This window comes from Calderihabitans maritimus (genome assembly GCF_002207765.1).
GTDB lineage: Bacteria > Bacillota > KKC1 > Calderihabitantales > Calderihabitantaceae > Calderihabitans > Calderihabitans maritimus.
This window is the reverse complement of the sequence record NZ_BDGJ01000084.1, coordinates 1-57,671: the sequence shown is the minus strand read 5'-3', so window position 1 is coordinate 57,671 and position 57,671 is coordinate 1. Positions and strand designations below refer to the sequence as shown.

54 protein-coding genes and 2 riboswitches (1 of these 56 running past the window's edge) are annotated in these 57,671 nt (G+C 47.7%); of the genes, 41 read left to right on the top strand and 13 right to left on the bottom strand.

All coding sequences use genetic code 11. The annotated features are described in order from the left end of the window. The 3 genes from glmS to KKC1_RS07610 form a co-directional block, all read left to right on the top strand. Positions 1 to 252: the 3' portion of a glutamine--fructose-6-phosphate transaminase (isomerizing) gene (glmS, locus tag KKC1_RS07620; RefSeq protein ID WP_088553867.1), read on the top strand. 1,578 nt of this gene lie to the left of the window's left edge; 252 of the gene's 1,830 nt are visible here — the last part of the coding sequence; the start codon falls outside the window, past its left edge; the stop codon is at positions 250 to 252. Positions 253 to 839: 587 nt separating this feature from the next. Further along, on the top strand, positions 840 to 1,151 hold the full coding sequence (locus KKC1_RS07615) for a hypothetical protein (protein WP_088553866.1): 312 nt from the start codon (positions 840 to 842) through the stop codon (positions 1,149 to 1,151). Between the two features lie 64 nt (positions 1,152 to 1,215). After that, complete coding sequence (locus KKC1_RS07610) at positions 1,216 to 1,500, top strand: DUF2250 domain-containing protein (RefSeq protein WP_238134233.1); 285 nt, start codon at positions 1,216 to 1,218, stop codon at positions 1,498 to 1,500. Positions 1,501 to 1,665: 165 nt separating this feature from the next. On the opposite strand, the gene KKC1_RS07600 is transcribed toward KKC1_RS07610, so the two are convergent. Next, a complete protein-coding gene (locus KKC1_RS07600) occupies positions 1,666 to 2,553 on the bottom strand; it encodes a DMT family transporter (RefSeq protein WP_088553864.1) in 888 nt (295 codons plus the stop codon). A gap of 193 nt (positions 2,554 to 2,746) precedes the next feature. Here KKC1_RS07600 and KKC1_RS07595 point away from each other — a divergent pair, with 193 nt between their 5' ends. Both KKC1_RS07595 and KKC1_RS07590 read left to right on the top strand, forming a co-directional pair. After that, a complete protein-coding gene (locus KKC1_RS07595; protein WP_202819998.1) occupies positions 2,747 to 3,154 on the top strand; it encodes a hypothetical protein in 408 nt (135 codons plus the stop codon). Beyond that, the gene (locus KKC1_RS07590) at positions 3,151 to 3,483 is read left to right on the top strand and encodes a carboxymuconolactone decarboxylase family protein (RefSeq protein WP_202819997.1); all 333 of its coding nucleotides are present in this window, start codon (positions 3,151 to 3,153) and stop codon (positions 3,481 to 3,483) included. The genes KKC1_RS07595 and KKC1_RS07590 overlap by 4 nt, the downstream gene beginning before the upstream one ends. A 419-nt stretch (positions 3,484 to 3,902) precedes the next feature. Here the strand turns inward: KKC1_RS07590 and KKC1_RS07585 are convergent, their stop codons facing one another. Further along, positions 3,903 to 6,050: a heavy metal translocating P-type ATPase gene (locus KKC1_RS07585; RefSeq protein WP_088553886.1), complete on the bottom strand. Its 2,148-nt coding sequence runs from the start codon at positions 6,048 to 6,050 to the stop codon at positions 3,903 to 3,905. A gap of 185 nt (positions 6,051 to 6,235) precedes the next feature. Between KKC1_RS07585 and KKC1_RS07580 the strand changes: the two genes are divergently transcribed. The 9 genes from KKC1_RS07580 (at position 6,236) to KKC1_RS07540 (ending at position 15,208) form a co-directional block, all read left to right on the top strand. Next, a complete protein-coding gene (locus KKC1_RS07580; protein ID WP_088553863.1) occupies positions 6,236 to 6,595 on the top strand; it encodes an ArsR/SmtB family transcription factor in 360 nt (119 codons plus the stop codon). 243 nt (positions 6,596 to 6,838) lie between these two features. Continuing rightward, a complete protein-coding gene (locus KKC1_RS07575; RefSeq protein WP_088553862.1) occupies positions 6,839 to 8,005 on the top strand; it encodes a Na+/H+ antiporter NhaA in 1,167 nt (388 codons plus the stop codon). Between the two features lie 303 nt (positions 8,006 to 8,308). Further along, positions 8,309 to 10,096 (top strand): indolepyruvate ferredoxin oxidoreductase subunit alpha, encoded by a 1,788-nt coding sequence (iorA, locus tag KKC1_RS07570; RefSeq protein WP_088553861.1) that lies wholly within the window; start codon positions 8,309 to 8,311, stop codon positions 10,094 to 10,096. Positions 10,097 to 10,176: 80 nt separating this feature from the next. Beyond that, complete coding sequence (locus KKC1_RS07565; RefSeq protein ID WP_202819996.1) at positions 10,177 to 10,746, top strand: indolepyruvate oxidoreductase subunit beta; 570 nt, start codon at positions 10,177 to 10,179, stop codon at positions 10,744 to 10,746. After that, positions 10,721 to 11,995: a phenylacetate--CoA ligase family protein gene (locus KKC1_RS07560; RefSeq protein ID WP_202819995.1), complete on the top strand. Its 1,275-nt coding sequence runs from the start codon at positions 10,721 to 10,723 to the stop codon at positions 11,993 to 11,995. The genes KKC1_RS07565 and KKC1_RS07560 overlap by 26 nt, the downstream gene beginning before the upstream one ends. A 24-nt stretch (positions 11,996 to 12,019) precedes the next feature. Beyond that, entirely contained in the window at positions 12,020 to 13,093 is a 1,074-nt protein-coding gene (locus tag KKC1_RS07555) for a TRAP transporter substrate-binding protein (protein ID WP_088553859.1), read from the top strand. A gap of 142 nt (positions 13,094 to 13,235) precedes the next feature. Next, entirely contained in the window at positions 13,236 to 13,721 is a 486-nt protein-coding gene (locus KKC1_RS07550; RefSeq protein ID WP_088553858.1) for a TRAP transporter small permease, read from the top strand. Next, positions 13,718 to 15,019 (top strand): TRAP transporter large permease, encoded by a 1,302-nt coding sequence (locus KKC1_RS07545; RefSeq protein WP_088553857.1) that lies wholly within the window; start codon positions 13,718 to 13,720, stop codon positions 15,017 to 15,019. The genes KKC1_RS07550 and KKC1_RS07545 overlap by 4 nt, the downstream gene beginning before the upstream one ends. A gap of 24 nt (positions 15,020 to 15,043) precedes the next feature. After that, complete coding sequence (locus KKC1_RS07540; protein WP_192868136.1) at positions 15,044 to 15,208, top strand: ferritin family protein; 165 nt, start codon at positions 15,044 to 15,046, stop codon at positions 15,206 to 15,208. 82 nt (positions 15,209 to 15,290) lie between these two features. On the opposite strand, the gene KKC1_RS07535 is transcribed toward KKC1_RS07540, so the two are convergent. The 4 genes from KKC1_RS07535 to KKC1_RS07520 form a co-directional block, all read right to left on the bottom strand. Then, a complete protein-coding gene (locus KKC1_RS07535; RefSeq protein WP_192868135.1) occupies positions 15,291 to 15,905 on the bottom strand; it encodes a TlpA family protein disulfide reductase in 615 nt (204 codons plus the stop codon). Between the two features lie 33 nt (positions 15,906 to 15,938). Beyond that, positions 15,939 to 16,637, bottom strand: coding sequence for a cytochrome c biogenesis CcdA family protein (locus KKC1_RS07530; RefSeq protein ID WP_192868134.1), 699 nt, complete (start codon positions 16,635 to 16,637; stop codon positions 15,939 to 15,941). A 212-nt stretch (positions 16,638 to 16,849) separates the two neighbouring features. Beyond that, positions 16,850 to 17,728 (bottom strand): M56 family metallopeptidase, encoded by an 879-nt coding sequence (locus KKC1_RS07525; RefSeq protein ID WP_088553854.1) that lies wholly within the window; start codon positions 17,726 to 17,728, stop codon positions 16,850 to 16,852. Next, entirely contained in the window at positions 17,718 to 18,167 is a 450-nt protein-coding gene (locus KKC1_RS07520) for a BlaI/MecI/CopY family transcriptional regulator (protein WP_202819994.1), read from the bottom strand. Before KKC1_RS07520 ends, KKC1_RS07525 begins: the two co-directional genes overlap by 11 nt. Positions 18,168 to 18,333: 166 nt before the next feature. Here KKC1_RS07520 and KKC1_RS07515 point away from each other — a divergent pair, with 166 nt between their 5' ends. Continuing rightward, complete coding sequence (locus KKC1_RS07515) at positions 18,334 to 19,680, top strand: TrkH family potassium uptake protein (RefSeq protein ID WP_088553852.1); 1,347 nt, start codon at positions 18,334 to 18,336, stop codon at positions 19,678 to 19,680. Positions 19,681 to 19,727: 47 nt separating this feature from the next. Here the strand turns inward: KKC1_RS07515 and KKC1_RS07510 are convergent, their stop codons facing one another. From KKC1_RS07510 to KKC1_RS07490, 5 genes are all read right to left on the bottom strand, one after another. Beyond that, on the bottom strand, positions 19,728 to 20,495 hold the full coding sequence (locus tag KKC1_RS07510) for a LytR/AlgR family response regulator transcription factor (RefSeq protein ID WP_088553851.1): 768 nt from the start codon (positions 20,493 to 20,495) through the stop codon (positions 19,728 to 19,730). Further along, entirely contained in the window at positions 20,470 to 21,828 is a 1,359-nt protein-coding gene (locus tag KKC1_RS07505; RefSeq protein ID WP_428844933.1) for a histidine kinase, read from the bottom strand. The genes KKC1_RS07510 and KKC1_RS07505 overlap by 26 nt, the downstream gene beginning before the upstream one ends. 312 nt (positions 21,829 to 22,140) lie before the next feature. After that, a complete protein-coding gene (locus KKC1_RS07500) occupies positions 22,141 to 22,560 on the bottom strand; it encodes a hypothetical protein (RefSeq protein ID WP_192868133.1) in 420 nt (139 codons plus the stop codon). A 224-nt stretch (positions 22,561 to 22,784) separates the two neighbouring features. Beyond that, complete coding sequence (locus KKC1_RS07495; protein ID WP_088553850.1) at positions 22,785 to 24,479, bottom strand: sodium:solute symporter family protein; 1,695 nt, start codon at positions 24,477 to 24,479, stop codon at positions 22,785 to 22,787. Then, complete coding sequence (locus KKC1_RS07490; protein ID WP_088553849.1) at positions 24,476 to 24,775, bottom strand: DUF4212 domain-containing protein; 300 nt, start codon at positions 24,773 to 24,775, stop codon at positions 24,476 to 24,478. The genes KKC1_RS07495 and KKC1_RS07490 overlap by 4 nt, the downstream gene beginning before the upstream one ends. 526 nt (positions 24,776 to 25,301) lie before the next feature. On the opposite strand from KKC1_RS07490, the gene KKC1_RS07485 reads away from it, so the two are divergent. The 13 genes from KKC1_RS07485 to KKC1_RS07425 all read left to right on the top strand — a co-directional run bounded on the left by KKC1_RS07485 (position 25,302) and on the right by KKC1_RS07425 (position 36,564). Next, positions 25,302 to 25,688: a holo-ACP synthase gene (locus KKC1_RS07485; protein ID WP_088553848.1), complete on the top strand. Its 387-nt coding sequence runs from the start codon at positions 25,302 to 25,304 to the stop codon at positions 25,686 to 25,688. Then, entirely contained in the window at positions 25,685 to 27,238 is a 1,554-nt protein-coding gene (locus KKC1_RS07480) for an NAD(P)H-hydrate dehydratase (protein ID WP_088553847.1), read from the top strand. The genes KKC1_RS07485 and KKC1_RS07480 overlap by 4 nt, the downstream gene beginning before the upstream one ends. A gap of 7 nt (positions 27,239 to 27,245) precedes the next feature. Then, positions 27,246 to 28,385 carry an alanine racemase gene (gene alr / locus KKC1_RS07475; protein WP_088553846.1) on the top strand — a complete coding sequence of 380 codons (1,140 nt, stop codon included), beginning with the start codon at positions 27,246 to 27,248 and terminating at the stop codon, positions 28,383 to 28,385. Positions 28,386 to 28,503: 118 nt separating this feature from the next. Beyond that, entirely contained in the window at positions 28,504 to 28,779 is a 276-nt protein-coding gene (locus tag KKC1_RS07470; protein WP_088553845.1) for a CopG family ribbon-helix-helix protein, read from the top strand. Between the two features lies 1 nt (position 28,780). Next, positions 28,781 to 29,131: a type II toxin-antitoxin system PemK/MazF family toxin gene (locus KKC1_RS07465; protein WP_088553844.1), complete on the top strand. Its 351-nt coding sequence runs from the start codon at positions 28,781 to 28,783 to the stop codon at positions 29,129 to 29,131. Positions 29,132 to 29,217: 86 nt separating this feature from the next. Then, positions 29,218 to 29,922 carry a gamma-glutamyl-gamma-aminobutyrate hydrolase family protein gene (locus KKC1_RS07460; RefSeq protein WP_088553882.1) on the top strand — a complete coding sequence of 235 codons (705 nt, stop codon included), beginning with the start codon at positions 29,218 to 29,220 and terminating at the stop codon, positions 29,920 to 29,922. Positions 29,923 to 30,041: 119 nt separating this feature from the next. Continuing rightward, complete coding sequence (locus KKC1_RS07455; protein WP_088553843.1) at positions 30,042 to 31,181, top strand: amidohydrolase; 1,140 nt, start codon at positions 30,042 to 30,044, stop codon at positions 31,179 to 31,181. 126 nt (positions 31,182 to 31,307) lie between these two features. Further along, positions 31,308 to 31,700 carry a response regulator gene (locus KKC1_RS07450; protein ID WP_088553842.1) on the top strand — a complete coding sequence of 131 codons (393 nt, stop codon included), beginning with the start codon at positions 31,308 to 31,310 and terminating at the stop codon, positions 31,698 to 31,700. Between the two features lie 60 nt (positions 31,701 to 31,760). Next, a riboswitch (TPP riboswitch) is annotated at positions 31,761 to 31,866 on the top strand. Between the two features lie 96 nt (positions 31,867 to 31,962). Beyond that, on the top strand, positions 31,963 to 33,252 hold the full coding sequence (gene thiC, locus KKC1_RS07445; protein WP_088553881.1) for a phosphomethylpyrimidine synthase ThiC: 1,290 nt from the start codon (positions 31,963 to 31,965) through the stop codon (positions 33,250 to 33,252). Between the two features lie 118 nt (positions 33,253 to 33,370). Then, positions 33,371 to 33,847, top strand: coding sequence for a tRNA (adenosine(37)-N6)-threonylcarbamoyltransferase complex ATPase subunit type 1 TsaE (tsaE, locus tag KKC1_RS07440; RefSeq protein WP_088553841.1), 477 nt, complete (start codon positions 33,371 to 33,373; stop codon positions 33,845 to 33,847). Then, positions 33,835 to 34,551 (top strand): tRNA (adenosine(37)-N6)-threonylcarbamoyltransferase complex dimerization subunit type 1 TsaB, encoded by a 717-nt coding sequence (gene tsaB / locus KKC1_RS07435; protein WP_088553840.1) that lies wholly within the window; start codon positions 33,835 to 33,837, stop codon positions 34,549 to 34,551. Before tsaE ends, tsaB begins: the two co-directional genes overlap by 13 nt. Then, positions 34,548 to 35,003, top strand: coding sequence for a ribosomal protein S18-alanine N-acetyltransferase (gene rimI / locus KKC1_RS07430; RefSeq protein WP_238134231.1), 456 nt, complete (start codon positions 34,548 to 34,550; stop codon positions 35,001 to 35,003). Before tsaB ends, rimI begins: the two co-directional genes overlap by 4 nt. Before the next feature lie 130 nt (positions 35,004 to 35,133). Continuing rightward, a complete protein-coding gene (locus KKC1_RS07425) occupies positions 35,134 to 36,564 on the top strand; it encodes a PAS domain-containing sensor histidine kinase (protein WP_088553839.1) in 1,431 nt (476 codons plus the stop codon). A gap of 54 nt (positions 36,565 to 36,618) precedes the next feature. On the opposite strand, the gene KKC1_RS07420 is transcribed toward KKC1_RS07425, so the two are convergent. Beyond that, positions 36,619 to 37,515, bottom strand: coding sequence for an AEC family transporter (locus KKC1_RS07420; RefSeq protein ID WP_088553838.1), 897 nt, complete (start codon positions 37,513 to 37,515; stop codon positions 36,619 to 36,621). Positions 37,516 to 38,405: 890 nt separating this feature from the next. Here KKC1_RS07420 and KKC1_RS07415 point away from each other — a divergent pair. The 10 genes from KKC1_RS07415 to KKC1_RS07370 all read left to right on the top strand — a co-directional run bounded on the left by KKC1_RS07415 (position 38,406) and on the right by KKC1_RS07370 (position 51,348). Beyond that, positions 38,406 to 39,998: an ABC transporter substrate-binding protein gene (locus tag KKC1_RS07415; protein ID WP_088553837.1), complete on the top strand. Its 1,593-nt coding sequence runs from the start codon at positions 38,406 to 38,408 to the stop codon at positions 39,996 to 39,998. 24 nt (positions 39,999 to 40,022) lie between these two features. Continuing rightward, positions 40,023 to 40,982, top strand: a complete 960-nt coding sequence (locus KKC1_RS07410) for an ABC transporter permease (protein ID WP_088553836.1) — start codon at positions 40,023 to 40,025, stop codon at positions 40,980 to 40,982. A 1-nt stretch (position 40,983) separates the two neighbouring features. After that, on the top strand, positions 40,984 to 41,811 hold the full coding sequence (locus KKC1_RS07405; protein WP_088553835.1) for an ABC transporter permease: 828 nt from the start codon (positions 40,984 to 40,986) through the stop codon (positions 41,809 to 41,811). Positions 41,812 to 41,817: 6 nt separating this feature from the next. Further along, positions 41,818 to 43,656 (top strand): ABC transporter ATP-binding protein, encoded by a 1,839-nt coding sequence (locus tag KKC1_RS07400; protein WP_088553834.1) that lies wholly within the window; start codon positions 41,818 to 41,820, stop codon positions 43,654 to 43,656. A 35-nt stretch (positions 43,657 to 43,691) separates the two neighbouring features. After that, the gene (tsaA, locus tag KKC1_RS07395; protein ID WP_088553879.1) at positions 43,692 to 44,144 is read left to right on the top strand and encodes a tRNA (N6-threonylcarbamoyladenosine(37)-N6)-methyltransferase TrmO; all 453 of its coding nucleotides are present in this window, start codon (positions 43,692 to 43,694) and stop codon (positions 44,142 to 44,144) included. Between the two features lie 71 nt (positions 44,145 to 44,215). After that, positions 44,216 to 44,824: an FmdE family protein gene (locus tag KKC1_RS07390; RefSeq protein ID WP_088553833.1), complete on the top strand. Its 609-nt coding sequence runs from the start codon at positions 44,216 to 44,218 to the stop codon at positions 44,822 to 44,824. 446 nt (positions 44,825 to 45,270) lie between these two features. Next, a riboswitch (cobalamin riboswitch) is annotated at positions 45,271 to 45,464 on the top strand. A gap of 162 nt (positions 45,465 to 45,626) precedes the next feature. Further along, positions 45,627 to 46,364, top strand: a complete 738-nt coding sequence (locus tag KKC1_RS07385) for a DUF2162 domain-containing protein (RefSeq protein WP_088553832.1) — start codon at positions 45,627 to 45,629, stop codon at positions 46,362 to 46,364. After that, positions 46,330 to 47,010 carry a MotA/TolQ/ExbB proton channel family protein gene (locus tag KKC1_RS07380; RefSeq protein ID WP_202819992.1) on the top strand — a complete coding sequence of 227 codons (681 nt, stop codon included), beginning with the start codon at positions 46,330 to 46,332 and terminating at the stop codon, positions 47,008 to 47,010. The genes KKC1_RS07385 and KKC1_RS07380 overlap by 35 nt, the downstream gene beginning before the upstream one ends. Beyond that, the gene (locus tag KKC1_RS07375; protein WP_088553830.1) at positions 46,958 to 47,308 is read left to right on the top strand and encodes a DUF2149 domain-containing protein; all 351 of its coding nucleotides are present in this window, start codon (positions 46,958 to 46,960) and stop codon (positions 47,306 to 47,308) included. The genes KKC1_RS07380 and KKC1_RS07375 overlap by 53 nt, the downstream gene beginning before the upstream one ends. 5 nt (positions 47,309 to 47,313) lie before the next feature. Next, positions 47,314 to 51,348: a cobaltochelatase subunit CobN gene (locus tag KKC1_RS07370; RefSeq protein ID WP_088553829.1), complete on the top strand. Its 4,035-nt coding sequence runs from the start codon at positions 47,314 to 47,316 to the stop codon at positions 51,346 to 51,348. 211 nt (positions 51,349 to 51,559) lie between these two features. Here the strand turns inward: KKC1_RS07370 and KKC1_RS07365 are convergent, their stop codons facing one another. Continuing rightward, positions 51,560 to 51,793 carry a hypothetical protein gene (locus KKC1_RS07365; RefSeq protein ID WP_088553828.1) on the bottom strand — a complete coding sequence of 78 codons (234 nt, stop codon included), beginning with the start codon at positions 51,791 to 51,793 and terminating at the stop codon, positions 51,560 to 51,562. Between the two features lie 575 nt (positions 51,794 to 52,368). Here KKC1_RS07365 and KKC1_RS17045 point away from each other — a divergent pair. The 3 genes from KKC1_RS17045 to cobN all read left to right on the top strand — a co-directional run. Next, entirely contained in the window at positions 52,369 to 52,503 is a 135-nt protein-coding gene (locus KKC1_RS17045; RefSeq protein WP_272946663.1) for a hypothetical protein, read from the top strand. Between the two features lie 213 nt (positions 52,504 to 52,716). After that, a complete protein-coding gene (locus KKC1_RS07360; RefSeq protein WP_088553827.1) occupies positions 52,717 to 53,829 on the top strand; it encodes an ABC transporter substrate-binding protein in 1,113 nt (370 codons plus the stop codon). 33 nt (positions 53,830 to 53,862) lie between these two features. Further along, positions 53,863 to 57,671: cobaltochelatase subunit CobN (gene cobN, locus KKC1_RS07355; protein WP_088553826.1), on the top strand; the 3,809-nt coding region annotated here is incomplete at its 3' end.

Below are 57,671 nucleotides of genomic sequence, written 5' to 3'. Positions count from 1 at the left end.
TACGAGAAGACCATCAGCAACCTGCAGGAAGTGAAGGCCCGGGGTGCTTACATTACGGCAGTGGCCTTTGAAAGCGACCAGGAGATTGGGAAACTGGTGGAGGAGACCATTTACATTCCAGACACCATCTCGCTGGTAGCACCGGTACTGACGGTTATCCCCCTGCAGCTCCTGGCCTACTACGCAGCCGTCGAACGCGGTTCCGACGTCGACAAACCCCGCAACCTGGCCAAAAGCGTGACCGTGGAGTAAAGCAGGCTAAGAGGTTTGGTATTGTTGTCCAAACATAAAAAACTCTGCTCAAAGATAAAAAGGTTTGCTTAAGGATAAAAAAGTCTGCTTAAAATCATGGGGTGTAATGCAGGGAAATCCTGTATATATCCCATGATTTTTTTATGCCCGCGTGTGTACACGGGTGTGTTATCAGTCCATGAGATTAATCCATCTGAAGGTGTAACCCCATCTCCTACCAACCCGGAAAAATTAAATAAATATAGAAAGATCAAGGCTTTGACACCTTCAGGTATGTGTGGAGAAACCGATTTTTAGGGTAGAGTTGGGATAGTAATATGGTGCGGGGGATAACTCTCTCCGTGGTGAATACACCCCCGGTTTCGAGCAGACTTTGCTTATCTTTTTTTACTTACGTTTTTGTTAAGACATGGGAATTTAGTTGACATAACAGGGGAACTACTGGATATAGTTGATATTTAGCAGGAAGATTTATATAATTTATATCTAACTGTATTTTATTTTAAACTGCTGAAATTGAAATTAAGAATTGGAAATTTAATAAGCTGGAGTACTGAATTTTAATTTCTAAGTTAGGTGAAAATGAAATGATAGACAAAGATATCTTTATAAAAGTTTTGATAGAAAGAGTTAAGAAACTTCCTGTTGGGCATTATTTAGATATCAGAAGTTATAAAAGAAATCGTACTGTATTAGTAGTTAAAGAAGATCATGACTCTTTCTTAGTTATAGAAGATGGTTTTTTCAAAGAAGAATTTCATGTAAATTTAGCAAAACTAAAAAAACTGTTTAAAGTAATTCTTAAAAAAGAGTTTCCTCGTAGTCACAAAATTCGGTTATATACTATGGGCAAATACAATGAAAAAGACATTAAAGCTATTAAAAGAAAAAAAATATAACACTTCATAAAGATTTTTATATTAAAAAATAAATCTATTTATGAAAGGCAGTAAGATTAAAACGATGCTTAATTGGGATATTTTAGAAGAAAATGATCTTAAAATTTTAAAATACCTTTACAATATTGAAGCGGACTGCGCCAAGTTTATAAGTCGTAGATTGAGGATAAGCTTAGAGGAAACAATGCAGCGTTTAAAACACCTAGAGAAATTAGGATTTTTAGAGCGTGTAAAAGGGACTTTTCTTAAACGCAAGGACCTTTATAAGCCTAAACATATGAACCACACATATTATAAACTCACTCGTAAAGCTCGTCTTGATATAAGAAGTTGGTATAGAGAAGGATAGAAACCAAAAAGCGTTACGGTCTATTTTTCGGCTATGTCCATAGTTGTTAAGTAAATTATCTTTGTCAGTGCTTCATCGTTTGAATATGCCGTTTTAGTCTTGGTTACTTTCCGTAATTGTTGTGGTTTGTCTGAAGTCCCCCAAAATTGTTCTGTGCCTATCTATCTAAATTACTGCGTCCTCTTTATGGCCTTTCAGTAATTCGGCAACTAGCATCGCGGCGAGAATGAGGGCGGCACCTAAAAGTTGCCGCGGAGTCAGTATTTCACCCAGGAAGAGAAAGGCGAACAAAGCGGCGAAAACAGGTTCGGTAGAAAAGATGATGGCGGTTCTGGTAGGGGTAGTAAAACTCTGCATGGTGGTCTGAATTAAAAAAGCCAGGGCGGTTGCTGGAATGGCGGTGATAAATAGTGCACTTATTACTTCTGACGACAAGCTTCCCGGCGGTATCTCCGTAAACCATCCCCAAATACTGCTGGCCGCCGACACCGTGGCTATTTGCACAGTAGCTAAAAGGGCGGGGTCGAGGTTGGGCGCGTATCGACCTACCAGGATAATATGCAGGGCAAAGGATATGGCACAGAGAAATACCAGAAAGTCACCCCAATTTAATTGGAAACTACTGCCCAGGGACAGGAGGGCAAGTCCCAGCGCGCTTTTTATAACTGCCAGGATTATGGGCCAGGCCGGTGGTTGCCGGGTAATAATAGTGGAAAATAAGGGGACTAGAACCACCGAGAGGCCAGTTATAAACCCTGCATTGGAAGCAGTGGTATACTTTAAACCTACCGTCTGGAATCCATAACCTGCAAACAGGGCGATACCAATTAAAACGCCGGCTACCAGCGTTTCTTTAGTAAAATTTTTTAGCCGGCGGTGATAGATAATCGCAAGAAACAGAGCGGCGATGAAAAAGCGGATGGCATTAAAAAAATGGGGTCCGATATCGTCCAGGGCATTTTTTACCGTTACAAAAGTAAAACCCCAAACCAGGGCAACCATCAATAAGGCTAAGTCTGCTTGAACTTGTGATATTTTCTTGGCCGGTTTCATTGTCCTTCTCCTCCTTGGTTTTTTATTAAGGAAATTTGCAATATTTTGGACAACATAATTTTAACACAAATAAATAGGGTTGTTAGACGAAAAACGGCTGTTTATATACATTGGGCGTAATCTTGATCTATTATTAACGAACCTGATATAATATTTAAAAAATTTTTTTAAATAGAATGGGAGGTGAAACAGGGTGCAGGCTGTGATCTGCCCTGAATGTGGCCGGGAGGTAGACAGCGACGACTTGTACGAAATAAGTGGACGGAAAATGTGCGATGATTGTGCCATGGAGCGGCAGAACAGACCCCAGCCGTGTGATGTATGGGCCGTCCGCATTGCCACCAACACCAGAAGAAGCCTAGGGATGCAGGGTACAGAAGGATTGACGGAGAAACAAAAAGCCATATATGACTTTATTAAATCCCGGAGGGGAGCCACATTAGAGGAGTTGATGCAGCAATTTAATCTTAAGGAAAATGAAATACGCAAGGAAATTGCTATCTTGCGGCATTGCGAGCTGGCCCGAGCTCATAAGAGGGGAAATGAGATCGTATATGTACCCTGGGATTTTGAAGAAGTTATCGGGAGGTCCGATAGATGATGGAAGGGAAAGATATTTTAGCCCGGCTTGAAAAAGGGAAAAGCTTACTTCAGGAAAAGATGCCCGAAGTGGTGGGAAAATTTCAGGAGTTTCATACAACGGTTCTTAAGGAAGGGCATCTTTCCCGGAAGCAGAAAACACTAATTGCCCTGGGGATGGCCCTGGCCCTAAAATGTGAGTATTGTATTGCTCTGCACCTCCGAACAGCAAAAGAACTGGGGATAAGTTTGGAAGAAATTATGGAAGTTTGCGGCATAGCTATGCTAATGCATGGCGGCCCTGGTATGGCCTACAGCACTTTGGTGGCGAGAATATGGGAAGAAATTTAGAGCCGGTGGAACTTTCACAAACCAATATCCGTTGACACCCTCTACCTTTTTAAGGGAGAGGGTTGTTTTAGTTTTGCCTTGTTTTCGCTAAATACCTCGCGTTAAGGATTACCGAACCGGTTTTGGACATAAAATTATGAGGTTGAGCCTGTGGCTATCTTGAAAAAAGCCGTCAAGAGGGAAAGTTTGCTTATTCCACGATCACCGACTCGCGTATCCGGGAAATTATCAGATTTGCCAAGCTGGCGGTTGCGGATAATGCTTCCCGCATAAGCAGTTGCACCCGAATGTAAAAATTGCACAAGGGCTAGAAAACCTTCAAGAAAAGAATTAATTTTAGCAAAACCCAGAAATCACCTTCTTTCTTGTTGAACCCCTTCCATTTTGGCCGGCAGTACTATAAGATTGAAAATCGGGTACTATTTGTACCTCAAAGCCCGGGTAGAGTTAAGAATAGCTAGGAGGGCGACCCCAACGTCGGCAAAAACGGCTTCCCACATGGTAGCCATACCGAAAGAACCTAAGGTGACAAATATAGCTTTAACCCCGAGCGCTAGAACAATGTTTTGAATGATTATTTTCCTGGTATGCCGGGCAACGCCAACCGCTGTAGCCAGCTTGGACGGGGCGTCGTCCATGATAACAACATCAGCGGCTTCAATTGCTGCATCGGAACCCAAGCCGCCCATAGCAACACCGACATCGGCCCGGGTGATTACAGGAGCATCGTTGATACCATCACCTACAAACGCCAGCTTTGCCTTAGCGGGCAGTTCTTTCATTAATTCTTCCACTTTGGATACTTTATCTTCGGGAAGAAGATTGGCAAAAAATGCATCCAAACTTAGTTTGGATGCCACCTTTTTGGCTACGGAGTGGTCGTCGCCGGTCAGCATTAGGGTACGCTTAACACCTAATTTTTTCAGCTCTGTCAAAGCTTTTACTGCATCTTCCTTGATTTCATCTGCAATGGTAATGTAACCGGCAAAAGTACCGTCAACGGCAATATAAACTACTGTCCCTTCCCCTACGCAGTTTTCGTGGACAATACTTTCCCGGTGAAGCAGTCGGTCATTACCTGCGCTAATTTCTTTTCCGTCGTACACTGCCTTGATACCGTGGCCGGAAATTTCCTCATACTTTTCAATCTTATCCTGGTCAATATTGCCTTCATAAGCCTCCAAAATTGACTTGGCAATGGGATGGTTGGAGTTGGCTTCTGCAATAGCTGCATATTTAAGCACCTCTTGTTTCGTAAAACCATTACTGGGCTTTACGTCCGTGACCCGAAATACTCCTTTGGTCAAGGTACCGGTTTTATCAAATACCACAGTATGGAGGTTTGTCAAAGCTTCTAGGTAATTAGCCCCCTTGATCAGCACTCCGCTTTTTGAAGATCCACCTATCCCACCGAAATAACCTAAAGGAATAGAAACTACTAATGCACATGGGCAGGAAATAACCAAGAGAATTAATGCGCGGTATACCCACTCAGAAAAAGTTGCACCCGGTATTATCAACGGAGGAACTACGGCCAAGGCCAGCGCTCCAAATACCACGGCCGGAGTATAATAACGGGAAAACTTAGTAATAAATTTTTCCGTAGGTGCTTTTCTGCTTCCGGCATTTTCCACCAAATCCAGTATTTTTGCCGCTGAAGATTCTTCGAATTTCTTGGTAACTCTAACCGTTAAAAGACCGCTCGTATTTACCATCCCTGCCAGAACTTCGTCTCCCGCCTCGGCCTTTCTGGGTACCGATTCGCCGGTCAAAGCGGAGGTGTCCAGGAAAGAAAAACCTTCTTCTACAATCCCGTCTAAGGGCACTTTTTCTCCCGGTTTAACAACGATAGTATCTCCAACATTTATAGCTTCCGGAGATACTTTTTTTGTATCACCGTTAATTTTTAAATTGGCATATTCAGGCCTAATATCCATCAAGGCCTGTATGGAGCGGCGTGAGCGATTTATAGCCAAGTTTTGGAAGAATTCTCCTATATAGAAAAACAACATTACACCCACTGCTTCAGGCAATTGGTGAATGACGATTGCACCGCCTGTAGCAACAGTCATCAAAAAGTTTTCATTAAAAAAATTCCCTTTGAAAATATTTTTAATGGCTTTTGCCACCACGTTCCAGCCAACCAGCGCATAAGCCGTTATAAAAATTAAATACTCGGCAATGGCATAGGGAGTATGGTGAAGAAAATCTTCAAATATGATACCTATTGCCAATAATAAGAAAGAAATCCCCATGATAATAAGAGGTTTTTTAAAATTCTCGCCGTTTTTTGGAGCAACTTGTTTTTTGGCATCCGAAGGTTCTTCCAGTACTACACCCGGCTCTATGGAATCAATTATTTTTTGAGCTGTGTGGACATGTTTAGGATCAAGCAAAATGGTACCTGAGGCAAAATTAACTTTAACATTTTCCATTCCCTCAAATTCATTAAGAGAACGTTCAATTTTCTCGGCGCAAGTAGCGCAGTCAAGTCCTTTGAGAATATACTTTTTCAAATTATGCTTGTCCGAGAACAACTTTGTACCCGACGCAATGCGATTTATCATAGTTTTGGTTTCTGACAAGATAAAAACCTCCTAATTTTGAACATTTGAATATATATTCATATTTTTATTATAGATGGTATAAGCTCAATGTCAATATAGAAATAAGGCATATGTATTTTTGTTCAAGTGTTGAAATGATATAATATACATATCCATTATGGTGAACTAATTTAGGGTGGGGTTTCATGGAAAAGAAAACAGAAACATGTGAGGCTTTCTGCTTTGATGCAGAAGCCGTCATGCAGGTTAAAGAAAAGTTGCTGGCGGAGGAAGAAGTTTCCTATATGGCGGAGACATTTAAGGTACTTGGTGATAGAACCAGGATTAATATTTTACAGGCCTTAATGCAAAAGGAATTATGTGTTTGTGATTTATCTGCGGTGCTGGAAATGAGCCCTTCGGCAGTTTCCCACCAACTGCGTGTCTTAAGAAATGCAAGGTTAGTTAAATATCGTAAAGAGGGGAAAAACGTATATTATTCAATTGACGACCAGCATGTCGCTGTCCTTTTCGAGCAAGTTTTAGAACACGTGCGGCACGGTTGATCGGTTCTTTATAACCGGTTAGGGTAAAAGGTTTTGAGAGTAGCTAAAACCGATTAGCTATTCTTATTTTGTTTAGCCTGCTGATCATTCATAAATTTTTAGTCAAAAGGAGGATTTGAATGGTCGTTAGAGAATATGTCTTGGGGTGATTTTTTGAGAAGTGAAAAGTGTTGGTCTATTTTAGTTAACAGCAATTTTATGCAAAAATTTTTCTAATAAAGTATGAAATAGGGGGATGTAAGAGTGCGTAAAACAGTTCAGTTGCTCCAAGAGTTTTCAATTCCGTTGATTGCCGGAGTGGTCGTGGCGCTAATATGGGCCAATGTTTCACCGCACAGCTATCATGAATTTATTGAAAAGGAATTGTTTTTTGGTGCTAATTTTCATTTTCTGGTCAATGATATTTTCATGCTATTTTTCTTTGCCATAGCCGGCGTTGAAATTACCCAAAGTGTTTTACCTGGTGGAGATTTAAATCCGATTAAGAAGGCGATTAATCCCCTCTATGCTACTTTAGGCGGGGTATTAGGGCCGGTTGCCGTGTATTTAAGCCTAAATGCTCTCATTGGTTCCCCGGAGTTGGTCAGAGGCTGGGGAATTCCTACCGCTACCGATATTGCTTTAGCCTGGTTGGTGGCCAGATTTGTGTTTGGTGCGGCTCACCCGGCAGTAAAGTTTCTGTTGTTACTTGCCATAGCTGATGATGCTATCGGGTTGTTCATTATTGCTGTCTTTTACCCAGACCCGACACATCCCACGGAGCCTATCTGGTTGTTACTGGTTCTTGCCGGTATGGCCCTAGCATTTATATTAAGAAAAATGAAAGTAAGAAATTATTGGCCGTACATTTTGGGAGGAGGAATTCTAAGCTGGACTGGCTTGCATAATGCTCACCTCCATCCGGCGTTGGCTTTGGTATTTATTGTTCCATTCCTACCTCATCCGGCTAAAGAAACAGGGCGCTTATTTGAAGAAGACCTGGAAGAGCACTCTACTCTCTCCCAATTTGAGCATGAGTGGAAAGTTATTGTAGATTTCGGGTTGTTTTTCTTCGGCTTGGCCAATGCGGGGGTTGAATTTTCAGAGATAGGAACTGCAACCTGGTTGGTATTTTTCGGTCTACTGGTCGGCAAAACGGTAGGTATCTATCTGTTGGGCAATTTGGCGAAACTGTTAGGTTTCCCGTTACCGAACGGCATGGGTCAGAAAGAACTTTTCCTTGCCGGCCTGGTGGCGGCAATAGGATTAACAGTGGCGTTGTTTGTAGCGGGAGCAGCATTTACTAATCCGGAAATCCAGGGTGCGGCCAAGATGGGAGCCCTGTTCAGTGGAGCCAATGCCATTCTCGCTATCATTCTGGGTAAAGTTCTGCGGATACAAAAAGTGAGAGAAAGAGAAAACCCGGCTTAGCGGAACGAAGAAATAGTTTCCTAGTAGTGACAATTGATATTTCTTTATGTTATAATCTTTTTAAGCTAGAGCGGTGTCGAGCTAAGTTTTAAAACCTAATAAAATAAGATTAGATGGAGAAGAGTTGAGGCGAGTATGAGTCAGGTCGAGAGGAGATGAATATGTTTTTCCGGCCAGGCTTATGCCTGGCTTTCTTAGTATACCTTTGCAAGGCACAATTGTCCGATTAAAAGTAGGCTTGGGGTGCCGAAAACAGACAATTTAACAGATTGCGCAACAGTTTGGCCCAATGGGGGGTTGGAAGTGAAACAATTGTTGATGGGGAACGAAGCTATCGCCCGGGGTGCGGTTGAAGCAGGGATAGATGTGGCTACGGCCTACCCGGGAACGCCCTCATCAGAAGTATTTATGGCTCTCGCAAAAATGGCCCCAGAACATGGCTTCTATGCCGAATACTCTGCGAATGAAAAGGTGGCCCTGGAAGTGGCGGCAGGGGCCGCCTATGCCGGGGCCAGGAGCATCGTCTCCATGAAACAAGTAGGTTTAAATGTGGCTGCAGACCCGTTAATGAGTCTGGCTTACATAGGAGTCAAAGGTGGATTGGTTCTGGTGGTAGCTGATGACCCGGGGCCCCACAGTTCCCAAACCGAACAGGATACGCGTAAATTCGGCCAATTCGCCAAACTGCCGGTTTTTAATCCGGGCACGCCTCAAGAAGCCAAAGATATGACCCTGGCGGCCTTTGAAACTTCGGAAAAATTGGGTCTACCAGTGATCTTACGTCCTACCACCCGTACCTGCCACGTGTGCCAGGATGTGGAGGTGGGGGAAGTAAGGAAATCCAAAAAGGTAATAAGATTTGAGAAAGACCCTAAGTGGGTAATCATGCCCAAACTTTCTTACCTTAAGCACCAAGAGTTGAATGTTAAATATTTGAAAGCGGCAGAGATGTTTGAAACTTCACCTTTTAACGAAAGCCTTATTAGAGGGAACCAAGGAATCATTACTACCGGAGTTAGCTACAATTATGTAATGGAAGCCCTGGAGATCTTAGGGGAGAATCTATCCGTACTGAAGATTGGCACCTATCCGATACCGGAAAAAATGGTGACTAACTTTTTGAAGCAAATGGATACGGTACTGGTGGTGGAAGAACAAGAACCCGTGCTGGAAGATGAAGTGATAAAACTGGCCTGGAAGAATAATTTGAGGGTGGATATAAGCGGCAAACATAATAACGATGTTCCTCGTGAAGGAGAGCTTGATACGGACAAGGTTATGGCAATCATTCGTAAGTTCTTAGGGTTACCTGAGGAAACGGTTTCTCCTGTCTCGCCGCCGGAGTTACCCTTAAGGCCACCTACCCTGTGTGCCGGGTGTCCCCACCGGGCTTCGTTTTACGTTTTTAAAAAAGCAGTGAGGAAAATGGACGCCATTTTTACAGGGGATATCGGATGCTATACCCTGGGAAACGCTCCTCCCCTGGAGGCTCTGGATACGTGCCTTTGTATGGGAGCCGGAGTAACCCAGGCCCAGGGTTTGAAGAGGGTGGAGCCCGAGAGAAAATTGGTAGCCTTCATAGGAGATTCCACCTTTTTTCATACGGGGATACCCGGGCTGATTAATGCGGTTTACAACCAGACCGATATAACCGTGGTAATTTTGGACAACCGTACCACGGCCATGACCGGCTTCCAACCCCACCCGGGCCTGCCGCAGACGGCTATGGGCACCAAGGAAGAGGCTATCGATCTAGAAGTTCTGGTCAAGGCCTGCGGGGTGAGAAATGTTTATAAAGCGGATCCTTACGATTTGGAGCAAGCCCAAAAAATTGCGGCAAGAGCTCTGGAAGACAACGGCCCTTCAGTAGTTATTATGAAGCGGGAATGTGTTCACTTGGTCCGTCCTTCTATCCGTTATGAAGTCGAAACGGATAAATGCAACAATTGTGGGGTTTGCTATAAGACCTTTGGTTGCCCTGCTTTATTCAAGGAAGATGACGGGGTAAAGATTATGGATGACTGTAACGGGTGCTCTGTCTGCAGTCAAATTTGTCCTTCCGGCGCCATCAAGCCGGTTAGACATTCTTGACGGGTTAGAACTTCATGAACAGTTCAGGAGGTGGGACTATAAGATTTGATATCGTGATAAATGGTGTAGGAGGGCAAGGGGTGGTCCTGGCCTCCCGGATAATAGCCCAAACGGCCATGAAAAACGGCTGGCAAGTACGCACTTCAGAGATTCACGGGATGGCGCAAAGAGGAGGGGCGGTAACCAGCCACGTACGGATCGGGAAAAACCTCTTTGGGGCTTTAATACCTAACGGGGCTGCTGATATTCTACTGGGTTTTGAGTTGGCTGAAACGGTAAGAGGACTGGAAAAATTAAAGGCCGGTGGAAAAATTATTGCCAACTCTGCCAAGGTTGTTCCTGTTTCAGTTACCATGGGGAAAACCAAATATCCGGACCAAGAAATTTTGCAATATTTAAAAAAACAACCTTACGATTTAACTCTTGTCGATGCTCACTCGCTGGCCTTAAAAGCAGGCCATTATAAAGCAGTTAACATGGTGCTATTAGGTGTCCTTGCAGCCCAAAAGTTGCCCTTTGCTGGAGACGGACTGTTGAGTACTGCTTTGGAACTATTGCCGGCTAAACTACACGAGGTTAATGTCAAAGCGTTCTACCTGGGCAAACAAACGGGGGAGGGATATTATGGGCATTCCGCTGCCATATCCTAGTGTGGAAGCTGTTTTCAGGCAACAGGAATCCATCTTGCCGGGCCTGATTGAGAGGTTAATGAAAAAGTCTCCTTTTTACCGACGCAAGTTAAAGGAAGCCGGGGTAGAACCGGGGGATATTACCACCATTGAGGACCTGAGCAAGGTGCCGTTTACCACCAAAAGTGAATTAAGAGAAGAATATCCCTTGGGTTTGATGGCGGTGGATGAAGAAGAGGTGATACGCATTCATTCCTCTTCTGGAACTACCGGCAAACCTATTATTGTACCGTATACCAAACGTGACGTGGAATCTTGGATAGAGATGTTTGCGCGGTGTTACGAATTGGCCGGTGTAACTAAAAAAGATCGGGTACAGGTAACGCCCGGTTACGGCCTTTGGACTGCCGGCATAGGGTTTCAGGCCGGAGTGGAATACTTGGGGGCCATGGCCATCCCTACGGGCCCCGGTAACACCGAAAAACAGCTGGAAATGATGATGGATCTTAAGTCCACAGTACTTTGTGCCACTTCCTCTTATGCTCTGTTGCTGGCTGAAGAAATACGCCGCCGCAATCTGAAAGATAAAATTCATTTAAGAATTGGCATTTTTGGTTCTGAACGTTGGGGCGAGAAAATGCGGCGCAAGATAGAGGATTACCTGGGTATTGAGAGTTTTGACATTTATGGCCTTACCGAAGTTTATGGACCGGGCATTGCCATCGATTGTCGTGAGCACCACGGCCTGCATTTTTGGTCGGATCATCTGCTTTTTGAGATTATTGATCCTGTAACCGGCAAACAGTTACCTGTTGGAGAACAGGGTGAACTGGTAATTACTACTCTTACCAAAGAAGGCATGCCTTTGTTACGGTACCGGACTCATGATATTACTCGCATTATTCCTGAATTTTGCTCCTGTGGAAATCCTTATCCCATGATAGACAGGATACTGGGTCGTACCGATGACATGATTAAAGTTAAGGGAGTAAATATTTATCCGGGCCAGATAGATCACGTGTTGCGTATTACCGAAGGATGTGGCAGCGAATATCAGATTCATCTTTTCAGGGAGCAGGGAAAGGATAAAATTCTCATCAAAGCAGAGGGTGAAGAAGGATCCGATTTAACGGCGGTAAGGGAACAGTTGCAGAAAAATATTAAGGCGAAGATTGGTATCCATGCCGAGGTAGAGTTGTTGCCCATGGGTTCCCTGCCGAGGAGTGAAAAGAAAACCAAAAGAGTTTTTGATAATCGAGAGGGTATATAATTTTAACTTGTCGGGGGTTAGATCATGAAAAATAAGGTTCTATTGTTGGCCATGGCTGGGATGTTAATGGCAAGTCTTCTTTTATCCGGTTGTACCGCCGGAAAGGAAACGACGACTGCTAAACCTGAAACAGGTAAGGAAGCGGAAACGGTAGAGCCTATATCCTTGAAGTATGCTTTCTTTGCACCCGCCGGAACCTTTCCTGCTGTTCAGATGGAGAAATGGGCTGAAGAGGTGGAAAAGCGTACCAACGGTAAGGTTAAGGTAGAAACTTTTCCCGGTGGAACGCTCCTCGGGGCCAAGAACATGTACGACGGGGTATTACAGGGCGTAGCCGATATTGGTTTATCCTGTCCCTCCTATGAACCGGGACGCTTTCCGTTACTGTCGCTGGTAGATCTACCTGTTTCTTTCCCCAATGCTAAAGTGGCCAGTCTGGTACTATGGGATCTGGTTCAGGAGTTCCAGCCTGAATCCCTAAAAGATTTCAAAGTAGTGACGGTGTTCGCTACTGAGCCGGCCTATATTCAATCGGTTAGTCCGGTAAGAAACTTGGATGATATTAAAGGTATGGAGCTAAGGACCCCTGGAACGGGGGTACCGGTACTGGAAGCTTTGGGGGCAGCCCCGGTTGGTATGCCTCAGTCGGAAGTTTCCCAAGCCTTACAAACGGGAGCAATTGAAGGTTATGTTTCTTCCCGGGAAGTACTTAAGGACCTTAAATATGCGGAAAAGGTAAAGTATGTTACCGACTATCCTACCTTTGTGATCTCGTTTGCTGCTTTGATGAATAAAGATGTATGGAATTCCCTGCCCGCAGATGTGCAAAAAGTTATTGATGACTTGGGAAGGGAAATGGCCCTCTGGACCGGGGAATATCTTGATGAGCACGTGAAAGAAGCCGTGGACTGGGCGATAAAGGAACAGGGAGTACAAATTGTGACGCTTTCGCCGGAGGAAAAAGCTAAATGGGATGCAGAGCTGGCGTCACTGCAGGATGAAGCCGTAGAAAAACTAGAGGCCCAAGGACTGCCCGCGCGTGAGTTTATGGACAGGCTCTATGAGCTCCGGGACAAATACAGCAAAGAGTATCAGTAGGTGAAAGATAAAACCAAAAATCTTCCGGACAGAGAGGGGCGTCCGATGCCTGTTAGGTTAGGGAAGGGGCAGGACGCCCTGCTGCTATTATATTAAGCTCCTCCGGAGTAGTGGCAAATAACCTGGAGGGAGGAGAACTGTCTTGCGCTATTTGGAGCAAATAAGTATACGAGTAAATCAATTGCTGTTTTGGATAGCTGGAGTCGCCCTAATATCCATGATGTTGCTGGCGGTTGCCAACATGGTCCTTCGCGTGGTTTATGTGCCTTTCGGAGCTACGGCGGAGGTTATAGGCTGGTTGGCCGCCATTACTACAGCTTTTTCCCTGGGATACACCCAAATTAAACGGGCTCATGTGACTATAGACCTATTAGTATCTCGGTTTCCTCCCCGGATTCAGGCTTTTATCGACACTATTATCCACTTCCTGAGCACGACTGTATTTGCCCTCGCAGCCTGGCAAACGTTTCTTTATGCCGCTCACCTGCGGCAACTTGGTTCGCTATCGGAAACATTACGGGTGCCGTATTACCCCTTGGTCTACCTGGTGGCAATGGGTCTTGCCTGCTTAGCTTTTGCTTTATTAATTGATTTACTTAAGTCAGTGCTAGGAGTGATTAACAAATGAGTCCTGTCGCTATGGCCCTTATCGGAATAGCAGTCATGCTCTTACTCATGCTCCTGGGCATGCCCATAGGATTTGCCATGCTTTTTGCTGGCTTTCTGGGACTCTCTATTGTGGCGTCACCGCAGGCGGCTTTAAGCATTTTAAGCACCGACTTATGGCAGCAGTTTTCATCGTACGGTCTCAGCGTGATTCCTCTTTTTGTTCTGATGGGTCAAATCGTCTTTCGTTCCGGAGCGACGGAAGGTCTGTATAATGCTGCCTATAAATGGGTTGGTCATATGAACGGCGGTATAGCTGGGACTACTATAGCGGCAAGTACCGGTTTTGCAGCTATCTGCGGTTCTAATGCAGCCACCACCGCTACCATGGGTACGATAGCTCTCCCCGAAATGAAAAAATACCGGTATGACCGGGCGCTGAGCGCAGGTACGGTGGCCGTTGGAGGTACCCTCGGGGTGGTAATCCCACCCAGTGTAGTGCTCATCGTTATTGCTCTACAGACAGAACAATCGGTAGGCAGACTCTTTATCGCTAGTATTTTACCGGGTATTCTACTGGCGAGTTTGTTCTTACTTACCGTTTTTTTGGTCTGCCGCAAGAATCCAGAACTTGGGCCCGCCGGACCGAGAAGCAGTTTTAAAGAAAAGTTAACTTCTTTATCTGGTGTCATAGAGGTATTGGTCCTCTTCGGTCTGGTTATCGGCGGCCTTTATGCCGGCTGGTTTACTCCTACGGAAGCCGGAGCCGCAGGTTCTTTCTGTGCGCTAGTTATTGCTCTTGTACGGCGGAAACTTTCCTGGAAGAACTTTTCTTTGGCTGTTGTTGAAACCTTGCGAACTTCTGCCATGGTCATAATGCTGGTCGCAGGTGCGGTAATGTTCGGGCGATTTTTGACCATTACCAGGCTGCCTTTCTACTTAGCGGAATGGGCAGCAGGTTTACCTGTACCGCCGATTTTCATTCTCGTTATTATAATACTTATTTATTTAATTGGCGGAGCACTGATGGATGCCCTGGGTTTTCTAACCCTCAGCATTCCTATCTTTTTTCCGTTAGCCACAGAGCTGGGTTACGATCCCATGTGGTATACCGTATTAATAACCATCATCACTACCATGGGCGCCATTACACCACCGGTGGGGATAAATGTCTACGTTGTTAACGGGATAGCTCCTGAAATACCGGTAGAAACTGTTTTTAAAGGGGTCAGTATCTTTCTGGTTGCTTACATAGTGTGTGTAATCCTGCTGATATTGTTTCCGCAGATAGCATTGTTCCTGCCTCAACTTTTGTATTAACTACCGCTAATTAGAACTGTGATTTTGGCCCCCTGTAAAAGGGGAGCTAACAAGGGCAAGAGAAAAGTTGCTGTTCAGGCCAAGGAAGAGGGGATCGATTACGCTCATAACTTTATTGATGAATCCTCCCGTGGCGAAGACCGTCACGCCCAGGCACTGGAGGACCTGCTGCAGCACTACTTCAAATAGAGGAAGACACTTCGGTACAGCATATTATCCGCAAAAAGTCCCCGGCCTCGCACTTCTGTGAGGCCGGGGACTTTTAACTAACTTATTCCATTGTTTCCATCCAGCGCTTAATCTCCTCTTCTGTCAGGGGGCCTAGCTTATAGTAGCGAATAATTCCTTTACTGTCTATAAAGTAGCTTGTAGGAACCCCCCTTACTTTGTAGGTGTTTTGAACATCATAATTTTTATCGAGCAGTACGGTGAATGTGTAATGCCCTTCTTCGAGGAAATCCCGGATTTTCTCTTCAGTCTCCCTGTACATAATGTTAACTGCCAGGACGGCCACTTCGCCTGAGTGTGCTTCGTGATAACTCTGGATGTCGGGCATTTCTGCCCTGCAGGGAGGACACCAGCTGGCCCAGAAGTTGAGCAGAACTTTCTTGCCCCTGTAGTCACTGAGAGAAACTTTTTTCCCGTCTAGGGTGGTGAGGGTGAAATCGGGAGCTTGCTCCCCCACTGCGAGAAACATGGAGTCGGCCTGGAAAGGTTTGTCCTCTTTGGCAACATCAATGCTGTCTGCCTCGGCTTTTTCTCCGGAAGCGGATCCGGTGTCTTCCCCTGCCCGGGTAACAGGGGAAATTCCTGTAGAATACCAGAAGACAACTGTTGCGGCAAGAATAATAATTACAGCTAGCAACAATCCTGTTTTGCGGTTCATAATTGTCATCCTTTCTTGAAGTGATTGATGAATTTAGAAGCTTAGGCTAGCCAGGCGGTCAAAATAGAGCATGATACCCAGAACAACGAGCAGTACTCCGCCAATACGGCTTACCCAGGGTAAGTAGCGGCTGAAGCGCCGGTGAAAGCCGGCGAAATATTCCAGAAGTACCGCCGCCAGGAAAAACGGCACACCCAGACCCAGGGAATACACTGCCAGAAGCCAGGCACCGGTTGCCACTGTTTTGACTGTACCGGCGTAAATTAGGATGGAAGCCAGGATCGGACTTATGCAAGGTGTCCAGCCGGCTGCAAAGGCCATCCCCATTAATATTGCAGAAAGAAAGCCCTTGGTTTTCGGCAGGAAACTTACCCTTCTTTCGCGATAAAGAAATCTTAACGGCATAAGACCTGTTAAGTATATGCCGAAAATAATTACCAGAATTCCGCCAATTTTTCTGATTGTATCTTGATACCTGTAAAAGAAACTGCCTATCAGACTTGCCGTGGAGCCCAGCGCCACGAATACCAGTGTAAAGCCCAGAATAAATCCGCTTGCCCTTGTTATAAGCAGCCAGCGTTCCCTGTTATTTCTTTTTTTGTGCAGCTCTGCACTTGATGACCCCACAAGGTAACTGAAATAAGCAGGTATCAGCGGCAGAACGCACGGTGAAAGGAACGAAGCCAGTCCGGCTCCAAAGGCAAGCCAGACGGTGAGATTGTCGGAGGCCACCTGATCACTCCTTTGCTTTCTTTCAGATATCTTTCAGAATATATTATAAAGAGCTAAGACACAGTAATACTGTACATACACATTGGGGCGAGCTTTGGTGAAACCGTGTGCGGAAAGTGCTACCGTGAATTACTTTGTCAAATTTTGAGAAATTTTTGCACTACATTGCGTAGTGTAAATGCCGGAAAAAATACTGCCAGTCGTGCCTTGATTCAGACACACCTGGTCAGCAAAAGCATTATAGTGACAAGAATTATAGCGGCGGTCAACAATACCTGTCCTTTCCGGACGATTGTAATTTTAGCTGATTTCTCGCCTTCAATTAACTGGGTAATCCGCAGTTCTGCTGTCCCGATAATTCCAACCCTCGCTGCAAGGTCTGAACGGCTGGCCGTCTGCGCCTGCAACAGCTTCTGCAGCGCCAGCGCTAGGCCTAAGTTGTCGCCCTGTACTCTAACGGCAGAAGCGTCGGCAGCAAGTTCCCGGTTGCATTTAAATGCCCCGTAGAGCTGTCCGGCCAGGGGTATGAAAAACAGACTCCTGGCGATGGCACCGCCAAGCGTAATTTTTAAGGGGTCGTATTCGATCAGGTGGTAATTTTCATGCAAAAGGACTGCTTCCAGTTCTTCAGTAGTCAAAGTGTTAAATAATCCTCTGGAGAGAACAATTCGTGGCTTTAACAAGCCGCAGACGAATGCGTAAGGCTCGGTATCTACTGTATAAAAAATTTTACCTTGTAAACCGTATTTTCTTGTTAAATTTTCAAGTTCAGCCGGCAGGGAAATCTTCAATTCCTGCAGCCTGCCAAGCAATTTTTGATTATTACGAAGCTGCTGCCAGAGGTAAGAACCGCCGCGTAAAACCATTGTAAACAGCAGCACAGCTAACAATGTCATGGTCGTCAATTGCCATTTTATATTTTGCAAAAATTGCGGGCAGAAGGCAAAAAAACCGTGCTTGAGATTTATGGCGTACCATTTATAAAAAATATATGCTCCCAAAACACCATAAACCACAACAGCCAGTGCAAGGAGTCCGTAAAGGGCATTTTGTGACCGTCGGTGAGGGGCGGTCAATTTATTAAGTTTCATTTTTATCCTTCTTCCGCCGGATCAAACTTTCCAATCTGCTGAGATAATCGGGATTGACCTCTGCCATAGCCTCCACAAAATGAGCTATGGTGCTTTCACCGAAATCCTCCAAAAGACCCCTTGCCACCCGGCGTGAGACATTGCCCAAAAAATCTGCCTTGCTGATAGTAGCCCTGTAGTGGAAAGAGTTGCTTATCTTTTCCTTTTCTAACAAACCTTTATTTACAAGACGGTTCATAACTGTCATGACGGTGTTGAAGGATATTTCGCGCTGGGTCAGGATTTTTTCCTGAACTTCGCGAATAGTGACTTTTCCGGAAGCCTGCCAAATTATTTCCATAATTTCTGCTTCCAGACTTCCCAAAACCCTTTCTGTTCCCGTTTTGTTGAGGTAGAAGGTTTGAATTTGTTTCTGCTGTTTTGAAATAACAATCACCACCTGCACTACACAACATAGTGTTAAAGTAATTATATCGTGAGTGTAGGACAATTACAATACTATTTAAAAACATAATGTTATTTAAAAATATTGGTTCTCCCTCAATGATTGTGATAAAATAAATGAACGACAGCCAAGACATTTTTGACACAGAGGAGCGTAGAAAGTGGCGAATGTCGGTAAACAACTTGGTCCGCCCCAGGTGCTGGTCTTAGGGTTTCTGGGAGTTATTTTGGTGGGGACCATCTTGTTGAGTCTTCCTATTTCCAGTGCAGATGGGACGCGTACTAATTTTATCGACGCCCTGTTCACGGCAACGTCGGCAGTATGTGTGACCGGCTTGGTGGTAGTGGATACCGGGACTTACTGGTCTACTTTCGGGCAAGTAATTATATTGATACTTATTGAAGTCGGCGGTTTGGGTTTTATGACCTTTGCCACGCTGTTTGCCATTTTGTTGGGAAAGAAGATAGGCCTGCGGGAAAGACTTTTATTGCAGGAAGCTCTTAACAAGATTTCTTTTGACGGGGTTGTCCGCCTGGTTAAACATATTGTATTGATTACTTTCTCCATCCAAGGGTTGGCCGCTTTAATTCTTGCCGCCCGTTGGTTGGAATTACTGGGGTGGAAAAAAGCTTTATATTACGGTATTTTTCATGCCGTTTCCGCTTTTAATAATGCAGGATTTGATATTTTTGGCGGTGTTACCGGGCCGTTTAGCAGCCTATCTTCCTTTGTCGGTGATCCTTTAGTAAATCTGGTGATATCTGGACTATTTATCACAGGTGGAATTGGCTTTTCGGTTATTGTAGACATATTTACCAAGCGGAACTGGAGAAAACTATCTCTGCATTCCAAAATAGTGTTGACTATGACCGCTGTTTTGATAGCGGCGGGTTTTCTGGGGGTTCTGGTACTGGAGGCGGGAAATCCAAAGACACTGCAAAATTTAAGCTGGGGTGAAAAAATAATGGCGGCCTTTTTTCAGGGGGTAACGCCGCGGACGGCGGGATTTAACACTATCAATATCGCGGATCTTACTTCGGCAACCCAGCTTCTGCTTATAGTTTTGATGTTTATAGGTGCCTCTCCTGGATCTACCGGTGGCGGTATTAAAACCTCGACTTTTGCGGGACTTTTAAGCGCGGTAAGAGCGACTATACTCGGTCAAGAGGATGTAACTGCTTACGGGAGAAGAATTCCCCGGGGCCTTATAAATAAAGCAGTTGCTGTAACTTTTGTGGCGTTTTGTCTCATAATGGTCATGACTTTGTTGTTGCTAATTACCGAAAAGGCAGATTTTCTAACCACTTTGTTTGAAACGACTTCTGCCTTTGGTACCGTAGGGTTATCCATGGGTCTAACTCCCCGGCTCACTCTCTTAGGGCGTTTGATTATCATAATTACTATGTTTGTCGGCAGGGTAGGGCCGCTGACTTTGGCCTTCGCCATTGCCCAAAGAAGGAAAAAGACCAGCATAAGATACCCGGAAGATAAGATATTGATTGGCTAAGATGTTAGTCTAAATTTAAGCGGGTAGGAAATTCCCCTGCCCGCTTTTCACATCCCCAAAATTTTCTTCAATTTCTTGGCTTGATTACGGCTGACCGGGACTTCGCTTCTAGTATCATCGTCTACAATCAAAATGTAGGTGCCGTTAAAAAGCGGAATTATTTCCTTAACCTTGGTCAGGTTGACAATGTAACAGCGATGAGTGCGGAAGAAGTTCTTGTCGTCAAGACGTGTCTCCAGGTCTTTTAAGGTGAAACGGGTGAGCATGCATTCATCACGGGTCTTAATATAGACGTTGTCGTTTTCCGTATAGGCGAAAATGATTTCATCCTCCGCTACCAATACGGTTTTACCCTCTTTTTCTACAGGAATACGATCAATACGCACCGTAGTTCCATTAATTTTAGATTGTTGAGACTGGAGTTGTCGGTTGCCTTTGGCCTGGTTTTTTTCTACTAGTTGAATGACTTTGTTGATAGCCTGGGCGAGGCGTTTTTCGTCAAAAGGTTTCAGTAGATAATCCACTGCATTAACTTCGAAAGCTTTAACGGCGTATTCCTCATAGGCGGTAGTAAATATAATATACGGCCGCTGGGTACTTTCCTGGATGGCCGCACTCAGTTCGAGGCCGTTCATACCGGGCATTTCAATATCCAAAAATAATATGGAATAGTCCATAGCTTTAATTAATTTTAAAGCTTCTCGGGCGTTAGTAGCTTCTCCCACTACCTCCACATTATCAAACTGATCCAGCATATATCGCAGTTCTTTACGGGCCGGATATTCGTCGTCAACGATTAGCGCTTTCAACTTCATAATAAGGCAGGCCTCCTTGACCGGCTCTCTCTTCCGTATCTATCTGAACATCCAGGGGAATCCTGAGATAAATAACTGTACCTTCACCCGCACAACTTACTATCTGCAAACCGTATTCCTCTCCGTACAAGCTCTGTAACCGCTGGTGAACATTGCTCAGTCCCACACCGTTTCCTGAACCATACCCCGGTTGCAAAACCAGGTTTAATTTGTCTGCCGGTATTCCTACACCGTCATCGGCTACACTCATTACAAGCTCATTGTTTTCTACTCGAGCCGAAATTTTTACCGTTCCGGTACCTTCTTTCGGGGTAATTCCATGCTTAACCGCATTTTCTACCAGAGGCTGAAGGCTGAAAACCGGAACTTTGTAATCCAGCAAATTTTTGTCCACATCTTTTACAATACGCAGCTTATCGCCGAAACGGGCTTTCTCCAGCACCAGATAAGTATTGACACATTCCAACTCTTCCCGGAGGGTTATTAAATGGCCATGACGCTTCAGAGTCTGGCGGAAAAAGTCAGCTAATCGAATCAAAAGTCTTCTGGCTCGTGTAGGATTAGTACGACTGTACATAATGATAGTATTCAGAACGTTAAAGAAGAAATGAGGGTTAATTTGGGCATGTAAGGCATCGAGTTTAGCCAAAGTAAGCAACTGAGTCTGTCGGTCCAGTTCAGCCAGTTCAATCTGCATACTGAGAAGTTGGGCAATACCGATCGCCAGGCGAATAACATGAGGGGGAAGTTGCCCTTCGGTGGTTTGATATAGCTTTAACGTTCCCACCACCTCGTCGCGACATTTTAACGGTACAATGACCGCTGCAGCCAGAGGACAGTCGCAGTTAGTCATAGGGCAGTTCAGTTGTTTGGTAGTTTGAACTACCTTATACTGACCGGTAGCTATGACTTCTTTGGTAGCTTCCGTCAGAATTCTGTCTCCCGGCTGGTGTTTTTCGCAACCGACTCCTAGGTAGGCCAGAACTTTCTCCCGGTCCGTAACCGCTACAGCGGGAACTTCGGCAATTTTTTGAATAATTTCCGCCGTCTTGCGGGCTGTAGTTTCGTTAAGGCCTCTACGCAAGTAGGGTAGAGTCTCATGGGCAATCTGTACGGTGGGATCAACGGGAGGCATTTCCTTTTCCGAATCCCCTTTTGGTTCGTCACTGGTGGACTGAGGAGAAAATGCCAGCCACTTGCGGAAAACAGCTAAAGTAACAACGTTGGTTGTGAACAAGGCGGCGATTATTTGCCAGGCTTCAATGTCCAACAGTTTAACGATGATCAACAATTGAACTCCGCTTACTGCTCCGGCGAGACTTAAAATTTTCAGCAACACGACTTACTTCACCCCCTCCGTTATATCGGCGAATATTAATAATATTTCGACAATAGCATAGATATTCCTGCCACAAGGTACTTAGAACAAGATGATTTTAAAAGCCTGTTTTTGGGTGAATGGTTATTATTTGCTATTAATATATGCTTTTTGGGGGGTTAACGGTTAAAAGGGTTAAGAGGTCGCTCCGGAGAGCGACCTTTTGGGCGGGAGGATGCTCAGCATTTCTTCAACCTCAGGCATTTCAGCTAAAAGCGAAACTATGATGATGGTTAGGCTGGCGAGGAGGCCGCTACAAAGTGCATTTCATGTCTCGCGTACGATGCGCCCTGAGCCGAGCCAGGCTGCCAGAGCGAAAATAAGATACAGAGCCTGGGTGGCTTGGTTTCCCTGCAGGATCAACTGAAGGCCGATTCCCAGGCCCAAGGCAGGGATGGCCAGGATGAGGGTGCGCATTATACGCTCGAAACCCGGGTTGGGGGGGAGGGGCCAAAAGCGGGAGAACAGTACTCCCAGCCCTACTCCAAGCCCGACAACGACGATGATCTGAAGGAAAACCAGGGGAGTAGGAAAGGGCCAGTTGGCCAGATAATGACCGGTGAGATAAAAGACTTGTAGGAAGAGAGAAAATCCCAGGACTGTACGCAAAGATCTTAACCCCAGGTCAGGCAGGAGGAAGTATAGAGCTAGAGTAACGCCTGCTAGCAGTAGAGTCCATACCGGCATTTCTACACTCCTCTCTTGAAAAAAATTGTATCCTATGGGAATAACTTTAACCATTTTTTGGTGAAGAATAAATTTGTATATAATAGGGAAAGCCCCAGGGCCCTTGTAGAGCTGTCGACCCTAGGGCAGGTGTTGCGCAGGTCAGGTTGCGCCCGGTGCCTCCGTCAAACCGGCAGGGACTATACCCTTACCGACCGGTGTTGCCCTTGAAACTACATGGGCGTTTAGTGATGGGCGCTCGCCTGCCCCACTCCTTTGGGGATACGGATATCCTGGACTAGATCCTGGATCTCCTGGGGCGGAGGTGGAGTAGCCCGGGAAACTATATAGGCTACTATGAAGTTGAGAATCATCCCGACCGTTCCGATACCTTGGGCATTGATCCCCAAGAAGCTCTCTAAGATAGGTGCTTCGGTTCCCAGCAGCTTGGTCGAGCGCATCAATACAATCATCACGGCGGTAAAGATGAGGCCGGTGAGAATTCCTGCGATAGCTCCCTCCCGGTTCATCCGCTGGTCGAAGATGCCCAGTAGAATGGCCGGGAAGAGGCTGGCCGCAGCTAATCCGAAGGCGAAGGCCACCACCTCGCCCACAAATCCCGGCGGGTTGACGCCGAAGTAACCGGCGACCAAGATGGCGAGGAAGACCATGGCGCGTCCTACCAGAAGACGTTGGGCTTCGCTGGCGTCTGGCCGGAAGATCCGGTAATATAGATCGTGGGATACCGCGCTGGACATGGCGAGCAGTAGTCCTGCCGCTGTAGAGAGGGCTGCTGCTAGACCACCTGCGGCCACCAGAGCAATTACAAAGGGTGCAAGTTGAGCTACTTCGGGCGTAGAGAGAACAATAATATCACGGTCGATGGTAACCTCATTGGTTTCTGGGTTACCGGTAAACTGTAACTTTCCGTCACCGTTTTTATCTTCTAACTTGAGCAGTCCAGTCTGCTCCCACTTGGATACCCAGTTAATTTGCCTTACCTGCTCCAGAGGCTGGTCATTGAGGCTCTGGATCAGGTTATACTTGGCGAAAACACCGATCGCCGGAGCGGTGGTGTAGAGCAGGGCGATGAACAACAGTGCCCACCCGGCGGACCAACGGGCCGAACGGACGTTGGGAACGGTGTAAAAACGGATGATTACGTGAGGCAGACCCGCGGTACCTACCATCAAAGCAAAGGTAATGGCGAAAACGTTAATGGCCGAAAATTTCTGGAAGGGTGCCAGGTATTCTCCCATCCCCAGTTCAACCTGGATGTCGCTCAGCCGCTGGGCGATGTCGGTAAAGGTCAGGGCGAGCTGGGGAATGGGGATACCGGTGAGTTTAGCAGCAATTGCAACACCAGGGATCAGATAAGCAATAATCAGAACGGTATATTGGGCCACCTGGGTCCAGGTAATTCCCTTCATTCCACCTAATACGGCGAAGAAGGATACGACAGCCATACCGATAAGTACCCCGATGGCGAGATCCACCTGGAGGTAGCGACTGAAAACGATTCCTACACCCCGCATCTGCCCGGCTACGTAAGTAAGGGAAATGAAGATGGTGGCTATCGCCGCAACGGCGCGGGCCCACTTGGAGTAGTACCGGTCGCCGATGAAGTCCGGCACCGTGTATTTACCGTACTTACGCAGGTAAGGGGCAAGGAGTAGGGCGAGCAGCACATATCCTCCGGTCCAGCCCATTAGGTAGACCGTCCCGTCATAACCAAGGAAGGATATCAGTCCGGCCATGGAGATAAACGAAGCGGCGGACATCCAGTCTGCTGCGGTGGCTGCTCCGTTAGCAATGGGAGGAATTCCGCGTTCGGCCACGTAGAAGCCCGCGGTCTCCCGCACTCGGGCCCACCAGCCTATATACAGATACAGTCCAAAGGTGATGGCGACCAATATCAGCGTCCATGCTTCAACACTCATCCCGACACCTCCTTACTCTTTGGCGCGCTTCCGGTATATCTGACCTCCTGAACGTCATACTCTTCGTCAAGCCGATCCATTCGCCAGCTATAATAGAAAATTAAGATAACAAATACTAGCATTGAGCCTTGCTGAGCGAACCAGAAAGATAAAGGTATACCGAAAAAGCGAATATTGTAGAACGGGTTGGCGAGAAAAATTGCGGCGACGTAGGAAACCAGGGCCCAGATGATCAGCAGGTTGCGGATCAAACCGATGTTTTTCCGCCAGTAAGCTTGGCGCCGTTCTTGTTCCATACCCATACCTCCTCATAATCTTATTTAAGATAATTCCTTACACCTTTGACTACCGCTCGTGGACAACTTTCATAAAGCAACACGGTTCTAAATATTCATACTATTTACCAGCGATAATACCACCTCCTTATCTTTTTGTTAATACGGTACATCTTTTATAATTTCGCACATCCCTTGTGTGTTTAAATTTTTGAAGTTGACGGACGAACTTCAGAAAGTTAATATACTTCTAAATTTTCAGACAACTTAATATGTAATAATAATATCACCCTCTTTGCAATGTCATTATAGCCGGTAGTCAAGACTCTGGTAAGAATTTTTCGGTTAACGGAGGAAAAATCATGGCGAAAAGCATGATTAAGGTATTCGACTAGTTTCACCGTCCGTTTATTAGTTAATTTTTATGGAAGGGTTTTTGGTTTTAGTACCGAAGGTATAAGAGGAATAATCCGCGGAAAAAAAGGAAAAGTCCTTAGGGGATGGAATTTAGCCGTAGGGAACGGCAGGCGGGGGTGAAGCTGGTTTCATGATAAGGGGAATAGGTATTGATATAGTGGAGATTGCTAGAATAGAAAGAGCTTGCAGGCGGTGGGAGGAGAAGTTTAGGGAAAGGTTGTATACGGATGCTGAATGGGCATACTGTACGTCCAGAGCCCAGCCTTACGCAGCTATGGCAGCTAGGTTTGCGGCCAAAGAGGCAGTAATGAAGGCTCTGGGAGTCGGAGTAGGTAAAATCGGCTGGAGGGAGATAGAAATAAGTAGGGAAGAATATGGAAGGCCTCGGGTAAGATTATACGGAAAAGCCAGGGATTTGGCCCGGCGGCAAGGAATTACTGAGATATGGATAAGTTTATCCCATTGTCGCGATTATGCATCGGCCTGTGCGGTAGCTGAAGGGGGAAGCGGAAGGTGAAACTGGTAACCGCGGAGGAAATGAAGAGGCTTGACCAACTGGCTTCGTCGGCCTACCATGTACCCAGCATCGTACTGATGGAAAATGCCGGTTTAAGGGTAGTGGAGGTCATTTCCCGTCATTTTCAGGGAAAAGTGCGGGGCAAAAGAATAGCCATCTTTGCCGGGAAGGGGAACAACGGAGGAGACGGCTTGGTAGTGGCCCGCCATTTGATGAACGCAGGAGCCGAAGTGCAGGTTTTTATGCTGGCCCGAACTGAAGATCTCAAAGGAGATGCTGCCGCTAACCTACAGATTCTACAAAAGATGAAGGCGAGAATATATTGCATTACGGAAGAAAGACATTTACAAAGAGTTGATATAGTTTTGCTGTACACGGATCTGGTAGTAGATGCTATTTTCGGTACCGGTTTCAAAGGGGCGGCGATGGGATTGCCGGCGCGGGTCATCCAGTTAATAAACGAACGGGGTAAACCAGTAGTAGCGGTAGATCTTCCTTCCGGATTGGAAGCAGATACCGGAAAAGTCTTGGGGCCGTGTATCCAGGCACGTTATACAGTTACGTTTGCTTTACCTAAGTTGGGTTTGATTTTGGAACCGGGAGCACAATATGTAGGCGAACTGATTGTGGCCGATATTTCTATTCCCAATTCTTTGATTGAAGGGCAGCCCTTAAAGCATAATTTAATTACTGAAGAATGGTGCCGGTCTCTGCTGCCCCGGCGAAAACCCTGGGGACATAAAGGAGACTTTGGCCATGTATTTGTGATAGGTGGTTCTCCGGGTATGACCGGTGCCGTCGTTCTGGCCGGTGAAGCTGCTTTAAGGAGCGGAGCCGGTCTGGTCACGGTCGGCGTTCCCCGCTCGCTTAATCCGGTAATTGAAGAAAAGTTAACCGAAGTTATGAGCAAACCGCTGGCTGAAACGGAAGGTAAGGTTATCAGTGTGGAAGCTTTACCACAAATTGAGGCCTTTTTGGAGAAGGTGTCGGTGGTAGCCGTTGGGCCGGGGATGAGTACTGATTTTGCACCCGTCAATATGGTCCGGCAATTAATACTCCGATTAAGCGTACCGGCGGTTATTGATGCTGACGGGTTGAATGCATTGGCGGGTAAGGTGGATATATTGAAAGAAGCCAAAGTGCCTTTAGTAATTACTCCCCACCCGGGAGAAATGGCTCGGCTTACGGGAATGGCTGTTGATGAAGTACAGGATAACCGTGTGCACGTGGCCCGTAAGGCGGCGGAAGAATGGGGAGTAGTAGTGGTTCTTAAGGGAGCTAAAACGGTCGTAGCTTCTCCGTCAGGAGAGATATTCATCAATCCTTCCGGTAATGTGGGAATGGCAACGGGGGGAAGTGGAGATGTCTTAACCGGCGTCATATCTGGGTTGATAGCTCAGGGAATGCAAGTTTTGGAAGCGGCTGTAGTAGGAACTTTCATTCACGGTAAAGCCGGTGATGAGGCGGTTCAAGAAAAAGGTCGGATGGGCTTGGTTGCCGGCGACATTATTGACCGGTTGCCGGAAGTGCTAAAAGGAATGGAGAGGTGATTGGCAGGTGTGGTCACGGCCGGTCTGGGCAGAAATAGATCTCGGGGCGATAGCTCATAACATCAGGGAAATAAGGAGAATTACTCGACCCCAGGCGCAAATTATGGCTGTAGTTAAAGCCAATGCTTATGGCCATGGAGCGGTAGAGGTTAGCCGTACATTACTGGCCAACGGTGCAGACCGGCTGGGTGTTGCCCTGCTGCAGGAGGCCCTGGAATTGAGACAGGAAGGTTTTGCCGTGCCCATTCTGATTCTAGGTTTTACTCCCTCTCACCAGTTGGAAGCGGTAGTTAGGGCCAATATTGCCCAGACTATATTTTCCTACGAACAGGCATGGACGTTATCCCGGGTGGCGGGGGAACTCGGTAAAAAAGCAAGGGTTCATGTTAAGATTGACACAGGTATGGGCCGGCTCGGTTTCCCGGCCGATGACCAGACGGTGAAAACTATCCTCCGCATATCCAGGCTTCCGAATTTGGAGATCGAGGGGATATTCACCCATTTTGCCACCGCTGACGAGAAGGATAAAACTTTTACCCGCTACCAATTTGAGCAATTTCAATGGGTGGTGGAGGAACTAAAAGCGCAGGGGCTAGAAATACCCTTAAAGCATGCTGCCAACAGTGCCGCCATAATTGATTTGCCTGAAACCCACCTTGATTTGGTAAGACCGGGTATATCTCTCTACGGAATTTATCCCTCTCCCGATGTTTGTAAAGATAGAATCAATTTAATTCCAGCCATGACTTTTAAAACTCAGATTGCATTCCTCAAACGCGTTAGGCCCGGTACCAGTATAAGTTACGGGCGGACTTATGTAGCAAAAGAAGAAAGGGTTATAGCAACGCTTCCGCTGGGCTATGCCGACGGGTACTCCCGGGCGCTTTCCAACCGGGGGAAGGTACTGGTGAAAGGGAAAAAGGTACCGATAGTGGGCAGGGTTTGCATGGACCAAACAATGATAGATGTAACCGAAGTTTCTGATGTCAGGGTGGGGGATGAGGTGGTGCTTTTCGGCCGGGAAGGAAGGGAAAAGTTGCCGGTAGAAGAAGTTGCCGGTCAACTCGGGACGATTGCTTATGAGGTGGTATGTATGGTTAGCTCCAGGGTTCCCCGCGTTTATTTTCGCTCCAGGAGGAAAAACTGAAATTGCCAGTGGTTTCCAGTGGGGAATGTTAGCTTTTAGTTGCATTGCTGGTTAAGAATAGATATAATAGAGTATAGCTTTCAGTCTATACTGGTAAGGTGCTTTAGGAGGTGCCGTTGTGGCAGGAGTAAAGCGTATCATGATCAGTCTGCCGGAAAGCTTACTTGAGGAAGTAGACGGGATGGCTTCCCTGGAAAAACGTAACCGCAGTGAATTTATTCGGGAGGCGATGAAACTTTACATTATGGAACGAAAACGTCGCGCCCTCCGGGAGCAGATGAAAAAAGGATATCAAGAGATGGCCCGGATTAATTTGGCCTTAGCTATGGAAAACTATGATGTAGAAAATGAGGTGCAAGATTATTACGATCAAAAATTAGCGGAGTGCAAATGAGATGTATGTGAGACGGGGAGATATTTTTTATGCAGAATTGAATCCGGTAGTAGGGTCGGAACAAGGAGGCACCCGCCCTGTTTTGGTTATACAGAACGATATTGGCAACCAGTACAGCCCTACCACGATTGTGATAGCTATTACCTCCCAGATTAGCAAGGCAAAATTACCTACTCACGTGGAATTGCCACCGGAAAAAAGCGGGCTGGAAAAAGATTCTGTGATTCTCGCTGAGCAGATACGTACCATTGATAAGAGCCGCCTCAAGCAAAAGGTGGCTACTCTGGGCGAAGAAGAAATGGAAAAAGTTAACCGGGCGATTGAAATTAGTTTAGGACTAGTAGAATTATGATATGCCTGCTCCAAGCGCAGGCATTTTTTGTTTTGTCGAACTGTAAACTCTTTATAGAACTGATAATGAAAGAAGGTAGATTTTTCATGCCGCCTCTGATAGGAATTACCTGCAGCCACGACCTCCAAGAAAACAGGTATTACCTGCGGGTTAATTACTGCCGGGTAATAGAAGCATGTGGGGGCCTGCCGTTCATTCTTCCCGCAGTTACCACAAAAGAATTGATCAAGAATTACTGCGAACGTTTGGATGGATTAATTTTGTCCGGTGGCGGGGATGTTGACCCGACGTTTTTTGGAGAAGAGCCTTTGCCGGGTTGCGGCAAAATTGATCCGGAAAGAGATTACTGGGAGATCAATTTGGTGCAGAAATGGTTGACGACTGGAAAGCCGCTACTAGCCATCTGTCGGGGAATGCAGGTGTTGAATATAGCTGCCGGAGGAGATATTTACCAGGATATATATTCCCAACTTTCGGTAACAATAAAACACCAACAAGAGGCTCCCCCCTGGCACCCCACCCATCACGTCTCCATTATTCCCGATACCAAACTTTATTCTATCATGGGTAAATTGTCGTGGAGAGTGAATACTTTTCATCATCAGGCGATACGGCGTCCGGCCCCCGGATTCACGGTCAGTGCCCGCGCGGCCGACGGAGTAGTTGAGGCGCTGGAAGCAACTTCCTTCGGCTTTGTTATAGGGGTCCAGTGGCATCCCGAATGTATGTGGAAACGTGACCCAAAGGCCAAAGCTCTATTTGAAACTTTTGTTAAAGAATGCAAAAATTAAATTTTTAAATAATAAATTGCCTTTTTCTATTGAAATTGACAGGAATTAACGGTATATTTGTTTATGATTGTTTTTTGATAACTGATTTCGAATAGCAATTTCTATAGGGAGGAAATATGGTGCTGGCTCTTGTAGGGGGAACAGTATTGACCATGGAGGGTCCAGTGTACTCTCCAGGGACCGTGCTAATAAAGGATGGTAAGATTTGCGGCGTGGGGGAGAGACTACCTTTACCTCCAGAGGCAGAAGTATTGGACGTTACAGGCAAAGTGGTTATGCCTGGGCTAGTGGAGGCCCACTGTCATTTAGGGATATTGGAGGAAATTTACCGGATTGAGGGAAATGATCTCAATGAAATTTCGGATCCCGTAACTCCTCACCTTCGGGCTTTGGACGCGGTTAATCCGGAGGATGAAGGTTTTAAGGATGCTCTGGCAGCAGGGATTACGACTGTCTTGACGGGGCCCGGTAGTGCTAACGTAATAGGTGGGCAGACCCTGGTGATGAAAACTCATGGGACCGTGGTAGATAAGATGGTACTCCGTCAACCGGCAGGGCTCAAGGTTGCTTTTGGAGAAAATCCTAAACGGGTCCATGGAGAACAGCAGAAAAAACAACCTGCTACCCGGATGGCCATTACCGCCCTGCTACGCGAACAGTTGGTTAAGGCTCAAAATTATTTAAAGAAACTCTCCCGGGAAGAAGGGGAAAGAGACCTAAGATTGGAGCCCTTGGTTCAGGTATTACGAAAAGAGATTCCCCTGCAGGCCCATGTTCACCGGGCCGATGATATAATGACAGCGTTGCGTATCGCCGGAGAGTTTCAATTGGATTTGATATTGGTACACTGTACCGAGGGACACAAGGTGGTCGAAGAACTGGCCCGTTATAATGTGCCGGTTATAGTAGGGCCCACTTTAACCAGCCGTTCCAAAGTGGAATTAAAGGAAAGGACTTTTCGGACACCTGCCCTTTTAAGTAAAGCAGGAGTAAAAGTTGCCCTCATGACCGATCACCCGGTAATCCCTGTCCAGTATCTTCCTTTATGTGCTGCTTTGGCGGTAAAAGAAGGGATGGCGGAAGAGGAAGCGCTCAAAGCTATAACCCTGTATCCGGCGCAGATATTGGGAGTTGCCCATCGGGTAGGTAGTATTGCTCCCGGTAAAGATGCTGATATTATTGTCGCCAGCGGTTCACTACTGGATCTTAAATCTCGCGTGGAAATGGTTCTGGTTAACGGTGAAGTGGTAGTGTCCTGAATCAGCAACTTTTGAAATGTTAAAATTGGGTAAAGTTTATAAAAAAATGTATAATTTTGCAGGTATTGGATAGTTTATGGCGAATATTGTAGTTAAGAAAGGTACACGGGCAGGGAGGATAGTAACATGGTTTCCTGTGATATTCTTATTGTAGATGACCAGCCGGGTATTCGTTCCTTGCTGAAAATGGTTTTCGTCGAGGAGGGATACCGGGTGGCCACGGCCACCAACGGACTGGAAGCAGTAGAAAAGACCAGTAAGCTCTTGCCCAGATTGATAATTATGGACATTAGGATGCCGGTCATGGATGGGGTAACTGCTTTAAAGAACATCAAAACGCTTTATCCCCGGATACCGGTTATTCTGATGACGGCTTATGCTGATGCCATCCAGCTGGGAAAGGCTAAAGAATTAGGTGCTGAAGGATGTATTTACAAACCTTTCGATGTAGATAACATTAGAAAGAGAGTGTTGGAGATTATGGACCATAATTCCGAAGAAGTAGGTAATTTGGCCTGAAGGCGGCAGGAATCAATGAACTTAGACAGAATTAGAATAATAACGGGAAAATTGTATTATCAAATCCACTAGGGGTGCTCTTTTGAGCTGAGAGGAACTCGAAAGTTCCAACCCTTAGAACCTGAATCTGGGTAATACCAGCGGAGGGAAGTGGATTTTTGGTTCAGAGGAAAACCCACTACCCAGTGGGTTTTTCTTTTAATTTACTTACTTGCTTTAAAATTCAATGTTGTAAAGTGAGGTGATTGTCGTGTCAACCCAAATGTTAAAGGCGCGGCGAGGAGAGATTACTCTTGAGATCAAAAAGGTTGCGGAAAAAGAAAATTTGAGTCCGGAGGTTGTAGCCCAAAGAGTAGCTGACGGTACGGTAGTTATTCCGGCCAATATTAATCACCAAAACCTGGTCCCTGGAGGTTTTGGTTTGGGTTTGCGTACCAAAGTCAACGCGAATATAGGCACCTCCACAGCGTACCCTGATATTGACCGAGAAATTGAAAAACTGAGGGCTGCTTTACAGGCAGGGGCCGATGCAATCATGGATTTGAGTACCGGGCCGGATATGGACAGCTCTCGGCGTAAGATCCTGGTGGAATCTCCTGTCCCCGTGGGGACCGTTCCTATTTATCAGGCTGCGGTAGAGGCCATGGACAGGTACGGATCCATTGTCCAGATGACTGCCGATGATCTTTTCCGGGTAATAGAAAAGCAGGCTCAAGATGGTGTAGATTTTATGACTGTACATTGCGGGGTTACCCTGGAAGTTATCAGCCGTTTGAAAGAACAGGGTAGAATAGCTGACATTGTCAGTCGTGGCGGGTCCTTTATAACCGGCTGGATGTTGCACCATGAAAGAGAAAATCCTCTTTATGAAAATTTTGACCGGCTCCTGGACATAGCCCTGCGTTATGATGTTACTCTGAGTTTAGGTGATGGTCTCCGGCCTGGCTGTTTGGCCGATGCCACCGACCGGGCCCAAGTACAAGAGCTTTTGATTTTAGGAGAACTGGTGGACAGGGCAAGGAAGGCAGGAGTGCAGGTTATGGTGGAAGGTCCCGGACATGTACCCTTGAATCAGATAGAAGCTAATATAACTTTGGCTAAACGGATTTGTCAGGGGGCACCTTTTTACGTCCTGGGGCCGGTGGTTACTGATGTTGCACCGGGTTACGATCACATCACTGCTGCCATTGGGGGAGCGATAGGGGCGGCAGCGGGGGCAGATTTCTTATGCTATGTGACGCCGGCAGAACACCTGGGTTTACCCTCCATTGATGATGTAAGGGAAGGGGTAATCGCTGCCCGAATTGCAGCCCATGCCGCCGATGTGGTCAAAGGTATTCCCGGTGCTCGGGAATGGGATGAGAAAATGGCCAGAGCGAGAAAAGAATTAAATTGGGAAGAACAAATTCGCTTAGCTATAGATCCGGAAAAAGCTCGGCGTTATCGGGAACAAAGGAACATCGGAAACGCTGAAGCCTGTTCAATGTGCGGTGATTTTTGTGCCATGAAAATAGTTGGTGAATTTTTGGGCAAGCCGGTAGAAAAGTGCTAGAGTAAGAAGCGCCCCGTATGGGAAGATTTCCAGAGCAAGGTATGCTTGAGCAGCGTGCGTTTTTCTCCGGTCATGGTTTGGGCATACTAGGAAAAAACAAGTCGGCATGAGGTGGGTTATGCTGCAGATTGTAACCGACAGTACTGAAGCCACGGTAAAATTAGGGGAAAAACTAGGCAAATGTCTTTGGAAGGGAGCGGTCATTTGCCTTATTGGGGACCTGGGTACCGGTAAGACTACCTTTGTTAAAGGATTGGCCCGGGGATTAGGTGTAGAAGAACCTGTTACCAGCCCCACTTTCACTTTGATAAATCAATACCAGGGGAAATTTGCGGTTTGTCACCTCGATGTATACCGTTTGGAAGACCCAGAGGAAATTTTTGAACTGGGATTGGAGGATTGTTTTCAGACGGAGAAGGTAATCATTATTGAGTGGGCGGAAAAAATATTAGATCTACTTACAGGAGAGTACCTGCTGGTAGAAATCCGCAGGGCCGATTCTAATGAGGAAGACAAACGTCTTCTGGTTTTTCAACCGCGGGGTAGCAGGTTTTACCAGCTTTTGGAGGAGTGGGAGAAGCAATGCGAGTACTAGGCCTAGATACGGCTACGCCGGTAGCGGGTTTGGCAGTTCTGGAAGATGGACGCCTGCTGGGGGAGCTCTTTCTAAACACCGGTAGAACTCATTCGGAAAAATTGTTACCCGCCCTTCATCAACTGTTGGATTACTGCGAATTAAAGCTGAGAGATATAGATGGTTTTGCCGTAGCCATCGGCCCTGGTTCCTTTACCGGCCTGCGTATAGGGTTGGCTACGGCTAAAGGTTTTGCTCATAGTCTGGGGAAACCTCTGGTGGGGGTACCTACTCTGGATGCACTGGCCCTGAACGCTGCGGGAGCAGGAGGGATAATCTGTCCTATTTTAAATGCCCGTAAGAACGAGGTTTATGCGGCCCTTTATGTCTCCCACAACGGTCAGGAATTGAACCGCCTAAGTCAATATATGGCTGTTTCTCCTGCCGAGCTGGTTGATCTCCTGGAGCAGTATGAGGAACCTGTGACTCTTTTGGGAGACGGGGTGGCTGTTTTGGGTACAGAATTGAGAGAGAAGTTGGGCAACAGAGCCCGCTGGATGGTGAATACCCTTAGCCTGCCCCGGGCCTCGCAGATAGCTTACCTGGGATTGGTGCGGCTTCAACAGAAGTCGGCGGAGGATATAAAAGAACTGGTACCTTTTTACATTCGGCCTTCTGAAGCGGAGGCCCGACTCATGGCCAAAGAACGGGGAGTTGAAAAGTGAAGGGAATAAAGTATTCCATAGAACCTATGCAGGTGAAGCACCTAGAGGAAGTCCTGGCCATTGAAAAAGTTTCTTTTCCTACTCCCTGGTCCCGACATGCTTTCTGGAGCGAACTTTGCCAAAATGAATTTGCCCACTACTTCGTCTGTACCGTAGAAGGAAAAGTGGCAGGCTATGCTGGCATGTGGGTCATTCTTGATGAAGCGCATGTCACGACCCTGGCGGTGGCTCCCGAATTTCGGGGCAGGAAATTGAGCCGTGCGCTTCTTGCGGAGCTTGTACGCCAGGCAACCTGTCTGGGTGCCAATTACATTACGCTGGAAGTTCGTCCCAGCAATTACCCGGCTCGAAAGTTGTACGGCAGTATGGGCTTTGAAGCGACGGGTATCCGCAAGGGGTACTACACTGACAATCAGGAAGATGCGATAATTATGACTAAAAACCTGCGTTAATTTGTTTATGTTTTTAGTTTGGCTCGTTATAAAAAATTATTTACTAGCAGATGGTAAAATTATGCAGGGAATTAAGCAGGAGACGTCGAAGATTACATGCCAACAGAGACGGTAAAGACAGGTGACATAAATGAGTAAAGAGTTCATTAATGGTATTTATCTTAATCGTAATATATTGAACTGGATGTTTGACGGGTTGGTTTTATTTGATGAGTGGGGAAAGTTACTGTTTGCCAACCAGGCTTTTTTAAAGATGACTGAATATGATGCTCAAGAATTAAAGAAGATTTCTTTTAATGACTTCTGTCTTAAACTTTTTGATAGTGAGACTAATAAAAGTCTTCAGGAAAAATGGCCTACAGAGACCACATGCTGGGTCAAAGGAAAATTGAGGACCAAAAGAAACCGCTGGTTACCGGTTAAAACAACCATACTCAATTGGCCGAACATGCTTGGGGAGTCACTGGGGAATGTTTTGTTGGCCATACCGGTTGCTGTGGAAAAGGCTTCCGACCAGTGGCAGGTTGTTTGTTACGCGATGATGAATGCATTAGAGGTTGCCGTCATAGGAGTCGACGCTCAAGGCAAAATTTTTCTGTTCAACCGCTCGGCGGAGCGACTGACCAATCGAAGTTATGAGGAAGTTTTCGGGAAGGATCATGATGAAGTTTTCAAGATCCCGGAAAAACAGCAATTTTTGCGAAAGGCCCTTGTAGAGGGGAAAGAGGTCTATAATCAAGAAATGGACTACTGCTGGTATGCGGGACGGCCGGGTAGCTTTGTTTTCAATGCCTGCCAGCTAAGGGATGGTGACGGTCAGATTATAGGAGCCGTAATGTTGATAGAGGAAACCACGGAAAAGCGCCGGTTGGAATATGAAGCGGCCCGGGCAGAGACTTTAATGGTCTTAAGCGAGGTTGCCGCGGGAGTTGCCCACGAAGTTCGCAACCCGTTGACAACGATACGCGGATTTGTTCAACTGCTCCAAGTGAAATTGGGAGAGGAAAATGAATACAGTAAATACCTGCAGCTCATTTTAGCTGAAATAGACCGGGCCAATAAAATTATCAGCGAATTTCTGGTGGCAGCCAGACCTAAAGAGGCCAAAAAACAACTGGTCGATCTTAACAAGATTGTGACGGAAACCTTGTTGCTAGTTGAAAGCCAGGCCATTCTGCAGGACGTGGAGGTTACCAAAGAGCTGAGTGATGAACTCCCGTTGCTCGAACTGGTTGAAACTCAAATAAAACAGGTATTGTTAAATCTGACTAGAAATGCCTTGCAGGCCATGCCCGATGGGGGAACGTTAAGTATAATTACCTACAGCCAGGACGACTGGGTTTGGATTAAACTAAGGGATACCGGCGTTGGTATGCCCCCGGAGCACCTGAACAAGCTTTTTAGCCCGTTTTTTACTACTAAGGAAGGAGGCTCGGGTCTGGGGCTGACCATTTCTCATCGTATCGTGAAAAACCACGGGGGAACTATCCAGGTGGAAAGTAGCCCGGGAAAAGGTACTACGGTTACGATAAAACTGCCGGTAACGAAAGGTGGCAATTGATAAAGCAAGTGAATGGTGTGTGGGTCAATATTTTTTTTAAGATTAGATTATTTGCTAAATGATGACGTTAAGCAACATGCTCAAAGTAATAATACTCAATAAAGTACTTATAAAAGTAATAGATGAAACCAGATTCGGCTCAGTGTCATATTGCAAGGCATATAATGTGGTAATTGCCGCTGTGGGCATGGCTGCTTCAACTATCATCACCTTTCCTAAGAGTGGTTCTACCGGAAGCAATAAGGTAATACCCCAGGCGATAAGCGGGGACAGAAGAAGCCGGAATACCAGAGCTAAAGAGATTTTTCCCCAATCAAAATTGACAATTTTGATTTCTGCCAATTGCATTCCTAAGACCAACATAATGGAGGGGATGGCAGCCTCAGCTACAATATTTATGGCCGCCAAAATATTCTCCGGCATGGGAAGATTGAGATATTGCCATACCAGAGCAGCAATACCGGCATGGACAATGGGCATTTTAACAACTGAGAGCAAAGCTTCTCGTACCTCCAGTTTGCCTTTGGCCGCGAAATACAATCCAAGGGTGCTCATGACGATGGTATGGAAAATCATAATCGCCACGGCATATTGAAAACCGTTGTCCCCGAAAGCAAAAAGAATTATCGGGGCCCCCAAATTACCGTTATTCATAAAAGCCGTGGCCAGAATCAACCCGTTGGTAATAGAAGCGTTATATTTTCTAATACGGGACAGCCCTTTGACCAAGAGAATCAGGATAACGGACAGGAGTATTCCGTAAATTACAATGTACAAATAAGTGCTGTCCAACCGATTTTTATAAAACGTACGAAAGATAAGTGCCGGTGTCATCAGGTAGAGGGCAGTGGTGGAAACAGATTTTATATGCAACCGCAAGGCTTTCTGGCCTATATAGCCTACAAGGAAAATTAAAAAAACAGGCATTACAACCTGAAATAGCATTGACATTTGCGAAAACTCCCTGTGAACTTAATGCTTTCATACTTACTTAAATGTATTATCGTTAATTTATAGTTAATGTCAAGAGGTTTTAGTTTTCTTAATGAGCTGCCGGCAGGGCGAGTCTTAAACAGTCATGTTCGCCGGAGCCGTCCCGTCGTTAGCTGAACTTAACCACGTGCAGGGTGGCTCTGTCAAGGCCGCCATAAAGCTAATTTTTTTTTAAATTGTTCGTCAAAAAATTTTTGCTTTTAGGAAGGAATTAAAACTAGTTCTGTTGAATACGCATAATATAATGTAATGGTAACTGAAGTTACCGTTAGTACTAATTCTCAAAAAGAGGTCAATAGGCACCATCCATCAAAAATAATATTATTTAATGACAACAGGCTATGAAGGTCTGACTAGCGGTTAAGGAAACCGGTCTGCATTCATAGCTTTTTTGCATTAAAAGCGTCCCATTACTTACTAATATTTCAATGCTGGGCAGAAGGGGAAGTATTTTAATTGGGCCACGAAGGCCTTGTCCTTGCTGAAGCGAGGAAGCCTTTCGTGGCTTTTTGCTTTAGCGGTTTGGGGCTCTGAAATCTTGGCACAGAGCTTTTAACCTCCTTGAACCGGCGCGGGATTGGCAAGCCCGCGGGCCAGTGTCCTCCTTTCTCTGACGGGGTGGGTTTGGAGAACTACCCGAGCCTGCCCCGGGAGGAAATTTTAATGAAATGAAGTTGCGGATTGACGGTTTAATTACGTGGGAATTAGTCATGGAGGTTTGGGCTTGCTGGGAATTGGCAAGCGAGTTTCCATGGTTATTTCTTTTGCGACAGAGGTGATGAGGGGAAAGTTATGAAAAAATTTTGCAGGTTATTGTTAAAAATTCAAAATTATGGAGGCGAATCTTTATGTTTGTTGGGAAAAAATTGCTCGTTATTTCGATGCTTAGTTTCCTCGTAGTATTTTGGATTGCCGGCTGCTCGGGTCCAAAGGGAGAAACGGGAAGCAGCGTTAAGGATGCAGCGGGTAAGGAACCTGCCACCTATACCATTGCCGATGCTACCGGCGACTGGGGTTTTCCTGCTCCCTATACCCACTACCAGAGGGGACCGGGTTATATCCGGATGAGTTTTATTTTTGACACCCTGGTATGGAAAGACAAAAACGGGTTTACAGGGGCATTGGCCGAAAAATGGCAGTACCTGAAAGAAGAGAATGCTTATCTATTTAACCTGCGAAAAGATGTTAAGTGGCACGACGGCAAAAAGTTTACAGCCCAAGACGTTTTGTTTACCTTTCAGTATGTAAAAAAACACCCCTATGCCTGGGTTGATACCAGTATAGTCAAAGACGTGACAGCACCTGATGATTACTCTGTAAAGGTTTATTTGGGAAAACCGTATGCTCCATTTTTGGCCAATGTTGCCGGTACCTTACCGATTCTTCCCGAACATATTTATAAAGATGTTGACAATCCCGGGAGCTGGAAAGATATTAAAGCGGCAACCGGTACCGGACCGTATAAATTGGTTGACTATAACCAAGAACATGGGACCTACCTTTATGAGGCCTATGAAGATTACTATTTGGGCAAGCCCAAAGTGGACAAAATTCGCTTTATAAAAGTAAGCGAACAAATGACGCCAGCTGCATTGCTGGATGGCACCGCCAATGCAGGTACAGTTCCTCCCGAGATGGTGGATAGATTCAAAGACCAGGGTTTCACCGTGCTTCCCTCAGGCCATGACTGGAATGCCAAACTAATGTTTAATCATACCCAGGAGCCGTTTGCCACTAAAAAGTTTAGACAGGCCATAGCATACGCAATTAACAGGGGGAAACTGGTGGAAATATCCCAGAGGGGCCATGCTTTAGCAGGAAGTCCTGGGTTACTTCCCCCTGATAATCCCTGGTATTCACCAGACATTGAAAACTATGATTATAACCCGGAAAGAAGCAGGGAACTTTTTGAAGAACTTGGATATCATTTTAAGGACGGCCTCTTGCAAAAAGATGGAAAGCCCTTAACCCTCGAATTACTAATAACGTCAAGGTTTAGCAGAGATGCCGAACTGATCAAACTGGACCTGGAAAAAGTGGGTATAAAAGTAGTTGTGAGAAGTCTGGAAGCCAAAACGGTTGACTCAAAAATTAAGGACTGGGATTTCCAAATGGCCATCAGCGGGCACGGGGGGCTGGGAGGCGACCCGGAAATCTTCAAGAAGATGGTATTAGATAACAGTTTTAACAGCGCCAGGTACCAAGAAAACGAAAGATTGACCGCGCTGCTGTTGAAACAAATAGCGGCGATGAACAACGAGGAACGCAAAGAAATGTTAGCGGAGATACAAAGGATTTATGCGGAAGAACTTCCAACCCTGACACTGTATTATCCTAACTGGTACTGGGCTCACGATGGAAAGTTGGACCTGTATTACACGCCGCAGGGGGTAGCCAGTGGGATTCCTATACCGCTTAACAAGTTATCCTTCGTTAAATAAATTTGGAAACTGGTAGAATTCCTTATGGACAGAAAACGAATTACGGATTATTTGATAGCTTTTATAATTATCCTCTGCCTGAATTTCTTTCTTCCACGTATGCTGCCCGGTGACCCTCTGACTGCTATTTATGGCGAAGAGGCATTGATTTCAATGACGCCAGCATTAAAATCCCAATTGATAGAACGTTTTGGCCTGGATAAGCCCCTGTACCACCAGTTTCTCATTTACTTGACCTCCCTGGCTAAGGGAGACTTGGGTTATTCATATTACTATCAAACGCCTGTGGCCGGTCTTATCCTGGGAACCCTTCCCTGGACCATCCTTTTAGTCGGGCTGGCACTGGTCATTTCCACCCTACTGGGGTTTATCCTGGGGTTGGAATCGGGCTGGAAGCGCGGCCGGCCAGCGGACAAGGCAATATTGACAGGGATGATGTTTCTAAATGGATTTCCTGACTTTTTTATAGGGATACTGCTTCTTGTTATTTTCGGTGTTGTGCTTGGATTGTTCCCTTTATCCGGAGCACTGTCCCCCTACGCCGGGCTTTCGGGATTTGCACTACTGAAAGACATTCTGTGGCACCTGACATTACCGTTAGTTTCTCTGGCAGTTGTTGAGATTTCAGCTTCTTATCTTTTGACAAGGGCAACGGTAATCTCTGTTTTGGGAGAGCCCTTTATACTCACTGCAAGGGCAAAGGGCCTGGCAGAAAAACGCATCAAGTACAGGCATGCGGGGAGAAACTCCCTGCTTCCGATTATAACAGGAACAGGAATTAGACTAGGGCGGGTATTTACAGGTGCTCTTTTTGTAGAAGTAGTTTTTGCGTATCCCGGCATGGGACTCCTCGTTTATAATTCGTTAACGGCAAGGGACTACCCGGTTTTGCAAGGGATTTTTTTCCTGGTGACTATTGGTGTAATGGGTGCAAATCTCCTTGTAGACCTGGTTTACAAAAAACTTGACCCCAGGGTGGATTAACATGCATATTGACTATCTCAGTAGCATTAAAAAAAACAACATGGGGCTTGCAGGCATGTGCCTGTTGGGCATGATGTGCATGGTAGCTGTAGTTGCGCCTTTATTGACTGTTCATTCTCCCGTAGCTCCTTCGACTAATACATTAGCAACTCCTTCACCTGAGCATTTGTTGGGAACCAACGATATCGGCCAGGATATTCTTAGCAGAGTTATATACGGAACGAGGACATCATTGACCGTTGCCTTTTTGGCGGGTCTGTTGACAACTATTCTGAGCACTTTTTTAGGAGGGACTGCTGCATTAATCGGAGGAGCCTATGAAAGATTTATCATGCGTATGGCGGATGTTTTTTTGACATTACCGAATATCATGGTCATTATTTTGATCGCTGCCTATGTCAGGCCGAGTATTGGAATTTTGGTAATTGTACTTTCCGCCTTTAGCTGGCAGGGAAGCGCCAGGGTTATCAGGTCGCAGGTTCTTTCCCTGAAACAAAGGCCCCATATCTGGGCTGCAAGAACATTCGGGGCCGGGAAGTTCTATCTCCTGGCAAAACACATTATCCCCGATTTAGTTCCCATGATGATTGCTGTTTTTGTACAGCATGCCCGGCGGGCGGTATTTATGGAGGCGGGGTTGGCCTTCCTGGGCATTACGGACCCTACCATGGTTAGCTGGGGGACAATGTTGAAAAAGGCGCTTGAATTTTCATATCTGGGCGTTTGGCACTGGCTGCTCCCTCCGGGCATAGCCCTGTCGCTAACCGTTATTTCCTTTGCTTTTGTGGGGTATGCACTTGAGCAGGCATTGAATCCGAGGCTGGGGTGAGGGCTAATGCTTGAAATACGAAATTTAAGGGTTAGGTACAGTGGGGTTGACGTCTTGAGAGGGATAAATCTGCAAGTGGAAACAGGAGAGATACTGGGCATAATTGGAGAATCCGGAGCAGGTAAAACCACCCTTGCCTTAACCCTGATGGGGTTGTGCCAGGGACAAGTTGAAGGCAAGATTTTGTTCCACGGAAAGGATCTACTTTCCTTTACGGAAGACAACTGGAGAAAGCTTCGTTGGAATGAAATAGCCATGGTTTTCCAGGACACGGGAAGGGCTCTCAACCCGGTGATGACGGTATTTGAACAGATAATGGAACCCATGCTTGAACACAAGCTGTACAGGCTTGAAGAAGCGGAAAAAAGGGTTTACAAACTATTGGCCGATGTAGGTTTGCCTGAACAAAGTGCCTGTGCATACCCCCATCAGCTCAGCGGCGGGGAAAAACAAAGGGTTCTGTTAGCCATGGCCCTGGCCAACCAGCCCCGGGTACTGATACTTGACGAGCCTACCTCCGCTCTGGACGCAATCACCAAAGCCGAAACCCTTAAACTGTTAGACCAGATCTCTAAGGGGTTGACGGTCATTTTAGTCACCCATGATTTTTCTGTTGCCGCCAAGTTATCCGACAGGATAGCCGTACTGTATGCTGGCACGCTTTTGGAGTTGGGGCCGGCAGAAAAGATCTTGGAACGTCCCCGTCATCCTTATACGAGGGGGCTGTTGCGCTCTTTTCCCAATATGTCAACAACTAAAGACCTTCAGGGGATACCAGGTACAAAGGAAGATGTCCTTCAGGGGTGTCCATTTAGCCCCAGGTGTACCCAGAAGATCGATGTATGTGAAAAATCATTGCCCAAACTTGAGCATCTAGGGGACCGGGAGATTGCCTGTCACCGGGGGGGAATAGTTCCCCTGCTGCAAATAAAAAAACTGGCGAAGAATTACGGGTCAGTTAGCGCCTTGAAAGGTGTAACCTTAAATTTGGATGAGGGTGAAACTTTAGCTCTGGTGGGAGAAAGCGGGTCTGGAAAGTCAACCCTGGCAAAGTGCATCATGGGCCTTGAGGCGGCTGATTTCGGGGAAATTCTTTTTCAGGGGACAAAGTTGCTCCGGCGAGATAAAAGTTTTTATCAAAGCGTGCAGATGATTTTTCAAAACCCCCAGGAATGTATAAGTCATCGTCTCAATGTACTGGAGGCTGTGATGGAACCGCTTAATATTCAGGGTATAGGCAGACTTCAGGAAAGGGTGGACATGGTTAAAAAGACATTAAGGGAAGTAGAACTTCCTGCCACAGATGCATTTTTAAGTAAATATGCCCACCACCTCAGCGGGGGCGAGCTTCAAAGGGTGGCCATAGCGAGGGCTTTGATATTAAATCCCAAACTACTGATTGCAGACGAACCGACTTCGGCTCTGGATGCCAGCGTACAGGCTAAAATAATAAAACTTCTTTTAAATCTCCAGGAGCAGAGGGGCCTTGCGATGATATTTATCACCCACGATCTTGCTCTGGCACGAAAGATTAGTGATAGGGTTGCCGTGATGCTTTCCGGGAGCATAGTTGAAGCAGGGCCTACCAGCGAGGTTTTTGCCCTACCCCGCCACCCTTATACAAAAGACCTGTTACAAGCAGCTCCGGATTTTTCGATGGAAATACGGGATTTTAACTTTGCCCGAAATAATTGCCAGGGCGCTTGTGTATACACTTCAAGGTGCAAAGATGTAAACCCGGTTTGTCTTTCAAAGGCACCCGAACCCTGCGAACAAGGACTGAGAATGGTTAAATGTCATTTGTATTGCCAGGAACATTATGCAATACGAGAAGCATTTGGATGATTAAGAAGTTAAATCAAATGGAAAGGGGTTTTCTCATGCAGCTGAAACAGATCGGTGTGATCCATTCCCCGTACAAGGAAAAGGCTAACGCCCCTCCCCAGGGTAGGCTAAAAGAAGATCAGTTTGAAATCGAAATCTACCCGGAATTTGCGGCAGGACTTAAGGATATTGAAGATGCCTCGCACTTGATAGTACTCTATTGGTGTGACAAGGCGGATAGAGAAACTCTAATTACGAATACGCCCTGGGATGACGAACCCCATGGAGTGTTTGTAACGCGGTCTCCCAATAGACCCAATCCGATAGCCTTTGACATAGTTGATTTGGTATCACAGCAAGGAAACAAGCTGATTGTCAGGGGAATGGACGCTCTGGACAATAGTCCTTTACTGGACATCAAGCCTTACAATTCGCAAACAGACGCCATTTCCGGTGCTAAAATTACCTGGTTTGAAAAAGCAAAAAAGAATAAGAGAATAAGTAAATAGAGTCGTAATTACTGATAATTTCATCTTTTGAAAACAAGTTACGTGAATCTTAATTTTAGGGGAGGATGTTAATGGCTAAAAAGTACAATTGTTGGGAGGAAGCCGTAAAATTTCACGGACATGCTTGCCCGGGGCTCGCCATGGGTGTAAGGGCCAGTGAAATTGCTCTTGAAAGGCTAGGCGTTGACCGGGCAAAAGATGAAGAACTTGTGGCCATTGTGGAGACTGATGCCTGTGGAGTTGATGGAATCCAGGTGCTTACCGGCTGCACTTTTGGCAAAGGAAACCTCATTTTTAAGGATTATGGAAAGCAGGCCTTTACTCTTGCCAAAAGGAGTAATGGTCAAGGATATAGGGTAGTATTTAAACCCTTACAGTTCGATGATGAAAGCAAGAAAATCAGGGAAAAGGTATTTAAAGGTGCAGCCACTGAGGAAGAAAACCAACAATTTAAACGGATTCAAGACAAGATGATTGAGCAATTATTGAAAGGGCCCGTTGAAGAAATATGCACGGTTAACAGTGTAAAAATAAACACCCTTCGGAAGGCACGTATTTTTGATTCAATTAGATGTGAGAAATGCGGGGAGTATTTCATGGAGCCCCGGGCAAGGAGGCAGGATGGGAAAACAGTGTGCCTGGAATGCTTTGAAGAATACGTTAGCGTAAAATTTAAATAGTAATAGTAAGGGACGGTGCGATTTTCGACACTCTTGAATGATGCAGTATTTTATTGATAAATATGCTCTGGGATGAATTTTCCCCAGCATGGGGCAAGGCTTCCGGCTAGGGAAACAACATAAATATATCAGAACAGGTTTTGGCCGTATAAAATTTTAGTAGGTAACGGAAGGGGAATAGTCCCCTAGAAAAGAAGAGAGACCTCACCCCAAAAAACCCCTAAAAACAAATCGAAAGGAGTTGAGGTTTCATGTTAAATATTCGCCACAAGTGGGGGCAGTCCTTCTTTTTGTTTCTGGCCTAATCAAATTAATTAATGAATGCCACGACTTTTACGAACTTGAAAAAGGTATACAGGAACTCACTCAGAAGGCCTGCAACCAAATTTTCGCAACTAAGTTTTTGCCTGGACGTAATGGTAATATTTTGATATAATGCTTTAAAACTGAATATTGCGGGTACGGGTAGTTCTACTTGAAAAAGTAGAACGCAAGGGAAGTCAGTGTGAATCTGACGCGGTCCCGCCACTGTGAAAGGGAGCGAACTCACGTAATCCCACTGGGGTCTAAAGCCACCCTGGGAAGGGGTGAGGGAGCTATGATCTTGAGCCAGGAAACCTGCTCGTACCGACACACCGTTGACCTACGATGGATAGGGAGGTGGTATCCTTAGATCACACTTGCAGGAAAACTCTGCTCCATCGGGGCAGAGTTTTTTGATTAATATATATTATCTCCGCGAACCCTGTCATACCGGCAATGCTGGCGTTGCTTGAGAATACCGACAGGGAGGTGAAGTTACGTGGGTTTGGTTTATGGAGGACTGGTGGCTGCCGTAATACTGTTAGGCCTTAAAACGGGTTTGATTCTTGGCAGTTCGGGGCTACCAGCATCATTTCTTTCTCTTTTTTCAGCCGGTCTGGGCATAGGGCTTTATACCCTAACGGCGCTTTTTACCGACCACGGGCCGGTACTGGCCCACCTGATAGAGAGATATACATTTCTGGGGGGATTGGCCATGGCCGTGATCCTTATCTACCTGTCGATACAGCAGCCGGGTTTTACCGGTTTTGACCAGAAGAAAACGATTTCGTGGCGAACATATGGGGTTGGGTTATTACCGTGCCCTTTTTGCATGCTGGCCCTGGTCTTGTGGATAATCATAATGGCGCCGGCGGCGGGCATCACCGTTTCTGTTTTAGGAAGAAACACGGCTATATTATTTGGAATGCTGGTGTTGGCCACCGGTATGGGGGTGCGACAAATAATCCGCTTAACCGGCTATGACCCCCATCGCATTTTTAACCGCATCCTGTTCTTATTAGGGTCAATAACTTTGCTGTTTGCTTTGACTATTCCTAACATAGTCAAGTCCATGAAAACGGATTTTAGACCCATTACGGTGGAATCGCCCTTTCACCTGGCCCTGGTAGCTGCCGGCTTGACAGTAATCATTTTTTGGGGCTATTTAAGCCAGAAGAAAGTAATCAAAGAGGTGAGGACAAGTGGTGATACTTCCCGGTTCAGAATATCTGGGTAAAATACTACATATAATTGCGCAAAGCTTATTGCTTCCCTGCATTTTAGGGTTGATCATCTTATTAATCCAGGCCTTGTTCCACCTGGGTGGTCTGGTGGCCGAATTCCAGCAGCGCAGGAGAGAAAGAATTAAACCTATTACTGAGTTTATCGCCACGCTGCCGCAAAACCCCAACTGGCAGGAATTGATAGAGACTGGAGCGGTTCCTGCGGCTTTTAAACCGGTGATGACTGCCTTTTTGGCTGAATCTTACCGGGGGGAAATAGTGCGGCGGGTACTGGCGGAAAAGCTGTTAAGCCAGGAAGAATTGGCAGCAGCCAAAGTTCTGGCAAAAACCGATATGATTGCCAGGTTAGGTCCTGTTTTGGGCTTGATGGGCACATTGATACCACTGGGCCCGGGTCTGGCGGCGCTGGGGCGGGGAGACATCCAGGCGCTGGCCCAGGCGGTAATCGTTGCCTTCGATACCACCGTTGTCGGCCTGGCTGCCGGGGGCATTGCCTCGTTGATCTCCAAAGCGAGGCGGCGCTGGTATGAAGAATACCTGAACGGCCTGGAGGCTCTTTTGGAACTTTGTCTGGGAGGTGAGCCCGTTGCTCAGGCGGAACAAAAGGCGGTGGCTTTTGGCGGAAGAAGAAGAGTATAACCCTCTAGCAGGGTTGGCCAATATGGTGGACGTGATGCTGGTTTTTGCCTGTGGTCTACTGGTGGCCCTGGTACTTTCCTGGAATCTGCAGGATGTATTCCTGAAGGATTTGAGCCCGGTCCAAAGGCAGCAATTGCTGCAAGCCATTAAAAATATGGTAACGGTGGAGCAAGGAAAAGAACTGGAAGAGATTCCGCAATTAGGCAGCGGTTCCGGCTCTGGTTACCAAGAACTCGGGACCGTCTACCGGGACCCCAAGACCGGCAAGCTAATCATGATCGAGAACCGAAAGGAGTGATTAACGTGTCTTTACTTGTTTTGCGCCAGCATAGGAAGCTGTGGCGGCTCACCGGCATCTTGTTGAGCTGCGCTCTGCTGAGCGGCATATTCCTGCCCATGACGGTAGCGGTCGGAGCTGAGCCTATTCTGGTCAAGATAGTAATTATAGCTAACAGCGAGAGCTACTTCCCCTCCCTGGTTTCAGCCTATGGGAAACTAGTTAATCAGGGGTACCCCCTAGAATTAAAAATCTTTAACGGCGCTGGCCTGGTTAATAACACCGAAGCGGAGCGGCTACGAAAAGAGTTGCGGGATGCCCGGGTGGTATTGTTGGAAATGATTGGCCTGGATACCATTAAAGTATTGCGACCGTTCCTGACGGAACTGCCTGCTGACGTTAAAATTCTTAGCACCAAGAGTTCCGAGTTTCCCGACCTACCCCGGATAGACGCGGGGGAGGATGCCGTCCTGAAGGCCTACTTCGATCAGGGGGGAGTGGAAAACATGAGGCGACTGCTCCTCTACCTGGCTTCCCGGCACGGCGGATTAGCCACCGGGGAGGAATTGCTGCCGGTACCCCTCCCGGATCGCTTTATCTACCACCCGGAAGCAGATCAAACCTTCAATGATCGGAAGGATTACCTGAATTGGTACCGCGACGCTGGTAAGCTGAAACCACGTGCCCCCTGGATTGGCATCATCACCTACGACAGCTTTTACAAAAACGGCGATATAGATATATATACGGCCTTGTTAAGGGAACTGGAAGCTCAGGGAGCCAATGTCATCCTCTCCTTTGCCAAGGACCGGGTGGAGGCTGTACGAGATTTTTTCATGGAAGACGGCCAGGGGCGCATTGATTTGCTGATTGCTGCTACCGGGTTTAACTTTGTTTTTGGTAAGCCAGAAGAAGGCGTTAAGCTTTTCCGGGAGCTGAACGTACCGGTGATGGCCCCCGTTTACGCAAGAAACCTGGAACAATGGAAGCAGGACCCAGCGGGCTTGGCCGGCGACGTATACTGGCAGATCGCCTACCCCGAGCTGGACGGACGCGTAGAGCCGGTGATGCTGGGCGGCACTCAAGCTGTGGGGGTGGACGCCGCCACCGGGGTGGAGATCGTGAAAAAGGTGCCTATTCCTGATCGCGTTCAGCGGCTAGCCCGGCGGGCCATGAACTGGGCAATGTTACGCCATAAACCAAACGGGGACAAAAGGGTGGCCATCATCTATTATAACTACAGCGGGGGCAAGGACAGTATTAGTGCCTCCTACTTAAATGTGCCGGAGAGCATAGCTGCCATCTTGCAAGCGCTGAAAAAAGATGGCTACCGAGTGGAAGGAAATTTTCCTGGAAAGGATCTCCTGAAGATAATGCTAACTTATGGGCGCAACGTAGGGAGCTGGGCGCCGGGGGAACTGGAAACCATGGTGCAGGCCGGCGCTATGACGGTACCCGTGGAAGATTACCTGCGGTGGTTCCGGGAACTGCCTCGGAGCCTGCAGGAGGCGGTGGAGCGGGAGTGGGGTCCCGCCCCGGGCCGGGTGATGGTGTATCAAGGGCAACTGGTCATCCCGGGGCTCATGCTGGGGAATGTGTTTATTGGGCCGCAGCCCATGCGGGGGTGGGGGGACGACCCCCAGAAGATCACTCACTCGCCCACCCTACCACCTACCCATCAGTACCTGGCGTTTTACTTCTGGCTGCAACATGACTTCAAGGCCGACGCGGTCATCCACCTGGGCACCCACGGTACCCTGGAGTGGCTGCCGGGTCGGAGCGTCGGCCTGGGGGCAGACGACTGGCCCGACGTAGTGTTGGGGGATCTCCCTAATATCTACCCTTACATCGTCAACAATCCAGGGGAGGGTACCCAGGCCAAGCGCCGCGGCTATGCTGTCATCATCGACCACCTTACGCCCCCAATGGTAAAACCCGAACTCTACGGCGACCTGGCGGCCCTGCAGGAGATGTTGAATAACTATGAAGTGGAGGCAGCTAAAGGAAATACGCGGCGGCTGGCCGCCATGCAAAAAGAGATTCTGGAAAAAATCACGGCCAATAACCTTGACCAGGTTCTTCACCTGGACCTGGCCCGAGACAGCTTTGAACGGGTCGTCCAAGAGGTAGACTCCTACCTGGCGGAGATGGTCGCCGAACTGATGCCCTATGGCCTGCATACCTTTGGGCGGCCGCCCGAGGAGGAACTGCTGGAGAGAATGGCCAGCGCCATGGTGGCTTACGATCCGGCTACCCGGAGCGGGAGTGAGGCCAACTACCAGCAGAAACTGACCCTCAGTACCCGGGAAATGGACAACCTACTGCGGGCGTTGCGCGGCGAATACATTCCCCCGGGATTGGGCCGGGACCCGGTACGCATCCCCGATACCCTCCCCACCGGGGTCAACTTCTACTCCTTTGACCCCCGGATGGTGCCTGATAAGGCCGCCTGGGAGACTGGGAAGAAGGCAGCCGACCAACTGCTAGCTCAGTACCTGGCGGAGCACGGTCGCTACCCGGAAAGGGTGGGAGTGGTGCTGTGGGCCATTGAGACCATGCGTACCCAGGGGGAAACGATAGCGATGATCTTACGCCTGATAGGGGCTGAACCTAAATGGGACAAAAACGGGCGGGTCACCGGCATTGACTTCACGCCGATCTCCCAACTGGGCCGCCCGCGGGTAGATGTTCTGGTGACCATCTCCGGCCTGTTCCGCGATACCTTTGCCTATATGGTGGAACTTTTGGACGATGCGCTGGCTCAAGTGGCCCGTCTGGAGGAGCAGCCGGAGGATAATATGGTGAAAAAGCACTTCCAGGAGGACCTGCAGGTTTACCGGGAAGAAGGCTACTCGGAAAAAGAAGCCGAAGTCCTGGCGGCAGCTAGGATTTTCGGCGATCCGCCCGGGGCCTACGGCACAGGAGTATCGGAGATGGTTGAGGCCACCAGCTTCTGGGATAAGCAGGAAGACCTGGCCCGCACTTACCTCGCCCGCATGCGGTATGCTTACGGGAAAAGGGTTTACGGACAGGAAGCGGAAAGCGCCTTCCGCCGGGTTTTGAGCAATACAGAGGTGATCACCCAGGTGCGGGATTCCCTGTGGGGTGTGCTGGATAACGATGACGTTTACCAGTACCTGGGAGGTCTCAATCTGGCCGCCCGACAGGTTTCCGGCCGGGAGGTGGACGTCTACATTACCAACACCCGGCAGGCCCGGGATCCGCAGGTTCAATCTTTCAACCGCTTTTTGGGCACCGAGCTGCGGACCAGGGTGCTGAACCCTATCTGGATTGAGGGGATGTTACAGGAGGGGTACTCGGGCTCAACCACCATCAGTAAACATGTGGGCCACCTCTTCGGGGTGGACGCCACCCTGGACGCGGTGGACAATTGGTCCTGGCGGCAGGTAATGGAAACCATTGTGCTGGACCCAGAGGTGCGGGATCGCCTAAGTCCCTATGCGGTACAGGCCATCGCCGGCTGGGGCCTTGAGGCCGCCCGGCGCCAGATGTGGCAGGCAGATCAGGAAACGTTAAGCCAACTGGCCAACACCTATGTTCAAAGTGTCCTGGAATACGGGGTGGTTTGCTGTCACCATACTTGCGCCAATATTGTCTTCAACGAGTGGCTGGCCAGCTTTGCCACTCTCCCGGGCCAGGATTTGGCCAGGTTCGGTGAGCTGTTCCGGGAAGCCACTAACCAGGACTTACATTTAAAACAAATCAGCGCAATTGTTGCCGAGCCCAAAGCTACTCCGCAGTCGCCCCGGATTCACCCTGTTACTACGAAAAAACCCGGCAGTTCGTCCTTAATTGCTCGCCGGGAGGACAATAGTTCCGGCAGAGTACAGGAGGCGGGTGAAGCAGCAAAAGCGACGAAAGAGAAGCCCATGCAGGATAGACCAAGGGCTTATGAGATTTATTCCACGGAACAGGGGGAAGCTCCCGGAACAGGTTCTTCTGGTGTTACTTTCTGGGCGATCCTTGGCGCTTTGCTGTTGGGAGCTGTCATTGCCGCAGGTTATTTTGGTGTTGGCAAAAAAAATCGCCCACTCTCCTGACGTAGGCACTGGGGCGAGAAGCCAGGGCAGAGAACATTTAATAGTGATCGCGGTAGACAAGGTATGCTGTAGATATGATTCGGGAAATCGACCACTGCCCTGGCTTTTGCCCCGGCAGCTTCCTACCGGAACCTAGGGTGCCCTTGCTATAATGTAGATTGCTTAACTACCAATAGAGTAGTTGCTTCGAGGTTTGGGTTCTTTGTCAGAATTAGTGCAGCCGCATAGAACTAATTTCCCGCAATAACCTTTCTCCATCGGAGATATGTTCCTGGAGGTGGCGGATTTCCTCGGGGTTTGCGTTAGACTGTCTCAACTCCTTCAGTTCGTTTTTATGGGCCGCTACAGAACCTTCTACATTTTGAAAAATCTCCATGGCAGTTTTAAAGGTCAGGCCGCGTTGCTTCTCTTTCTTAAACCGGTGTCGCATACTGCTGCAGCTCAATGATTTTCTTGCCTCCTCTTTAGTTTTTTTAATATTATTTGCCAGAGGGGTGTAGATTATAATAAGCCAAGCTGGTTAGAGATTGTTCGTCAAAAAATTTTTGCTTTTAGGAAGGAATTAAAACTAGTTCTGTTGAATATGCATAATATAATGTAATGGTAACTGAAGTTACCGTTAGTTCTAATTCTCAAAAAGAGGTCAATAGGCACCATCCATCAAAAATAATATTTATTTAATGACAACAGGCTATGAAGGTCTGACTAGCGGTTAAGGAAACCGGTCTGCATTCATAGCTTTTTTGCATTAAAAGCGTCCCATTACTTACTAATATTTCAATGCTGGGCAGAAGGGGAAGTATTTTAATTGGGCCACGAAGGCCTTGTCCTTGCTGAAGCGAGGAAGCCTTTCGTGGCTTTTTGCTTTAGCGGTTTGGGGCTCTGAAATCTTGGCACAGAGCTTTTAACCTCCTTGAACCGGCGCGGGATTGGCAAGTCCGCGGGCCAGTGTCCTCCTTTCTCTGACGGGGTGGGTTTGGGGAACTACCCGAGCCTGCCCTGGGAAGAAATTTTAATGAAATGAAGTTGCGGATTGACGGTTTAATTACGTGGGAATTAGACCATGGAGGTCTGGGCTTGCTGGGAATTGGCAAGCATGCTTCCATGGTTTTTATTTTGTCAAGAGGAGATAAGCAAGGAGGGAAAGTAGGGTAAAATGAACGGGCGGAGCCCGCCCTTGACCAGACCTCACTCCATAACTTTTTGTTAATCAAGCCCGGTTAAAGGATAAGAGTGTGGCAGTGGCATTTTATCAGGCCATTGTTGGCAAAAAGCATTACAAAACATAGAGTAGCAAAATCCTCAAATTCTACGAAAAAAAGAGTTTGGGGGAGTTAGAAACAAAATATTGAGATAGGAGGTAAGTCGATGAAGAAGGTAATCTTGACAGGCTTAGTTCTTGTTTGTCTAATAGCCTCTCTCATCGCTGGTTGTGCACCAAAAAAGGAGGCGGCACCGCATCCTGAACCCGCTGTGCCTGCTTATCCTAGAACTATTGTCGATTCTGCTGGCAGAACGGTGACGATAGATAAGCCGATACAGAGGATTGTTGGGCGCCTTCAGGTAGCTGAAGCCATTAAGATACTGGGAGCAGAGGATAAGATGGTCGGCGTAGGGGATAGCGTAAAACAGAGGGAACTGTTCTTCCCCGAGTTAAGTAAGCTACCTTCGGTTGGAGAAAGGAGTAATCCAAATATCGAGAAAATAATCGAGCTTAAACCTGACGTTGTCATCTGGACCCGAACATTTGCTGAAGGAGTGCTTGAAAAAAAACTTGAGCCACTAGGTATAACCGTTATTCGTTTAGACCTATACAGACCAGAAACAATACTAGATGACTTGAGAAAGCTGGCGTATATACTGGAGAAGGAGGATGAAGCTAAGAAGTTCATTGATTGGTATGAAGGATATATGAATGCCATTAAACAACGGACCACTGGACTTCCGGAGGACGAGAGGCCAAAAGTGTACTTTGAGATGTTCTGGGACTATATGACATGCACTAGAGGCTACGGACCAGACATGATGATTCGGGCGGCCGGTGGAAGGAATATCGCTGCCAACCTTGAGCCCCCGGATAAAGCTGTCAAAGTAAGTCCTGAGTGGGTGGTGGCGCAGAATCCCGATATTATAGTCAAATCTCCATCTATCGCTGGCGTCTATCCCTATAACATAGATGATCCGAAAGTGCTGAAGGATATAAGAGATGCCATTTTGAATCGCCCTGGATTTAGTGAAATTACTGCAGTAAAGAAAGGGAGAGTTTATGTGGGGCTCCCGTGGGGGGAGCTAGTTGTTACACCTAGAAGTGTGATTGGAACGGCATATATGGCAAAGTGGTTCCATCCAGAGCTATTCAAAGACCTAGATCCAAAGGCTATTCACCAGGAATATCTTAAGAGATTCATGCGTATAGATTATGATCTCGACACACATGGTGTTTTTGTGTATCACCCAGAGCAGCATCCAGATGGAAGATAGCGAAAAGAACGAAGGATATTGGAGGTGTCTTTTATGCTTAAAGTTGCCGGCTTTCGCGTGATTCACGGCCCGAGTACGGTGGGGCGGGTTTACCAGGAGGCTCTGGCCGAGCTTGCAAGCGGGGAATTGGCGGTGGAATTCAGGTACAGCCAGCCGCCAGCAGCGGGTATGCCCCTGCCGCCGCCGGAGTGGCTTGAGTTTGCACGTGAGGAAGCGGACGCGGTCTTCTTCAGCTTTCCGCCGGAGTTTAAAGCGTTAGGAGAGTTTTTCGGCAGGCTAAAAGAGGAGCTGCAAAAACCGCTGGTGCCGGTGACCGTCGAGGTAGCGGGGACGGGCAACGTGTCCCCGGAGGCGGCCCAGCGCGCTATCCAGTACCATCTTTTCGGCGGCAAAGCGAACCTGAAAGCCTTCCTCTTGTGGCTAGGCGAGCTAGCCGGGAAGTTGCCAGCCGGAACGGCACCCGCGCCGCAAGAGGTTCCCTGGGCGGGGATTTACCACCCGCGGGCAAAGGGATATTTTACCCGCCTGGATGATTACCTGGCCTGGTATGGGGAACGGCGGCCGCTTGTTGGGCTTCTTTTCCCCCGCATTTTCTGGGTGGAGGAAAACCTGGCGGGGCACGAAGCGATCATCCAGGAAGTTGAACAGCGCGGCGCCGGGGTAATTCCTGTTTTCAGCGACGGCTGGTTTGGGCAGGTAAAAAACGATGATGTAATCCGGCAGTTCTTCTTCCAGAAGGGGAAGCCGGTCATCGAAGTCCTCTTGGTCTACAGTGGCTGGTTTTTAAAGGCACGGCGAGACATAGTAGCGGTGAACCATGAGCCTTCGGACGATGTGCTTCAGGAGTTGAACGTGCCCATTTTGAAGATGATCCATGCAGCGCGGCAGACGGAAGCCCAGTGGTGGGAAAACCCGCAGGGCTTGAACCTACCGCAGGTGATCATCAGTATTACCTTGCCGGAGTTCGACGGGCTCATCGAGCCCCTTCTGGTGAGCGCGGCAGAAGATGAGGGCGATTTCGCCCGGGCCCAACCACTACCTGAACAAGTTAGTTATCTGGTTGACAGGATGATGCAGTGGATTGAACTCCGGCACAAGCCCAACGCCGAAAAGAAAGTGGCCTTTGTTCTCTTAAATTCCCCTTGTAAAAGTGTAGAAGCCACAGTTGGCACGGCCTTTGGTCTTGACAGCCTGGAGAGCCTGGCCCGCATTTTAAAGCGGATGAGGGAGAAAGGTTATCGCCTTGAGTGGGTGCCCCAAGACGGCCGTGAGCTGGCGGAAGCAATTTTGGGGCGCAAGGCGCTTCCCGACTTCCGCTGGACAACATTAGAGGAGATAGTGGCCAAGGGCGGTGCTGCAGCATTTGTGCCTTTAGAGAAGTACCTTTCCTGGTTTAACGAGCTTCCGGAGCAGGCTCGGGAAAAGATAGCTGCGGCATGGGGTCACCCTGGTCAAGTAAGTGAGCTAAAAGGGGTACAGAAACTCTCCCTAGGTCTTCATGAAGGGCAAATCGTTGTCCCCGGGATAATCACGGGGAACGTCTTTATTGGTGTTCAGCCCAAGAGGGGTTGCGCCGGTTCCCGCTGCGATGGAGAGGTGTGCAAAATCCTCCACGATCCGGATATACCACCGCCGCACCAGTGGATAGCCTGGCACAGATGGCTTGAGGAGGAGTTCGGCGCCGACGTGGTGGTACACGTGGGGACCCACGGGGTGCTGGAGCTTCTGCCCGGCAAGACTACAGCACTATCTGAATCCTGCTTCCCCCGCATTTCTCTAGGCAAGGTACCGCACCTTTACATTTACAACTTGGTCAACCCCATGGAGGCGGTAGTGGCCAAGCGGCGCTCAGCGGCGGTCATTGTAGATCACTTGCCACCGGTTTTGGCCAGCATGCGGTTAAGCGGGGAACTTGCAGAGCTAGAGGAACTTCTAGAGGACTACCAGAAGGCGATAAGCCTGAATGAGAAAGGGCGTGCCGAGGTAATTCGGGCACAGATTGCCGAAAAAGCGCGGGCCGCCAACCTTTGGAGTGGGGAACAAGACCCCGACCCTGGGGTTTTACACGAAAAGCTTACTCTTCTTCGGGAGAGCCAGTTCCGAGACGGCCTGCACATAGTTGGCGAGGCGCCGGAGGGCGAGGCGCTGGCGGAACTTCTAAACGCAATCCTGCGGCTGGATCAGCCCGATTGCCCCTCTTTGCGGCGTGCTCTGGCGGAGTGCTTAAAGCTTGATTATGATGCCCTGTTAAAGGAACCGCAAGCATTTCACCCTGCGGCCGGGATGAGCAACGGTAGGCTTCTTGAGGAGCTGGATTTGCTGGGGAAGGAGATCCTTGCTGACATCCTGGACTTGCAGGTGGACGCGGTGGGCGAGCCTCTGGCTAGGGCACAGGAGCACATTTCCCGCTTTGCCCGGCGCCGGGGTCTTACCCTTGATGGCGGTAAAGACTCACTGGCCAAAGTGTTGGCCAAAGCCTTGCGCATTATACCGCTGGTAAGACGTACGAGTGACGAAATGGAAAACCTGCTGCGTGGTTTTGCCGGCGAGTTCATCCCTCCCGGAGCCTCTGGGGCGCTGGCCCGGGGCAAGGTGGAGGTTCTACCCACGGGACGCAACATGTATTCCATCGACCCCTGGCGCATTCCCACCGCTGCTGCCTGGGAGGTGGGTAGGCGGCTGGCGGAAGAACTCATTGCCCGCTCGAAAAACGAGGACGGTTCTTACCCGGAAACCATCGGCTTTACCTTGCGGGCGATGGATCCCTTCCGGGCCGATGGGGAGCTCATTGCCCAGATCCTCTATACCCTCGGTGTGGAGCCGGTCTGGGTGGCCGGACGGGTGGTAAACCTCAGGCCCATACCTTTGAATAAACTGGGGCGTCCCCGCATCGACTGTCTGGTAAACCTCTCCTCCATTCTGCGGGATGGGATGCCGCGTGCCTTCGAGCTCATTGACCAGGCGGTGAAGATGGTGGCGGAGCTGGAGGAGCCGCCGGAACAGAATTTTGTGCGCAAGCACGTGCTGGAAAGGGAGGCCGAGCTCCTGGCAGAGCACGGGAGGGAAGAAGCTCGAAGGTTGGCCACCTTGCGCGTGTTTTCCTCCGCCCCGGGGACCTACGGCACGGGCGTGGAGTTGGCGGTGGCGGCATCTGCCTGGAAAGAAGAGCAGGACCTCGCCGAGGTCTACTTCCACTGGACGAGTTACGCCTATGGGGAGGGGGTTTACGCGCGAAAAGCGCCGGATGAACTGGTGGACAACTGCTGCCGGGTAACTGTGACCTTTGAAAAGTTCGACTCGGACGAAATCGACCTTTTGGACTGCTGCCACATCTACGGGGTGCATGGTGGTTTTACCGTGGCGGCCAAAGTCGTCTCCGGCCAAGAGCCAAAAACCTACTTCGGCGACACGCACGACCCCGAGCGCCCGGTAATCCGCACCCTGCGCGAGGAACTTTCCCGCATTGCCCACACCCGGCTTTTAAACCCAGCCTGGATCGAGGGCAAGAAGCGTCACGGTTACAAGGGGGCCGGGGACATCTCCAGCCGGGTCAACCACATGTACGGCTGGCAGGCCACTACCCGCCAGGTGGAAAACTGGGTCTTCGGTGGTATTGCCGAAAAGTTCGTCCTGGATGAGGAGAACCGGAAGTTCTTCCAGGAGCACAATCCCTGGGCGCTGGAGGAGATCGCCAGGAGGTTGCTGGAAGCCCACCAGCGCGGCCTGTGGAACGCTGATCCGGAAGTTTTGGAAGGACTGAAGGAGTTTTACCTGGAGATCGAAGGCTGGATTGAAGAGAAGATGGGCGAAGTTAAGGGGGACTTCCAAGGTGGTGCCATCGA

Excerpts from the sequence above, each read along its gene's own strand:
- KKC1_RS07560 (WP_202819995.1), top strand. The coding sequence starts at position 10,721 with ATGGGCATTCCGCTGCCATATCCTAGTGTGGAAGCTGTTTTCAGGCAA.
- KKC1_RS07500 (WP_192868133.1), bottom strand. The coding sequence starts at position 22,560 with ATGCCGGTATGGACTCTACTGCTAGCAGGCGTTACTCTAGCTCTATAC.
- KKC1_RS07420 (WP_088553838.1), bottom strand. The coding sequence starts at position 37,515 with ATGTCAATGCTATTTCAGGTTGTAATGCCTGTTTTTTTAATTTTCCTT.
- KKC1_RS07360 (WP_088553827.1), top strand. The coding sequence starts at position 52,717 with ATGAAGAAGGTAATCTTGACAGGCTTAGTTCTTGTTTGTCTAATAGCC.
- KKC1_RS07425 (WP_088553839.1), top strand. The coding sequence starts at position 35,134 with ATGAGTAAAGAGTTCATTAATGGTATTTATCTTAATCGTAATATATTG.
- KKC1_RS17045 (WP_272946663.1), top strand. The coding sequence starts at position 52,369 with ATGAAGTTGCGGATTGACGGTTTAATTACGTGGGAATTAGACCATGGA.
- KKC1_RS07585 (WP_088553886.1), bottom strand. The coding sequence starts at position 6,050 with ATGATAAATCGCATTGCGTCGGGTACAAAGTTGTTCTCGGACAAGCAT.
- KKC1_RS07465 (WP_088553844.1), top strand. The coding sequence starts at position 28,781 with ATGTATGTGAGACGGGGAGATATTTTTTATGCAGAATTGAATCCGGTA.
- KKC1_RS07410 (WP_088553836.1), top strand. The coding sequence starts at position 40,023 with ATGGACAGAAAACGAATTACGGATTATTTGATAGCTTTTATAATTATC.
- KKC1_RS07415 (WP_088553837.1), top strand. The coding sequence starts at position 38,406 with ATGTTTGTTGGGAAAAAATTGCTCGTTATTTCGATGCTTAGTTTCCTC.
- KKC1_RS07450 (WP_088553842.1), top strand. The coding sequence starts at position 31,308 with ATGGTTTCCTGTGATATTCTTATTGTAGATGACCAGCCGGGTATTCGT.
- KKC1_RS07545 (WP_088553857.1), top strand. The coding sequence starts at position 13,718 with ATGAGTCCTGTCGCTATGGCCCTTATCGGAATAGCAGTCATGCTCTTA.
- KKC1_RS07615 (WP_088553866.1), top strand. The coding sequence starts at position 840 with ATGATAGACAAAGATATCTTTATAAAAGTTTTGATAGAAAGAGTTAAG.
- KKC1_RS07610 (WP_238134233.1), top strand. The coding sequence starts at position 1,216 with ATGCTTAATTGGGATATTTTAGAAGAAAATGATCTTAAAATTTTAAAA.
- KKC1_RS07405 (WP_088553835.1), top strand. The coding sequence starts at position 40,984 with ATGCATATTGACTATCTCAGTAGCATTAAAAAAAACAACATGGGGCTT.
- KKC1_RS07390 (WP_088553833.1), top strand. The coding sequence starts at position 44,216 with ATGGCTAAAAAGTACAATTGTTGGGAGGAAGCCGTAAAATTTCACGGA.
- tsaE (WP_088553841.1), top strand. The coding sequence starts at position 33,371 with ATGCTGCAGATTGTAACCGACAGTACTGAAGCCACGGTAAAATTAGGG.
- KKC1_RS07460 (WP_088553882.1), top strand. The coding sequence starts at position 29,218 with ATGCCGCCTCTGATAGGAATTACCTGCAGCCACGACCTCCAAGAAAAC.
- tsaA (WP_088553879.1), top strand. The coding sequence starts at position 43,692 with ATGCAGCTGAAACAGATCGGTGTGATCCATTCCCCGTACAAGGAAAAG.
- KKC1_RS07510 (WP_088553851.1), bottom strand. The coding sequence starts at position 20,495 with ATGAAGTTGAAAGCGCTAATCGTTGACGACGAATATCCGGCCCGTAAA.
- KKC1_RS07495 (WP_088553850.1), bottom strand. The coding sequence starts at position 24,479 with ATGAGTGTTGAAGCATGGACGCTGATATTGGTCGCCATCACCTTTGGA.
- KKC1_RS07555 (WP_088553859.1), top strand. The coding sequence starts at position 12,020 with ATGAAAAATAAGGTTCTATTGTTGGCCATGGCTGGGATGTTAATGGCA.
- KKC1_RS07490 (WP_088553849.1), bottom strand. The coding sequence starts at position 24,775 with ATGGAACAAGAACGGCGCCAAGCTTACTGGCGGAAAAACATCGGTTTG.
- thiC (WP_088553881.1), top strand. The coding sequence starts at position 31,963 with ATGTTAAAGGCGCGGCGAGGAGAGATTACTCTTGAGATCAAAAAGGTT.
- KKC1_RS07580 (WP_088553863.1), top strand. The coding sequence starts at position 6,236 with ATGGAAAAGAAAACAGAAACATGTGAGGCTTTCTGCTTTGATGCAGAA.
- KKC1_RS07485 (WP_088553848.1), top strand. The coding sequence starts at position 25,302 with ATGATAAGGGGAATAGGTATTGATATAGTGGAGATTGCTAGAATAGAA.
- KKC1_RS07590 (WP_202819997.1), top strand. The coding sequence starts at position 3,151 with ATGATGGAAGGGAAAGATATTTTAGCCCGGCTTGAAAAAGGGAAAAGC.
- KKC1_RS07525 (WP_088553854.1), bottom strand. The coding sequence starts at position 17,728 with ATGAAACTTAATAAATTGACCGCCCCTCACCGACGGTCACAAAATGCC.
- KKC1_RS07535 (WP_192868135.1), bottom strand. The coding sequence starts at position 15,905 with ATGAACCGCAAAACAGGATTGTTGCTAGCTGTAATTATTATTCTTGCC.
- KKC1_RS07400 (WP_088553834.1), top strand. The coding sequence starts at position 41,818 with ATGCTTGAAATACGAAATTTAAGGGTTAGGTACAGTGGGGTTGACGTC.
- tsaB (WP_088553840.1), top strand. The coding sequence starts at position 33,835 with ATGCGAGTACTAGGCCTAGATACGGCTACGCCGGTAGCGGGTTTGGCA.
- KKC1_RS07600 (WP_088553864.1), bottom strand. The coding sequence starts at position 2,553 with ATGAAACCGGCCAAGAAAATATCACAAGTTCAAGCAGACTTAGCCTTA.